Below are 57,671 nucleotides of genomic sequence, written 5' to 3'. Positions count from 1 at the left end.
GTTTATTCACCTTTTATTGCAATACACGATATACAAGAAATGTTAGCTTCCAGTGAACCTTTTTCCGTTTCATCTCTATTAGATTTTTCACATTAAAAAACAGATACTATCAAAATAGTATCTGTTTGTTTGATTTATTATATATTATTTAGAGCATTCATGTTAGAACAGCAATTGCTATCCTCTTTTTGCACCTCGACCTCCACGTCTGGATTCCGTGTGCTTCTTTAAAGAGGCTAAACGGTCTTCAGAATCTTTTAAAAATCGGTTTATTTTGGATTCGAAATTTTCCGTTCTTTCACGGGTATTTCTTTGGCGCATTGGTCTATCCTTCGCTTTTTTAATCGATAACCCAATTTTACCATCTTTTTCAACATTAATTACTTTTACTTTAATTTCTTCGCCTACAGTTAAATGTTCATTAATATCTTTTACATAATTATCAGCGACTTCACTAATGTGAACAAGTCCTGTCGTACCTTTCTCTAGCTCCACAAAAGCACCAAAATTTGTGATTCCAGTAACCTTTCCTTGCAATTTGCTGCCTACTTCAATTGACATAAAAAAAATGCTCCTCCTTGAATTTTTTATAAAGTATACTCCTACTTCATAAGTATACGAACTATACTAATATATGTCAATAAGAGCGCTCCTTTTCATCCTCTAATTGAAAGATTAACTCCCCTTTTTTTGACAAAAAGTAATTTGTTCGTGCAATATCTAAAATATACTCATCATCATTTAATAAATCGATTTCCTCTAACAGCTCTTTTTCCTCTTTTTCCAGTACTGTCAGTTGTTCCGTTAATTCATCAAATTCCTTTTGTTTTTCAGAGTATAATGATCGTTGTTTTATATGATATGTTGCCATCACACCAAAGGTTATTACTATTACCATACTAGCGAAAATTAATCGCTGTATAAGTCTTTTTTTTCGGCGTCGTTTTCTTTCCATTTGCGCATTATATTGATTCATATAATCAGACTTAATTTTTGCTACCGTTCTATTTGGTCTTTTCAAGGATCGTTACCTCCTTTTTAAAAATACCTTCTTTAACCACTTTTTTAATTTATATATTATTGTACTACAAAACGTTGCCATACTGGTAATGTTTTTCACAACTTTTTCAGGAAGAATTATTTTCATTACGTTAATTAGTAATTTTATTGGATAAAAAAGTATTTTAAAAAGGAAAAAAAGGAGGTGACGACAAACGTGTACAACATATAAAAGGATTGTAATGATCATTTGGATTGTCCATTTGATTGGGTGAATAATTAGAACATTGATTGTTTGAATCGTCCATTTGATCGTTGTTTTCATGATTTTTATGAAAAATTCAAGCAGACGTTTATACATCGCTTTAAATAAGACGGTGTAAATACTAAAGCCTAATAAACATGCTAAAAATATAAAAAAACGTAATTCACCTTCATTTACATTGTATAAGACGAAAAATAAAATACATGTTTGTGTGATCCAAAAGCATATTTCAAAAACATAGGATAAAATAAGATTGCTTTTCCAGGTCATTGCAGCCCTGCGAAATGTTTCTGTTGCAAACCCTAAATAAATACCACCAATCATCATGGAGAGCATCGTTAACAACTGGGTATTTAACGTCATCTAAAAAGCTTGCTAAACAACCCTTTAGCTTTCTCCTGTTGGTGTTCATCTACATATGTTAGTTCATATACTTTTCCCTTAATTTGCACTAAGCCTTCTTCAACATTTAAATTTTTAAGTTGTAAGTTCTGCCCTCGAACAATTAAATACCCCATATTTGTTTCTAATAAAAACTCTTCATTATCAAAACTATCAATTTCTTTTACGCCGTTTATTTCCATTTCTTTTCGATTATTAATTCGTACATTATGTTCACGTTGTGGAGTTACATTTTCAACTCGTTCATAATAATTCATACGTTTCACCTTCCTTACTTTCAATCTATGAAGGAAGGGACAAGTATAGAACTACTCGTCTTGATTAATTTTTTCTTCTTTGACAACTTCGTATAAAGATGTTGCTTCCTCTTTCTTCACATGGTCTTTTAGGTTCAATACTTTAACGGTAAGTATCGTTTGTCCAAATGTGATTGTTATTTCATCACCAACTTCAACATTAATAGACGGCTTTGCAACGACATCATTTACTTTGATTCGGTTCTGCTCAGCAACTTGCTTGGCAAGAGGCCTTCGCTTAATAATTCTTGACACTTTTAAAAATTTATCTAAACGCATAGGATCATTCCTTTCTTTTAGCTTCATCCCAAAACAGATCGAGTTCAGGTAGTGTCATATCTTTAAATTGCTTATTAGCATGACGCACCTGTCTTTCTACTTCATTAAAACGGGAAATAAATTTCTCGTTCGTTCTTTTAAGGGCAAGTTCTGGATTTATTTTGTGAAACTTCGCAATATTTGCTAGTACAAATAACATATCACCTAATTCATTTTCCATTTCACCTACGTCTTTTTGTTCTACAGCTTCGTGAAATTCTGCTGATTCTTCTTTAAATTTATCCCACATATCATCGACTTTTTCCCAGTCAAAGCCCACACGACTCACTTTTTGCTGTAGCTTGTAAGCTACTTGTAAAGCCGGAGCATGTTTTATGACAGAGTCTAAAATGAATTCATCTTGTGGACCGTTCTTTTCTTCCGCCTTTAATTCTTCCCAGCTTTTGTTCGTTTCCTCATCACTAAACACATGGGGATGTCGATGAATCATCTTATTTGTAATGCCTCGAATAACGTCATCAACCGTAAAATAGCCATTATCTTCTCCAATTTGACTATGCAACATCACTTGCAACAATACATCTCCTAATTCTTCAACGATTCCTTCGTCATTTTCTTGATTGATCGCATCAATTAATTCATAAACTTCTTCCACTGCATATTGCCTTAATGATTCATGGGTTTGTTTTTGATCCCATGGACAGCCATTTGGGCCTCTAAGTTCTTTCATTACCGAACGTAATGTAGCAAATTGGTGGGTAAGACCTTCTTTAACGGTTGGCGACACATAAACGGTTGTTAAATTACTCATTTTCATCACACGATCTAAATCTTCTAAACAAACGGTTCGCACTTTTTCCCCTTGCGTTCCTACCGCTTCGACAATGGTCACTTTATGGTCAGGTGGTAAATCCTCAAGCAATGTAAGCTTTACCTCAGAGGCGATAAATGCATCATATACTTGACAAAACACGAGATGATTCGCATAGTTTAACTCCTCACGACGAAAGAATGTTGCATCGACAAGTTGGAAACCATCAATCGGATCAATGTTTAATGTCGTAAATAAGTCATCTAAAAAACTATGGCCACCTATGATCTCTACTTCAACTGTAGTCTGTTTCCTTAATAGTTCAACCGTTTTTTCTGCTAACATCGGATGACCGGGTACCGCGTATATAATTGTCTCCTTCACCGCTTCTTCGATTAACGTCTCGGCTATTTTTTCATACACTTCTTCAAAATGATCGTATGTTTCATAGTACGAATCAAATCCATGAAATTCAATACCTTCTTCATGTAATGTCTGAACAACTGGATGATCAATCGTTCGCACAAATACGAGCCTTTTTTCATTTTGTAACTTTCGGTAGACTCCTAGAGGTAATTGCTCAATATCTCCTGCACCTAAACCGATGATTTCAATTTTGTTCGCCATCATGTTCCTCCAAAAATAATTAATTTCCTTTCACAAACAATGCTTGTAAGCGTAAAAAAAGCCTTGAAAATGGTAAAGTACTTAATTGTTTTTCCGTAAAAACGTTATAACGTAATAATAAACATATATACAAAAGCGCCCCAGAAAAAACGACAAAACAAACATAAAATAGCAAGCTTACACGTGATAATTCTCCATAAAATGTACATAAGCCTTTTACACCCATAATATATAAAAACATGCCACCACTTGCAACAAAAAGCGCCTGCCATCTAATATGACGAAAAAAATAAATTGCTGGTACTTTTCGTTGTAATAGTAAGATACTTGCTATACATAAAACAAATAGACTACCGACCGTTGCTATCGCACTACCATAAATGCCCCAAAAAGGAACAAAGAGCTCGTTCAAAAGCCATTTTATAAGAAAAGTAACACTTATCCAGATGGCAGTCTGTTTCAAGTATCCGATACTTTGCAAAATAGCACATGTAGTTATCGTAATCGACGACAATAAAATAGCTATAACTAGAATTTGTAAACTACCTGTTCCATCATTGTTTGTAAACAATAATCTATTTGCCTCTGGTAAAAGGAGAATTAAACCAAGCGTCGCCCCAAAAGCAATGTAAAAACTAAATAATAGAGCTTCCCGAACAGATTGAATTGTTGACATGTTTGCTCGAATATTTTCGCGAACTACAGTTGGGATTATTGCAAGTGCAAAAGAAGAGCCAAATACAACACCAAACTGAATAAATGGTTGTCCGCGATCAAAGATACCTTTCGCTTCCATCGCTTCCATAGGGGATAATCCATATTCCATTAAATTTGGAACTAATGTAAACACATCTACAAACTGAATCATAATTAAAATCATATGGTTTAATGAACCAACAATCCCGAAAGATATACAAGTGAATATAAAATATTTCCATGGAATGTTTGTTTGGAAGGAAGGAACAACAATCATTTTTTTATGTTTTGGCATAAAGAAAATCATACATAATACTATCGCAACACCCATTCCAAGCATTGATGCCATAACACCAGCTTTGCCAATCATATAAATATCTAATTTTCCCATGAAAATATAGTAAGCAGCAGTAATAATAATGGAAACACGAATAACTTGTTCAATGATTTGGGAATAAGCTGTTTGGTGCATTTCTTCATTCCCTTGAAACACACCACGTAATAAAGCTAAAAATGGAATGAGGAGGAAAAGAAAAGCTGCCAATTGATATGTGCTTGTTAAATTTTCGTCCCCAATCCAAGTGGATATCAATGGGGATAGGAAAAAAATAATCATAAAAAAGATACTACTAATCACCAATAGTATGATAAATAACGGGATATAAAAATGACGAATTGTCAGCAAGTTGTTTTTTTGTTTCATTTCTGTCGTAAGTTTTGATATAGCGATAGGAAATCCATATAATGACAAAATCATCACTGTACCAATTAGCGGATAAACTTGTTGATATATATAAAATCCAAAATCACCTGTTAAGTTTTGCAAAGGAATTCTATAAGTTGCACTAACTATTTTACTAAGTAAACCTGCAATCGTTAATAAGAATGCCCCTTGTACAACTTTCTTCGTCTTATTTATTTCCATCGTAACGCCTACCCTGATTTTTTCAAAAAGCCTATAAAGTACCTATTATTATAACACAACCTACGTTTACATTTGCGAGTACCAGCAATAAACTTTGTACTAACACATCCTGATAAGCCAATCGGTAAGTCTTCTTTATCGTAGGAAGAAGCTTGGAATTTGCTACTGCTTTAGTTTGTCGCCAAAAACGTCATGTCCTGGGACTGTGCTAAATGCTCGTCCCACCGAAAACATTGTGCTTCGAAGCTAGACGCGAATAATATGGCAAATAAACTCTATTCACAAGTAGAACTAGAATTGCCTAGACAAAGAAAAAACAAGGCGTGTTGACTGCCTTGTTTTTTATATCCACCTATTACTCCATTTGTTTACCTAAAAAGTTAGATGCTGTTTCGGCTACTTTTTGTTCTACATTTGATAAAGCATCTCCGTTTTTTGACAATACTATGACCGACCCAATTGGATCACCATTCGCGATAATCACACTAATGACATATGAATCAATCTCATCTTCTTTTCCTCTAATTAGTTCAATCGTCGTTTTTTCCGTTTCTAACACATTTGAGCGGTTTTCAATGGCGTCCTCAATATGTGTGCCAATACTTTTATTTAAGTAATCTTTTTTCGAGTCTCCACTAACAGCTATGATTTCATCACGATCACAAATAAAAACAGGAAAATGAAGTGAGTCAAATAGTGCATCTGCATATTCTGTTGCAAAATGTCCCAATTCATTTATAGGTGAATATTTTTTTAAAATGACTTCACCTTCTCTTGCAACAAATATTTCTAACGGGTCACCTTCTCGAATACGGAGCGTACGTCTAATTTCTTTCGGTATGACTACTCTCCCTAGGTCATCAATACGTCGTACAATTCCTGTCGCTTTCATACAACAAACCTCACATTCTGTATAAACTTTTTTGATGATTCCCTTCACACTAAGAAATAGTTTGTCCTTGATAGTACATGTTCAAAAAGGAGGATAGAAGAAGACCTGCGCAGTTCAAGACAGCTTTGCTCCGACAACGGAGCGTATGCATTTTAATACGTAGCTAAAAAGCAAGCCAACATAGAAATACAAAGTGTCCTTTTTACCAAACTTTTTGAACATCCTCTAATAGTACTTCTTTTCATAAAGTGAAATTTACACCAATGTTGTTTTTAGTATGAATCAACTATGGAGAACTATACATTTGATAACCATATTTATTTTCCTTTAAACATTTGCATGTTTGCTGCTCCGTTTTTATTGCCAAATGAAGAAAGGTAAGCCGAAACTATCTGGAAATGGTTTTCTTCATAGCCTCGTAAATGAAATATACCCGCTTTTTTCTGCGACGAACAATGTTTATTTATTGCGACGAGTACTCGCAGTCCCACTTCAGCTTGCTCTTTCTAGCCGACCAAGAGTCTTCCATATTCCATTTGCTAGGTGGATACCATTCTTCTTTATTTTCTTTTCTTAAACCGATAATCCGTTTCCTTCAATCATTGTGCAGAGGTCTTTACTACATCTTCATGATCAACATTTTTAAGTTTTTCAATAAACTTCCCTACATAGGTATAACGTTCTGTATTTGATTCATTTCTCCATTTAAAAATCACTTTTAGCTTATTCCCAACTGTTCCTAATTGGACGTTTCTTCCAAAGTCATTCGCTAACTTAAATAGTTTAGAACCGTCGACTTGCTGACTCCGTGAATCTTCTACGATCATTTCCGTTCGATTTCCTTTTTCGGTAATTGCTTCTACACGCTCAACTTTTGCCACCATTTTTAAATATGAAGCTAAAAATAACTCTTCTACTTCTTTCGGATAATCTCCAAATCGATCAATCAATTCTTCTTTTAAATCATCCATTTCTTTTGTTGATTGGAAACTTTGGAAACGTTTATACATATCAATCTTTTGCTTTTCGTCTTCGATATATGTCTCAGGAATATAAGCGTCTACCAATAACGTTAATTCTGGATTAAACGGTTGTACAGCTTCCATAGGTTTCCCGGTTTTTCGTGAGTCGATTGCTTCTTTTAACATTTGTGAATACAAATCAAAACCGACAGAATCGATAAAGCCGTGCTGCTGGGCACCAAGTAAATTTCCAGCACCACGAATCGATAAGTCACGCATCGCAATTTTAAAGCCAGAACCGAGTTCCGTAAACTCTTTTATCGCTTGCAATCGTTTTTCGGCAACTTCTGTTAGCACCTTATCTTTACGATACGTAAAATACGCGTAAGCAATTCTGTTCGATCTGCCGACTCTACCACGTAACTGGTACAACTGACTTAATCCCATGCGATCAGCATCATAAACAATTAACGTATTTACATTCGGAATGTCTACACCTGTTTCGATAATTGTTGTACTCACTAAAACATCACTTTCTCCTTCTAAAAATCGAAACATGACATTTTCCAGTTCTGTTTCATTCATTCTACCATGAGCAAAAGTCACTCTAGCCGCTTCTACTAGTTGGTCAATTTCTTGTGCTACTTTTTCAATATTGTCAATACGGTTGTATAGAAGAAAGACTTGACCACCACGTGCTATTTCTCGTTCAATTGCTTCCCGAATAAATGCTGGATTATGTTCAATCACATACGTTTGAACAGGAAAGCGATTTTCAGGCGGGGTTTCAATAACAGACAAATCTCTAATTCCAAGCATCGACATATGAAGGGTACGCGGAATTGGGGTTGCAGTTAGCGTTAAAACATCCACATTTGTCTTTATTTGTTTAATTTTCTCTTTATGTTTCACTCCGAAACGCTGCTCTTCATCTACGACTAATAGTCCCAAATCCTTATAAACAACGTCATTTGTTAATAATCGATGGGTTCCAATTACGACATCGACTGTTCCATTCTTTAGTCCAGCGATTGTTTCATTTTGTTGTTTTCTCGTTCGAAAACGACTTAAAAGACCGATATTGATCGGATAGTCTTGGAATCTCTCCTGCATCGTTTGATAATGTTGTTGTGCTAAAATAGTTGTTGGTACCAATATAGCTGCTTGTTTCCCTTCAATGACAGCTTTAAAAATAGCTCGAATGGCTACTTCTGTTTTTCCGTAACCAACATCCCCACATAATAAACGATCCATCGGTCTAGATGCTTCCATGTCATGTTTAATTTCTTCTACACTCTTTAGTTGATCTTCCGTTTCTTGGTAAGCAAAAGCATGTTCAAATTCTTGTTGTAATTCTGTATCTTTTTCAAATGCATACCCTTTTTGTGCTTGTCTTTCTGCATATAGCTTAATTAATTCATCGGCAATATCTTCAACAGATGATTGAACCTTCCGTTTCACTTTCGCCCATTCTGTTCCCCCTAGTTTATATAGACGGGGTTCTTTTCCTTCAGAACCGACATACTTTTGCACTAAATCGATTTGATCGATGGGAACGTATAATTTATCATCTCCGGAATATTGGATCAACAAATAATCTTTATGCAATTTATTTACCTGTAATGTTTCAATCCCAATATATTTTCCAATCCCGTGATTCCGATGAACGACATAATCACCTATTTTTAATTCTTGATAGTTTTTAATCCGTTCTGCATTTGAGATGTTCTGACTTTTTCTCACCCTTGCCTGTTTCTTCTTAAATAATTCATTTTCGGTAACGATGGCAAGTTTATGCATCGGTAGCTCCATTCCACCACTAATATTTCCTACTGTAATAATCGGATTATTTAGAGGTAATTGAATAGAGTCTTTAATGGGTATTTCCATTCCGTAATCATGCAAAATCGATTGCACTTTCTCTGCACGATTTTCATTTACTGCTAAAATAATGACGGAAAATCCCGTTTTTTCCCAACGACCCAGTTCATTTTTAAACAATGGCATCTGTCCATGAAATTCTTGCATTGTCCGTGAGGCTAAATTCACAATATTTTCAGGTTGGGTGTTAGGAATATGCCGTAAAAAAACAGACATATATAATTTTTGTATAGCCATTTTTTCTCTTAAAGTAATCCAATCAAAAGAAAACGTTGAGTTAGGCACAATTTCTTGTTGATGAAGTAATGTTTTATAAAGTTCCGCTTCTTCGATATCTAACGTTTGTGCAGATTCTTGGATTCGGCTCATTTCATCAAAGATAATCAATCCGTTTTTCGGTAAATAGTCTAATAAACTACTAGGATTTTCATAGAAAAATTCACTGTACTTATACATTTCTTGAAACGGTTCAGCTCGACGTAATCGTTCAATATCATGCTCGATGCGATTCATCAACTTTTCTTTTTCATCCGATGATTTCATTTTCTTAAGTGTTAAGCCTAGCGATTGCTCTAACTTTTCTGCACCACGAATCATATCTTCTTTTTTTAACAGCAATTCCTTCGCTGGCCCAATGACTATTTCTGTAACCTTCTCTAAAGATCGTTGTGTATCAGCATCAAAGTAACGAATGGAGTCTATTTCATCATCGAACAACTCTACACGAACGGGATGTTTTTCAGTGACAGGGTAAATATCGATGATGCCACCACGTACACTAAATTCTGAGGGCGCAGTAACCATCTCTACCCGTTCATATCCCATATCAATTAAAGAAGTGATATAGCTTTCAATATGAATACTTTCACCATCAATAAGTGGTAATTGATGCATTTTCCAATAATTTGGGGGTGGAAGGATTCGCTTTAAAGCTGCGATTGGAGCAATCAAAATCCCTGAATTCCCACTCAACCATTTCGTTAATGAATTAATCCGTACTCCACGCATTCCAGGGCTAGCTACTGCCATTTCCGATGCAATCAGTTCATTAACAGGGTATAAATAAATGGAAGGGTTATTTGAAAATTCAATTAAGTCATCATATAGTTGCTGTGCATGAATTAGTTGATGTGTAACGATTAATGTCTTTTTCTGTTGCGCTTGATCAATAGTCGAAATAAACAAGCTGCGAGCTGTTCCGGACAAACCCGCTACGAGTTGTTCATTTAAGCCAGTAGATATACCATCAATAACTGATTGTATATCTTCCTTTTCTTTTAGAAAATGATAAATTCCTTTCATTATATGTAACCCCCATAATATATCCTATTCCCACTTTTATTTTCTAGTATTCATTCATCGTAAATTTCCTTCATGAGGAATTTATTCGTACATAAATATCGATATAATGCGTTCTAGTATTCAAGTTCCTTGCTTGCCTTGTATAAAGTAAGCGCAAAAATGCTTTGGTCATTAACCAAAGCGTTAAAGCGCGGGTTTCATCATTTATTGAAGAAAATACTCCAATTCATAATAATCTGGATGTTGGCTTAATGAGTCTTCACAATTCTCACAAATGGCATGGATATGAACATCCCCATTATCTTTATATTGAATCATTTTTTGCTTATCTTTAGCTGTTAGTTTATCCCAACCTAACATAGAAGTAGAAACAATTTGTTGTTCTAACATTCCAATTGTATGTCCACAATGTCTACACTTATAAATAATAGACATATCTGTCATCCTCCTCGGAACAAACTATTATTGTTAGTATTCAAAAAACTTAACAAATGATCATTTTTATCAAAAGTTTTTGAACAACCGTTATATAAAAGTTTATCCGAATGGATAAAATTTATTCAACATCTTTTCCATGGACCTTTACTCAAACTTTCGCACCAATAAAATGAGTTCAAACAATTCGCTTCGTTAAGCTACCATATAGATTTGTTACTTTTTACATACAAGATATAAACTGCTCAGTAACAGCTTGGTCCACCGCTACGGAAATACACTACGCTTTCCGTGGGCGGCTGTTGAGCCTCCTCACTCGCTTCGCTCGTTGCGGGGTCTCATCTAGGCCTATCCTCCCACAGGAGTCTCCGTGCATTTCCTTCGCTGGGATGGTATCCGATCTTATTATACTATTATGATGGTTGTTTGGAGCGGAGGATCATTGACTCCTGGGACTGCACTTCCGTTCGTCCCACCGTAAAGATTTGCGGGAAAAGCAAATGTTCTTCGATGGGACGAGTAAGCGCAGTCCCAGTCCCACGTGTCTTAAGACCCCGCAGGAAGTGGTTTTCTTCCGAGGAGGCTGAAGCCGTGCCCGCGGAAAGCAATGATCCCTAGTGGAAAACAACCTAGCAGCTACTGCGTAGTTTATTTCAAATGCGCGATCATAGCAACAAACTTAACAAAAAGAGCAGGTGAGCTTAGATGTAAACAGGCTGCTTAGAGCAAACAGTTTAATCCAAAGTCAACTTGAGCGCTGTACCTTCTCCCACTTCATTCTACCAAGGTTTTTTTGTCCATTTCACAACTCGGCGAAAGTTGAGTCATTTATTATATATATTCATCACTTCATTAAATGGTTTATCTAACCACGTTTCACATGCTTTGACAGATTGGTCAATTGTATGCGCTAAAGTTGCTGCTTCTTGCTTTAGAAAAGGCTGTAATACATAATTTACAATTGGTGCTCCGTTTGTTGGTCTACCTATTCCAATCCGTAACCGCTTAAAGTCTTTCGTGCCTAAATGTTCGATTAATGATCTGATCCCATTATGGCCACCGTGACCACCTTTTTCTCTAAGGCGAATTTTACCAACAGGGAGATCCAAATCATCATAGATCACTAACACATCTTCCACTTTCACTTTATAAAAGTCCAATAAAGGTCGAACACCTTCACCAGAAAGATTCATAAATGTTTGTGGCTTGATGAATAGCACTTTTTCTTGTTGAATAGTTTGGATTTCATACGTACATTTATATTTTGTTTTGTTTAAGTTAATAGAAAATCGCTTTACTAGTTCATCAATAACAATGAAACCTATATTATGGCGTGTTTTTTCATACTTTTTACCGGGATTACCCAGTCCAATGATACATTTCATAGTAACTGCCCCATTTATTTGTTTGTTTAAAGCCCATCCTTTTTCAATAGAAGAATCCCTCCTCATAAGAACAAAAGCAAATAGTCTTCTTATTAGGAGGGTTTTATGATGTGTCAAACCTTGCTTTCATTCATGCTCTTATGACAGTAAAAAGCAAGATAACTTTCCATCTACAACTTATTCTTCTTCGTCTTCTGCACCTACTAATTCAGGTTCTGCACTAAAGTCAACATCTTCTTCGGACTCCGTTTCAGATTCTGGAGGTAATACAACAGCAATCGTCGTTTCTGCATCATCAATAAGTTCATATTTGTCTGATACTGGGATGTCCGCAACAGAAATACTGTCACCGATTGCTAATTCAGAAATATCAACTGCAATTTCTTCCGGGATTTCTCTTGGTTTGGCTCGTACTTGTAATTCATATAAAGGCTGTTGTAAGATACCGCCATCCTTCACACCGACTGCATCCCCATCTAAACGAAGTGTAACAGCAACATCCATTTCTTCGGACATGTCAACGACGTAAAAGTCAACATGGATAACTTCCCCTTTCACAGGGTCAGTCTGATATTCGTGTAACATTACATCTACCGAATTACCATTTTCGATATCAAGCGAGATAATTGCGTTTCGCCCTTCATCGCGCACTGTTTTTAATAATTCGATATTTTCCACGCTTACTGTCTGTGGTTCTTTTTCCTTTCCATAAACAACTGCAGGAATAAACCCTTCTCGTCTAATTTGTTTCGTTGTTGCACGTGAAAAGTTATCACGCTTTTTTGCCTGTAAACTAATACCCATCTTTATTTCCTCCAAATAAATAATATTGTTTAATCAAATAAAATACTTACTGATTGGTCTTCATGTATCCGGATAATTGCTTCACCTATTAGTGGAGCTACTGATAATTGTGTAATTTTATCAATTTTCTTTTCCTCTGGAAGTTCAATTGTATTCGTTACAACTAGTTCCTTAATTTGAGAATTTTGGATTCTATCGATTGCAGGTCCAGACAATACTGGGTGAGTCGCACATGCATACACTTCTTTTGCACCTTTTTCAATCAGTGCATCTGCTGCAAGTTGCATTGTCCCAGCTGTATCGATTATATCATCGATGATAATCGCAGTTCTACCCTCAATATCTCCAATAATATTCATTACTTCTGCAACATTTGGTTTCGGTCTACGTTTATCGATAATACCGATTGGCGCTTTTAGACGATCCGCCATTCTTCTTGCTCGAATTACCCCACCATGATCTGGGGAAACGATAACGGGATCTTCTATGTTCTTCTCTTCTATATAGTCTGATAAAAGTGGCACACCTTGTAAATGATCGATTGGAATATCAAAGAACCCTTGAATTTGTGGTGCATGCAAGTCTAATGTTACTACCCTGTCTACACCTGTTGTTTCTAGTAAGTTCGCAACAAGTTTTGCTGTAATTGGTTCCCTTGAACGTGCTTTACGATCTTGCCTTGCATACCCATAATAAGGCATCACAATATTGATAGATGAGGCAGAAGCACGTTTAAGCGCATCAATTAAAATAAGTAATTCCATAATATTTTCATTTACAGGTTCAGATGTTGATTGAATAATGTAAACATCACAACCACGTACACTTTCCTCAATGTTGATTTGTGTTTCGCCGTCACTAAAAGTTGAAACGGTACATTTCCCTAAAGGAACGCCAATATGATTTGCAATTTCCTCGGCTAATTTTCGATTTGAATTTAAAGTGAACAGTTGCAGAAATTCATCATTATACCCCGATGACATGAATGAAGCCCTCCAGTAATTAATTATTATTTTTTACTTTTTAATTTTTTTGCATATCCTTCTTTAGTTGTTTGTCTCGCTCTTGCTATTGCTAGGGACTCTTCTGGAACATCATCTGTAATAGTAGATCCAGCCGCTATATATGCCCCTTGTTTAATCGTAACGGGTGCAATCAAATTCGAGTTGCAACCAATAAAGGTATCATCTTCTATTGTTGTTGTATGTTTATTTTTCCCATCATAATTTACTGTAATTGTACCGCAACCAATATTAATATTTTTCCCGAGTTGTGCGTCTCCGATATAGCTTAAATGTGGTACTTTTGAATGTTGATCAATCACAGATTTCTTGATTTCTACAAAATTACCTACTCTCACTTCATCTCCTATAGATGAATCAGGACGAATATGTGCAAATGGCCCGATATTTACCATATTACCTATTTTACTATCTCTAATTACACTTTGTCTAACGACGGTACCTTTTCCGATTGTACTATTTTCAATATCGGAATGAGGGCCAATGATGGCATTTTCCTCTATATGCGTTTCTCCCGCAAGTATCGTACCGGGGTAAATAGTAACATCTTGTTCGATAGTCACTTGTGGTCCGATATACGTATTATTTGGATCGGTGATCGTAACACCATTTTTTAAATGATATTCATTCACTCTTCTTTTCATCATATTTTCAGCATGTGATAAAGCTAGGCGGTCATTGATTCCAATTGTTTCCTCTTGGTTGTCTGTTATAAACCCACTTACTTTATCCCCGTCTTGTTTTAATATTTCAATCACATCTGTTAAATAATATTCTTGCTGCACATTATCATTTTTCACTCTTTTTAAAGCAGCAAATAATGCTTCATTATCAAAACAGTATGTTCCTGTATTTATTTCATTAACAAGTTTCTCTTTATCATCTGCATCTTTTTGCTCCACAATTCGTTCGACATCACCTGTCTCATTTCGAATGATTCGGCCATAGCCTGTTGGATCAGGCATTTTTGCCGTTAGGACAGTTGCCTTTGAATACGATTTTTCATGGTATTCAAAAAGTGCTTGAAACGTATCAGTTGTAATAAGCGGCGTATCCCCACAAACAACGATTGTTGTTCCACTTTTATCGTTTAACATTTCGTCAGCTTGCAAAACAGCATGTGCTGTACCGAGTTGTTCTTTTTGAATTACAAAATCACTATCTTTACCGATATTTGTTTTCACATCTTCGGCACCATGACCAACAATCGTAACAAGTTTCTCAATTGATGTTGGCTTTAGCGCCTCCATTACATAGCGAATCATTGGACGACCTAATATTGGATGAAGTACTTTACTTAATTTAGATTTCATTCTCGTACCTTGGCCAGCAGCCAAAATAATTGCGTAACGACTTTTCACGAAGTAACCCCCAATCCTTTAATCTCCATTATAAAATAATAACTGAAACTGATACTGAATTCAAATAATAAACCATTCTAACAGGAATCTGGACAGAGCTCTCACGCTTCTGATGTGAAAAAAATATGACTATCAACCTTGTTGGTCATAGAAAAAACTTTACTTAAAGACACCAAAAAAGACTAATTTTTAAAATTAGTCTTTTTATTATTTTTATTAAGATGCCCCTGCTTCTTCATACTGTAAAAAATTTGTTTCATTTACTTCTCTTGATTCATACTCTTTTAATACTGCTGTTTGAATTTTTTCGCGAGTTTTGGAATTAATTGGGTGAGCAATGTCTCTGAATTCTCCATCTGAAGTTCGTTTAGATGGCATCGCAACAAATAGCCCGTTGTTTCCATCAATTATTCTTACATCATGTACGACGAATTCATCATCAAATGTTATTGAAGCAATTGCCCGCATTTTTCCTTCTGCACTAACACGTCGTAATCGGACATCGGTTACTTCCACGTATTTTCACCACCTTTATGTTTTAAAGCTTGTTATACTAATTCAACATAAAATTAAAAAATCCTGCTAAATATTAAAATTTCTTTCAAAATTTAGTAGGATTTTATCTTTTTGTTATTTATTTTTGCAAAATACTCCCATATTTTACGTTAATGTCCTTGTTTTGTAGATTTGATACTTTAATTAAGGAGGTGTATTGTTCGATCATTCGCTCATTGTTATTGTCCTCCGCTTCAGCAAAGACACCGATCCCGACGACGGTCGCTTTAAACTCTTCTAATAAACTAATCATCCCTGTAACAGTTCCGCCTGCTTTCATAAAATCATCAATAATACAAACATTCATTCCTTCTTGTAAATTTCGTTTAGGAAGTACCATCGTCTGGATTCTTTGTGATCGTCCGGAAACATAGTTAATACTGACGGAAGATCCTTCGGTAACCCTCATGTTTCTCCGGATCACAACAACAGGTACATTTAAATAATCTGCTACCGCATAGGCTAGTGGAATTCCTTTCGTTTCAACCGTCACAACGGCGTCAATCTCTTTTTTGAAAAATGCGGAAACAAACACTTTACCAATCTGTCTGACAATACTTGGATCTCCTAACAAATCGCTCATATATAAATAACCACCCGGTAAAATTCGGGATGGATCTTCTAATTTTTCACAAAGGCTTTGAATAAATTGTATACTATTTTCATTTGTAAAATTCGGTATATATTTTGCCCCGCCTGCAGCTCCAGGAAACCTTTCCAATGAGCCAATTCCTTCATACTTTAACATTTCGTTAATAATATCTAAATCTTCACTAATAGATGATTTAGATGCATTATAACGTTCCGTAAAATAGGATAGTTGCACTAATTTTTGGGGGTTATTGACAAAAAAGTTAGTAAGCCCGACTAATCGATCACTACGTTTCATACATTCACCTCAAGAAGCCGAATATTTACCTTATAATATATCATTTTCATACGTGTTTCAGCAAGAAATACCTATGTTAGGCATGGTTGTACAATTAGGGAGATAAAAACGAGGCTACTCCATTTTATGGATAGCCCCATAGAAAAGTCGCAAAAATGATAGTTTATTTTTAAAGGAAGTAAAATACCTCCGACTATTTTCCACTTACCTATAATCTAATAATTAATTAACCTTTGCTAACGCTTCTTCCAATTGTTCCATAATCTCCCCAGCCTTTGCCCAATCGCCATCAGATAAAGCTTCCTGATATGCATCAAACAATCTGCCAATTTCAAGTAACGATTCTTCTGCATTCATGATTGGTGTATCCATCTCTTCTGTTTCCTCTGTTTCCTCTGTTTGCTGCTTATCGTCCGCAGGTTTTTTCGCTTTTGGCTTATCTGGATCAATATAGCTTAAAATTTTATCTAACGATTTTTCAAATGTTTCTTCCATCACGATATGATCCTCATATGCCATGATCACTTGTTTCACTTCAGGTAAAGAAGTTTCATTCGAAGACTCGATATATACTGGTTCAACGTACAGTACAGTATCTTCTATTGGAATGACAAGTAAATTACCACGAATAACTTCCGAACCACCTTGTGACCATAAATTTAACTGTTGGGAAATGACACTATCTTGGTTAATTCTATTTTCAATTTGTTGTGGTCCATAAATGTTTTTCTGTTTCGGGAAACGATAGACGAAAAGTTCACCATAATGTTCTCCATCATTACGGACGCCCATCCATGAAATCATATTTTGCCTTTTCTTCGGTGTATATGGCAACATTAAAATAAATTCTTCTTCATCGTACTCAGGTAATTTCATCGTAATATAATACGGATCCATTTCGATATCTTGATTGAAGTATTTTTCTGTTGGGAACTCCCAGAAATCTTCACGGTTATAAAATACTTCTAAATTAGACATATGATAGGTTCCATACATGGCTGTTTGTATTTTAAACATATCTACTGGATAACGGAAGTGTGCCCGTACATCATCTGGTATTTCCGCAGTAAACAGCTCAGGGAAAATATTTTGATACGTTTGAATTAATGGATCTTCTGGATCAACTATATAAAAATTCACTTCGCCTGAATACGCATCAATTACAACTTTTACAGAGTTTCTAACATAATTTTCATTTCCTCTAAATGCTTCCGAATATGGATATCGTTCCGCAATGACATATCCATCAATCATCCAAGCTAGCGTCCCATCATCACGGATAAAGATATAAGGATCATCATCATACGTAAAAAATGGGGCAATTTCGTTCACACGATCTTTGATATTTCGGATTTGGAGCAATTGACTTTCATTCGTTAATTGATCTGACACTAGTAAACGAATCGAACCCTCTTTCATAGCGAATAATAATCGATTTAATCCTTGTAAAGGGATACCGAGCTTTTCCTCATAACGATTTGTCGCATTTTCATCTCCTGTTGGATAATCAAACTCATCCACTTTCGTATTAACGATTACATTTGGATAAGGTTCTTCACCGAAATAAATCTGTGGTCTTGTGACATCAATAACTCCTTCTATCGGAATATTTCTCATCATATACTCTGGTTGACCTTGACTTGTTACTTTATTCACGTGGCTCATCGCAATTCCATATCCATGAGTATAACGCAAATTTTTATTTACCCATGTTTGGGCTTGATCAGGTAAATCGGCTGTACTTAGTTCACGGGCGCCAATAAATACTTGTTCATACTCACCATCAATTTCATAACGATCAATATCCATATCATTAAACTTATAATAGGTTCTAAATGTTTGTAGCTGATTATAAATATCCAATAAAGGTCGCGAATCATTTAGTCGGATATTATCTAATGTAAGTTGATTTCGTTCTACCATTTCCTCGGTTAACGTTGCATCACCAGGATTTTCTTTATGCTCAATGTCGTCGAGGTCATATGCTGCTCTTGTGAATTGTAAATTATGCTCCAAAAAAGGCTTTTCTTTTGAAAACTCATTTGGAGAAACGACGAAGTTTTGGACAACGATAGAAGCAACCTGACCTAGAACGAGAAAAACAGCATAAATGATTAACGCTTTTATACTCGATGAAATTTTCCCTCGAAATAAAGCGATCATAATCCATATTGCCATTCCAATCGCTACGGCGGCTAGTACATATGATTTGGGAACATTGATTAATTTATCTGTATAACTTAGTCCGTGAACAACACTTTTTTGAAATAAGTTGACTTGGTCTGTAAGTAATGTATTATATTTTCCTAATAAATGAATTCCAGCTAAAAGGATTCCTATTAGTCCAAGCGTCGTTGCTAAATGAATTTGAGCATGACGACTCATTCGATACATATGAAACACGGAGTATGCACCGATTTGAACGAGTAGGAAAAAGATAAATAAATTAAGTAGTGTGTACAAAATGAATTGAATAAACGGTAGCTCAAAAATATAAAAAGCAACATCCATATTAAAATAAGGGTCAACTTTACCAAAAGTCTCATGGTTCATAAATTTTAATGCCGGTTCCCATCCAATCCCTTGTACTATTAAACTACCAATAACTCCTACAAACACGGATGACAGAATAAGAATTGGGTATGCTTGTTTCGGTTTTGTCATGACATCTGGTAATTGCGCATGACTAAAATGGTTCATATAACTTTTTCGAATCCAAAAGATGGTCAAAAATGTGAGGACAAAAAAGAGAACAAACCCTGAAACTCCCAATAAAATTTTACTATATAAAATGGTCGTATAAACGTTACCAAATCCTAATGAATCCATCCATATAAAACTGGTTAAAAACTTAAATGCAATGTATGAAATAACAATGATAGCAACAACAATTATTGTAAAAGTAGAAAACCGTTTACCTATTTTTTGCAGACGTTCGGTTTGCTTTTGTGTAAACTTATTATCATTCATTTTATTCCCCCTTACCAATTATGATAACAGACAACCGAACTTTTTTTCAGTAATTTATATTATCTTTATTTATTTTTGGAAAGATAGCGAGCCAAGATATGACTGTTCATACTATTTAAGCGGATCAATAAACCCAAAAAAAAGCAAATCCATTTAGGATTTGCCTTTTTTTTGCATATTTTCTTCTGCCATTTCGATTGCACGTTTTACCATATTACCTGCGTCTCGGGCTCTTATTCCGCCCCATCCCTCTTTTTTCACTGTGTCGTAAAACCCTAGCTCCTTGGCAATTTCTTCTTTCAATTGGTCTGACATAACTCCTCGCCGTCTACCCATGAAAGACATCTCCTTTCTGCCTGAGAATTGTTACGACATTAGTATGTTATGCACAAAGCGCCGATTCACTCATGTCAATTTTTGCATAAAAAAAGGTACATTACATTTTTAGACGTTATCCTATATAATAAATAAAAGTAGTAAACGATCGTTTACTACTCGGTTGCTGCCTTACCTCTATCATCTACAAAGTTAATTTCAACTGCTTCTGTTAATACATCAGCATAACTGTATGATACACGTTCAAATGCGTTTTCATCTTTGTCTAGTTCTACAACAAAAACAGAAGGATATGTCTCCGATAAAACTCCTGACCTGATAACTGTTTTACGTCGACCACCATTAGCGGTTAACTTTAAACGTTTACCAATTTGCCCTTCAAGACCCTTTTTTATTTCCATTAATGTTTTCACTAGGACTCCACCTCACTATAATATATCATACCATAAGCTTGTATAACAGTCAAATAAAACATATAATTATATCAATATTCCATTCATAAAGTCAACCACTTTCTAAAAGTTTCTTAAAAATGTTTTATTTGACTATACGGATAAGCAAGCGTTAAAAAACATAACTTAACGGTCAAATGCATTTGATAACGCAGCAAATTCATGGATAGAAAGTGATTCACCACGTCTTGATCCTTCAATTTGGGCGCTCGATAAAAACTCGTTTATCTCTCCTTTGTCATAGGTTTGTTTAAAAAAGCTAACTAAATTATTTCGTATCGTCTTACGTCTATGGGTAAAACTTGCTTGAACAATCGTAAAGAATTGTTCTTCATTCGCTACTTTTACTAAAGGTTCTTTTCTTCTTACAAGCTTTAATACACTTGAAGTAACATTCGGTTGAGGAATAAATACTGTTTTCGGAACCTCCATGACAACTTGCGCCTCTGTATAATATTGAACGGCAATAGATAATGAACCATATGCTTTCGTATTTGGAAGAGCCGCCATTCGATCAGCAACTTCTTTTTGTAACATAACTGTAATACTTTCTATTGGTGTTTCTTGTTGTAAAACATTCATTAAAATGGGGGTCGTAATATAATAAGGTAAATTGGCAACGATATGTATATGTAGATCTGGTGTGAAATGTTTTTTAATTTCTTGTTGTATGTTCGCTTTGAGTATATCTTCATTTATAATCGTTACATTACTAAACGAAGATAAGGTATCGGATAAGATCGGTAATAATCGTCTGTCAATTTCAAACGCAATGACCTTTTTTGCATGTATGGCCAATTGTTCGGTCAATGACCCAATCCCGGGACCAATTTCAATAACTCCAGAAGTTTTGTCTATTCCGGCAGATGATATGATGTTTTTTAATATATTGGCATCAATGATAAAATTTTGACCTAAACTTTTTTTAAAAGAAAAACCATATTGATGTAAAATTTGCTTTGTACGCTTTGGGGTTGCAATAAAATCAGTAAATGTCATCTTGTCCTCCTATCATAGTATATGCTTCATTGCTAAATCTAATTCATTTTTTGAAATTTGGAACATATGTAAACGATTTAATAATTGTTTTCCATTTGTATAACCTATATGTAGTATACTGCCTAATTGTTCCCTTTTCATTTTTGCATCTAGACCACCAATCAACCCATATGTGAGTAAATCACGCTGTGTAATATCGCTCTCTATACCTTCAGTTAATTCATAAACATGATGTAGCGCCTGTTTAATTGCTTGTACAGAAGCATGTTCAATTCCAATACTTTTCTTGATGGAAGATGATTTCGCCTCACTACTTGATAAAAAGGCATGTTTACATCCCGGGACTTCCTGATTAATAATGTGCCGAATTCTTTCACCTGGAAAATCTGGATCTGTAAAAATAATAACCCCACGTTTTCGTTTAGCATGTTTTATTAATTGTAGCGTCTCTTTGTTTATTGCAGAACCATTCGTTTCAATTGTATCGGCTTGAACAGCTTGTTTTACTTTTATCGTATCACTTTTTCCTTCTACAACGATAATTTCTTTCATTTTCATGTACGTTTCCTCTTTCAATTACATATTTTCTCTATTATATCTTTTCCAAAAACAAAAGAGCAAGCGCTCGTCTCTTTCCAGAACTACCGGGTCGAGGAAGTGTATATATTTTATGATGAAATTTCCAAGCAGTAAAAGAAATGCCCTTGCCACTATTAATGACAAGAGCATTTTACCTTTTCGCTTTTATTAATCTAAAATTTTTACTGTAACTGTTCTACGTCCCCAATTACTCGCAGCATGTGCCTCAGATGAAACGAGAACGTCAATTTTATTTCCTTTAATTGCTCCACCTGTATCACCAGCGATAGCCTCTCCATACCCCTCAACCCATACTCTCGTTCCAAGTGGAATGACACTAGGGTCAACAGCTACTACTTTCGGTGTTGGCGATGCTTTTAAATTAATACCGTATGCCGAAGTTCCTGAACATCCTTTACAATCTGGCCCATAAGCTGTGGCTTCCATTGTAAATACTTTTCCGTCACTTGCCGGTTCTGATGAATTAGATGAATTCGACTCATTTGCAGTAGAACTTTTGCTTGCTGTTGTGTTGTTGTTTGTATTTGAAACAACTTTGTTTTGTTCTTCCTTTGTTCCGATCGCAATCACTTTGTTTTTACTTTCTTTGATTACGTCCTCTGCAATGACTTCACGGTCAACTTCTTTTCCGTTTTCTAATGTTATTTCATATGTTTTAAGTATTTCTCCTTCTTCACCTTCAGAAATAGTACGAGTTGTACCTTTCTTTAAAGAAGAATCATCTTCTTCTTCTGTTTGAAAAGGAATTCTTTCCGTTATATCTTCTTTTTTCTTTTCAACGTGGATAATAGACACTTTCGTATCTTCGCTTACCTTTTCATCAAGATTAGGCTCGATTTTATCCTGTTTTGCGAATGTTATGTCATTTCTCTGTAATAATTGTTTAACTGTCCCGCCAGTAGTCCATAGTTCTGTTTCCTCTCCACCATCATCTACTACAACTGGGAATGCAGTCGTTATTTCGATTTCTAGATCGTCTTCTAAAACTTCTATATTGTTATGTGATATTTCGTCATGTTCTGAGAATGTTAAGCCCTCTTCTTGGAAAAACTGCCCAACTGTTACAGCAGTTGTATGATATTCTTCCGTTTTTCCGTCGATAGTTAATAGAATCTTATTTGCTGTTTCAAATTGGATTTTCATCCCATCGACTATTTTAGCATTTTCTCCATGGGATAGTGCATCGTGTTTCCCAACATCGATGCCCAAATCTTCAAGCAGTTCACCGACAGTGGTTATATGAGTTTTGACCGTTTGGACGTCTCCATCTGCCGCAATAACTACTTCCGCTTTGGTTGCATCAAATATTACCCACGTTGAAAATAGGGTAACCACTACTGCCGTTAGTACGGAATACCCGGACTTTGTTTTAACAGCTAGTAACGGTTTTAGTAATTTTTGCATTTTATAGCCTCCTCATTTCGTTACCAATTATATTGACATTTAAGAATCAAGTCAAAATCAGTACGGTTACGAATACTTTACAAATCCATTACATGGAAATAGTATTTTCTGAATACTGTGAATGTAAGCGCGGTACATACTTATTACTCATTTCTACTTTCACTCCTATGCTTTTTGACATACAAATGTAATATCCGGATAAGTAAATTCGTCTATGAAACTATGCATCTATCAATTTTTGTAAATAAAAAAGCCTAGCACCATGCTAAGCTCAGAAGTAGTATTATCCATTATGACCATATTTGTTTATTTTATACCAAAAAATTTCAAGGCATTGTGTGTAGTAATTTGGCAAATTTCTTCATATTCCATGTTCTTTAGTTCTGCAATCTGTTTTGCAACGAATGTGACATATGCTGGTTCATTTCTTTTTCCACGATTAGGGTGAGGGGCTAAATAGGGCGCATCTGTTTCAATTAATAAACGATCTAAAGGGGCTACTTTAGCTACCTCTTTTAATTCCTTTGCATTTTTAAAGGTTACGGGGCCACCTAATGAAATATAAAAATTCAATTGTAAACAATCTTGCATTTCAGAAACAGATCCACTAAAACAATGCATAATTCCGCCAACCGTTTGTGCATCTTCTTCTTGTAAGATAGCTATCACATCTGAAGTCGCTTCACGATTATGAATAATGATGGGCTTATGCATTTTCTTTGCGAGCCGAATTTGTTTACGGAACACTTCTTCTTGGATCTCTTTCGGTGATGTATCCCAATGATAATCCAGACCCATTTCCCCTAGCGCGACTACTTTAGGATGGCTACTCAATTCTTCTAGCCACTTTAAATGCTCTTCCTTATAATGAATCGCATCGACCGGATGCCAGCCAACCGCCGCATATATTGATTCGTATTGTTCAGCAATTTCGATTGCAATTGGTATTGTCTCCTCGTCAAAGCCAACGACGACCATTCGATTTACTCCAGCTTCAAATGCACGCTCAATGACTTCATGACGATCTTCTGCAAACTGCCTCGCATTTAAATGAACATGTGTATCAAATAACATCCTACCAACCTCCAATAACTTTAAAGCGAAAGACTATTTTCATACATGTTGTGCTAAGAAGCTCTTAGCCGTATACAATTTACTTTTCGATGACGCTTCTTGAATACTCGAACGTCGATGTTTATTGCGCCGGGCAATCGTAATCCCAAAGTGTCGATGACGTCACATCCTTTTACAACGATGGAGGGAGGAAAGTACAGCCTGATCAGGAGTGTATACGGGCTGCTTCACGTATCTTATTTACGAAAAATCAACATAATGTAGGAAACAGAAAAAGAAAAAAACGGTCGCCCTCTATCGATAGAGTTTGACCTTTTTTCCATTATTATTCAACAACTGATCCGTTCGGTAAGGACTCTTCTACCGTGGCAAGCGATAATTTTCCGTCAGGTCCTTCACCAGATAAAATCATTCCTTCTGACATTTCGCCTCTTAATTTAACAGGTTTTAAATTAATGACACAAATTACTTTTTTACCAACTAATTCATTAGCATCGTAATGTTGGGCGATTCCTGAAATAATTTGGCGTTTTTCTGATCCAATATCGACTTGTAGCTTTAACAATTTATCGGCATTTTTCATTTTCTCAGCTTTTAAAATTTCAGCGACACGAAAATCAAGCTTCATAAAATCGTCATACACGATTTCTGCTTTGCCTTCTACCTTCTTTTCCTCTACAACGGTGGACTTCATCATACTTTTGATTGCTTGTACTTCTTCTTCCATATCTAAACGAGGGAAAATCGGCTCTCCTTTTACCGTTTTTGTTCCTGCAGCAATTTTCCCTTGCTCGTATATACTATCCCACTCTGTTAAGGAAGTATCTTCCACTCCAAGTTGTTTAAAGATTTCTTCAGGTGCTTCTGTTAAGAAAGGCTTAAGCATCACAGCAATCACTCGTAGTGATTCCACTAAATGTGCCATTACATTACCTAAACGATCACGTTTCTCTTCTGTTTTTGCCAAAACCCATGGTTCTGTTTCATCAATATATTTATTCGTTCTACTAACTAATTGCCATATGGATGATAAAGCAACCGAGAATTGCATTTCTTCCATCGCATGTTCTACATTTTTTATTGTTTCTTTTATAAATGTTTCTAAACCTTCATCTTCTTTTTCTTCAGCAAAGCGATATGCTGCTATTTCTCCGTCAAAGTATTTACCAATCATTGCAACTGTTCGATTTAATAAGTTTCCTAAATCATTTGCTAAATCATAATTTACCCTTTCAACGAACCCTTCTGGAGTAAAGACACCATCTGAGCCAAAAGGAACTTCGCGTAATAAATAATAACGAAGTGCATCTAATCCATAGCGGTTAATTAATGTATAAGGATCGATGACATTCCCTTTTGATTTTGACATTTTACCATCTTTCATCAAAATCCATCCATGAGCAAATACTTTTTTAGGAAGCGGTAGATCTAATGCCATTAAAATGATCGGCCAATAGATCGTATGGAAACGAACAATTTCCTTCGCCATAATATGCACATCTGCTGGCCAATACTTTTTAAACTTTTCATCATTTTCCGTTCCGTACCCTAGCGCAGTAATATAATTAGTTAACGCATCGATCCATACATAAATGACATGTTTTGGATTTCCCGGAACCTTAATTCCCCAGTCAAAAGTAGTACGAGAAACAGCTAAATCTTCTAAGCCAGGTTTAATAAAATTATTTAACATTTCATTTTTACGACTTTCTGGTTGGATAAACTCTGGATGATCTTCATAATATTGAACAAGACGATCCGCATATTTACTCATTTTAAAAAAGTATGATTCTTCTTTTACTTTTTCGACCTTTTTTCCACAGTCAGGACAACAACCTTCATTTAGTTGTAAATCCGTAAAGAACGACTCACACGAAATACAATACCATCCTTCATATTCGTCTAAATAAATATCTCCCTGTTCTACTAATTGGGCAAATATTTTTTCTACAATTACTTTATGTCTTTCCTCTGTCGTTCGAATAAAATCATCGTTCGTGATTTTTAGCTTCTTCCATAATAGTTGAATCGTTTCTACGATCCCGTCTAAATATTGCTGTGGACTTAAACCTTGCTCAGCAGCTGCCTTTTGGATCTTTTGCCCATGTTCATCCGTACCAGTCAAATACATTACGTCATAACCGCGCATTCTTTTATACCGAGCAATCGCATCTCCAGCTACTGTTGAATAGGCATGTCCAATATGTAAATTACCGCTCGGATAATATATTGGTGTCGTTAAATAGAACGTTTTTTTATTTTCTGACATTTTCATATCTCCTCTTTTTGAAAACTAAGTTTATCGCCAAATAGTAAATAGCGAAAGCTTTAGTTGCACTTATGCAGGAAGAAAGTCTACAACTTTCATCTCAGCTAAGTGACAAAAATACTATCGTGTATGAATATATCTATTGTATAGATTTTTTCACGAATAATAAAGTATATACATGAGACAATCTCATAAATAGTATATTGGGTGATTTATCCGAATAATCACATTTACTTTATAACCAATTACTTGAAAATAAAAATACTAAACATGTCGCTTGTAACAGAGGCGACTCCTAATAAAATAGCATAAGAGGGAATCCAGACTAAGTGTGCCACGTCCCGGGACGTCGATTACGTCCTACCACAAAGATTTGCACGAGCACGACCTGAGACGGCAATCAATCTCGTCCTATCGAAGGTCTTTGCGACTGCGATTACTACGCAATAAATTATACTTCGGAGTCCCACAGCAAGCAAAGGTGAGTAAGGCGGCTCACGCAGGCCTTAAGAAAGCGTTCGCCTTTAGTAGAAAGCAACTGTTTTCAATATATTGTTCGGATTATTCCCTAACTATTTGAAGGATGAAAATTGATTTCCATGTATAATTAAAGTAGTGTAACTTAATAGTAAATAACACATTATGTGAAATTTCAAATTGTACTTATCTAGTAAAAACACGCATTACATATGTGCTAATCTATATCATTTGTATTTAACTAGCTTCCCATTTTCTAAACAATATTTGCCAAATTGTAAGTATACCATGACTTATTTTCAAAATTAATATATAATTGTAGTATAATGTCGACAATGTCACTTTTTACATAAACTTTGTGCAAATAAATGTTTACAATCTTGAAAATTTGTTACTTTATTTGGAAATTTTTTAGTAGTTTAAAGTTATTTACATTATTTTCAGAGATTGCTACAATAATACTGTACATTTTTTGTCGAATTATACATTTTTATACATTTACTCTTCGTGTATAATAGAGTGAGTATAATGTATACTTATTTATTTTTTGAAAGGAGATCGGAAATTCATTATGAAATCTACTGGTATGGTTAGAAAAGTGGATGAGCTAGGTAGGGTTGTTATACCAATTGAACTAAGACGATCATTAGGTATTAAGGAAAAAGATGCCATTGAAATTTATGTCGATGGAGATCAAATTGTCTTAAAAAAATATGTACCTAATATGGCTTGTCATATTACTGGCGAAAATACAAACGATAACATTGCTTTAGCAAATGGCAAAATTGTATTGAGTCCAGAAGGTGCAAAAGCTTTAGTCAATGAAATTCAAAAAAACTTTGGTTTAAATAATTAATCTTGTAACACGAAAACAGAGCGAATATGTAAACAATTTATAGATTTTTCGTGAAATTTTTTATCGAATAAATAGATCGATATAATAATAGAATATTTCAATATACATTGTTCTGTTCCTTCCATTTTTAAAAAATGCTTGCATCCATCAAGTAATAAAGTACCCCTACTTGTTAGATTTTATCTAACTAGAAAGATGCTGTTTACTAATAGATGCGAGCGTTTTTTTTTGCTTGCTTGAAATGATCATTTGGATCTACTTGTTCATAAAAATTATTTGCGAAGTGAGCTTCATCTAGCTTAGACGCACAGTGTTCTTTGCATGGAGTAATCGCAAATGCAAAGATTTTCGATGGGTCGAGATTGATTGCAGTCCCAAGACGTCGCGTTTTGAACCTGTAAGGGTGCTTGCGCTTTTGTTCCCTATTTTTTCACATGTATTTGTCGATAGATATCCCTCTTTGTCATGCTACGATCGATCGCCACTTGTTTCATTGCTTCTTTATGGGATAGATGATCCTGTTGTTCATAATGTAAAACATGTTCAGGAATCGTCAAGGAAGCCCACCACAATGTGTCTGTTTCTTCCTCTTCCTTATTTCCTTCGACGATGATACAACACTCTCCTTTTACGACATCTTTCTCCATCCAATCAAGCACTTCTTCTACATTTCCTCGGATTATTTGCTCATATATTTTTGTTATTTCCCGGGCGATAACAATTTGTCGATTCCCGAGCCGTTTTGAGATCATTCGTAAAGTGTCTTTCAATCGATAGGGGGATTCATAAAAGATTAATGTCGCCGTCAACCCCTTCAAACGAGTAAGCTCTGCTTCCTTCTCTTGTTTTTTGCGAGGCAAAAACCCGTGAAATAAAAATTCCGACGTAGACAATCCGGAACCAACTAAAGCGCATAATGCAGCATTTGCACCAGGTAGTACCACTACATTTATTTCCCGATCAATTGCCTCTCGCACTAAATCAAAGCCTGGATCTGAGATTGCCGGCATTCCTGCATCACTAACAATGGCAATTTCCTTCCCATTTAATAATCTTTCCATTATTTGATTTGCTCTCTCTATTTTATTATGTTCGTGATAGCTTACTAATTGATTTTTAATTTCAAAATGAGTTAATAATTTCTTTGTGTGCCGTGTGTCTTCGGCCGCAATAAGATCAACTTTTTTTAACGTATGAATAGCCCGAAATGTAATATCTTCCAAATTACCGATTGGCGTTGGAACGACGTAGAGTGTTCCTTGCTCTTTATTTTCATAGCTTTTTTGAATTTGCATGATAGATCTTCCCTTTTTCCTCTTTAATTAGAGTTAACTTTTCATGGCGTTGTAATTTTTTTATTTCATATTCTCTGCTTAAGGCTGCTTCTTTCGTTGCTAGCATTTCTTGATACATAACGGTAAATGGTCCCCGTCCTCTCGTATACTTTGCACCTTTTCCACTTTCATGCATTTTTAGTCGTCTTTCCATATTTGTTGTGTAACCAGTATATAATGTGTCATCCTTACATTTTAATATGTAGACAAGATGGTTATTTTCCATAAATAATTTCCCTCGCTTTTTTCGTATACGTTCCGTCATCATTATAAATATACAATGGAGGTAAAATTTTAAGTCCTGGTTTTCCATCACGGATGCCTTCGATTAATAGAGTATTTGCTTCATTTGCCATTTTCGAATAGACAAATTGAACACGTTTTGGTTCGATCCTATATTTACGAAAAAGGGTAATCATGTCAACAAGTCTTTCTGGTCGATGCACAATCGACACTTTCCCACCGGGCTTTACATACAGCTTACATGCTTTTACCACATCTTCTAATGTACAACATACTTCATGTCTTGCAATGGTTAAAAATTCATTTTGATTATGCTCCGTCTTTTGCGGTGTCGTAAAATAAGGCGGATTACATGTAACAACCTCATAATTACTTTGCTTTAAATTTGGTTGCTCCTCTTTCAAGTCGCCTTCAACAATGTTTATTCTTTCTTGTAAATCATTTAATAATACACTTCTTCTCGCCATATTTACAAGCCTACTTTGGATTTCTAAACCGACAATTTGCCCTTTCGTTTTTTGCGATAATAAGAAGGGGATAACTCCATTCCCTGTACATAAATCTAAAATATTTCCTTTATTAATAGGAACATATGTAAAGTATGCAAGTAAAACTGCATCTAGGGAATAAGAAAAGATTGTTGGACTTTGGATAATCTGGATCTTTTCATTAGAAATTAAATAATCTATTCTTTCATCATCATAAAGTTTCATACATTAAATCCTCCACTTTAAAAAACTTCACATACGTTTAAGAAAACACACTGATCGACAAGCTGCGAGGGCCGACAGAGGGGATGTTGCGCTTACGACGCACAAGACGTGCTAGTGCAAATCTTTACGTTGGGACGAGTAATCGCCGTCCACGTGTTAATTACAACCGTCTGCGCCAATTGCTGTTCGATGATCGAGCGTAAGCGAATGAAGCAAGACGTTACGCTTTTAAGGGAGCAGTAAGAAAAGTGTTTCCCTTTCTTCTATGCATATGCGAAAAAAACTGTCTCCTAATTTACATGGAATGATTCCATAAGGGAGACAGAAATACAAATGATGTGCAAAAGTAGGTTATAAGTGCGTGTTCAAAAAGGCCAATAACAAGGACCAAGAAGTTCCACTGGCTAAAAACGCCACGTCCTGGGACGTGGGCGAATGTAACGGAAGATCCCCTAAAGCTTTTACATACGTGAGTGCCAGAAAAGCAAGCTTAGAAAACTTTTCATTCGCTACGCTTTTACTGCGAATGCCCTAGTTGCACTTATGCGAGTCAAGAAAGGATTTATCCTTCCTTAGCTGCCAACGCAGAAATTCGATGGCATCATTTTTGTTGAACTTTTTGAACATCCTCTATAAGGAGCAAATAAACACAGTATGATACTCTCTTCACACCTTTTGGATATGTTAATCAATCAAACAACTCGAGGCAAAACAAGCAATCTTCATCAGTTCTCGGACTACCAAATTGCATATGACAAATATGAAAACCCTCTTTATAAATTCTTGCTAAATTATCGAACCCTTCACCTGGTACATTATTTTCACGCTTTTTTTCTTTTTGCTTCTTTTTTTCATCAACTTTATTTTCTTCTAAATAAGTTCGTAAATGTTTATTTTCTACAGTTAGTCGATGATTTTCTTCAATAATTTCACTCAAATCATTTTTTAAGTTTCCCAATTGCTCATATAATTCTCCGATTTGTGTTTCCATATGTGATACTTGATCAAATATTTGCCTCTTGTTCACTCCTACCCACCTCTTTATTCTGTTACTGGTACAGAAATTATTTTTTCTTCAATTAACTCATCTAAAGTATATTCGATAACATGATCATTTTCATACATTTGAATTTGGATTAACGTTTCTAATATATTAAGACCAACTACTTTTCCGCTTCCAAAACTAGTATGAATTTCTTCTCCCACATCTGGTAATTGTTTTTTTGCCTCTTCATAACTATCATTTTCATATTTTAAGCAACACATTAATCTACCGCAAAGTCCAGAAATTTTGGCTGGGTTCAAAGATAAACTTTGATCTTTCGCCATTTTAATGGATACTGGATCAAAGTCTCCTAAAAATGTGGAACAGCATAACATTCTACCACATGGGCCAATACCACCTAAAAGTTTAGCTTCATCACGAACCCCTATTTGTCTTAATTCAATTCTCGTTTTAAATAAGGCTGCTAAGTCTTTTACAAGATCCCGAAAGTCAATTCTTCCTTCTGCCGTAAAATAAAATATTACTTTATTACGATCGAATGTATATTCAACATCAACTAAACTCATCTCTAATTGATGGTAATGTATTTTTTCAGTACATATGTCTAAAGCTTTTTTCGCTAACCCTTCATTTTCTTGCACATTCATTTCATCTTCATGGCTTGCGATTCGCATTACTTTTTTTAATGGAAGTACTACATCTTCTATATCAACTAATTTATTTACGATTACTACTTTACCAAACTCAATTCCCCTTACTGTTTCCACTATCACATGATCATCTAATCTTATATGAAAATCATTCGGATCAAAGTAATAAATTTTGCCTGCTTTTTTAAAGCGTACTCCGATTACTTCTATCATGCTAACCCACCTCTAAAATTGAAGTACCAGTTGTTCCATTACTAACGTTGGATGAACATTTTGGTGTAACTTTTGCTTTGCACTTAAAAGAGCTTGTAATATACGAAGTAATCTTTTTTGTGAAAATTGCTCTCCTGCTCTCTTTAACAGTCCATCATTTGGTTGAAATAGGAACATGTTTTTCTCTCTACCGATTTGATCATTAATAATATCTTTAAAAGCTAATAGGAGTAAATCTAACCCCTGCTCTTGTGCTTTTCTATCTTTTAATTGAACCAACCATTTTTGATGAACAAATAAATAACGTTCATCATAATGAGAAAGTAATATATATATAAACTGTGAAACTAAATCTCGAATTTGATAGATTTTTTCTTCTGAATGATAAACCATTGCTTCATCTATATTATTTGTTAAAGCACTTATGAATCGTGCGTTATTTTCACTAATTGTCATACTATCCAAATTTATTAATCTATGTCGAAAAGCCTCATCATCTAATGGCTTTAAATCTAGTATTTGGCAACGAGATCGTATCGTAGGAATGATCCCTTGCCCATTATCTGTTAATAATAATGCAGTCGTTTCGATTTCAGGTTCTTCTAAAAATTTTAATATTCGGTTTGCTGCATTAACCGTTAATGCTTCTGCCTGGGAAATAATATAAACTTTTCGTGTACTTTCCAAACCCGTATAACCAAATTCCGTTTGCAATGCTTCGATTTGTTCATTTTTTATCGATTTTCCTTCAGGTTCAATCCAATGAACATCGGGATGATTCCCTGAATTAATTCGTTTACACATATGGCACGCTTGACATGGCTCGATACCATTTTTATCATGACAAAACAATGTCATCGCAATTAATTTTGCGATCGTTTTTTTACCAGTCCCACGCGATCCCTGAACAAGGTATGCGTGGGAAACACGCTCCTTTTGAAAGCTATTGGTCATAATCCTTCCAACAAGTGGTTGAATTTCATTCAGTTCTGCCCAAGTCTTCATATAACGACTTCCTTCATTTTCATGTATATAAATTGATTAACAGACCTTGGATCTCACCAATAATCCCTAATAAGTCAACTGTTTTCTTTTCTTGATCCATCATATCATTCGTCAATTGAACTAATTTTTCATCAATTTCATTTACAGTAGTTAACTTATGACTAAAAGCACCCGTATGAAAGCTTCTTGATTCATTTAGCTCTAATCCATTATAAACCGTTTCTTGTAAAAATTGTTTAATCATCCGTTTAAATTTAGCTAAATCACGAAAAGAACGAAATCTAGATAACCTTTTACCTTGTTCGGTAATGTCATCCATTAATTTTTCTAGTTCTTTTTGCTTCATTTTATGTGACTGTGATTGAACAATTTGTTCAAAGCTTTGCCTTCCTTCATGAACCTTCCTCATTGGCTTTTGATCCACTTTGGAGCGCATTTCCTGGCCAATTTTCATCCTGTAAAACCCCTTCTTTTTATGTTAGAACCGATAAAAGGATTCAATCGGTAAAATAAATACGGTTGCTCCACCAACTTCCACTTTGACAGGCTTTGGAATGTAGGAATCTGCATTCCCACCCATTGGGGAGATCGGGGCTACCATTTGTTCTCTTTGTGAACAGTTTTCTTTAATAATTTTTAATGCGTCATCAATATGCTCATCTTGACACCCAATCATTAAAGTCGTATTTCCTTCTTTTAAAAATCCACCTGTTGTTGCAAGTTTCGTCGTTTGAAAATTTTCGTGACTCAACGCATTAATTAGACGGTTGGAGTCTTTGTCTTGAACAACGGCAATAATCAGTTTCATTGTTCTTCCTCCTTTTTTAAATGAGCTAAAATAGAATGTAAAGCATTCGTCGTTACTTTCTCCATCTCTTCTTCTGCATTTATCTTTTTCATTCTATCAGGAAATCTTTCTAATAACAGTTGATAACCTTTGTATACTTTTTTATGAAATGCAAGCTTTTCTAAATCTAATCTGTTTTTCTCTCGTTCATTATTTAGGGCAATTCGCTTTAATCCCTTTTCAGGTTCAATATCAAAATACAGAGTGAGTGATGGCATACAACTTTCAATGGCAAATTGATTAATCATCCATACTTCATCTATGCCTATTTCCCTTGCGTAACCTTGATAAGCAAGACTGCTGTCAATAAACCTGTCGCAAAGAACAATTTTCCCTTCTTGAAGTGCAGGTAATACTTTTTGAACTAAATGTTGCCTTCGTGCTGCTGCATATAATAATGCTTCTGTACGCTTTTCCATTTCTGTATGATCAGGATGAAGAATGATCTCACGTATTTGCTCAGAAATGGAAATCCCACCCGGCTCTCTGGTTAAAAGGACGTCATATCCTAATTCAGTAAGTCTTTCATCAAGTAGTTCAAGAACTGTTGTTTTTCCAGCTCCTTCACCACCTTCAATTGTAATAAAACCTTTCACATATACTACTCTCCCTCTATATATGAAAACCCAATTCATTACCTTAGGCGTTTGCTCCATTTTTTATCGATTTTTGTATAGTTGTGTATATCAATTATACTATGTCCATTGTATCATGGTTTCTCTTTATATTTAAATGTTCACAAATTTTTTTGAAGGATGGAGTTTAGTAATAAGAAGAATCATACAAAGAGTTGAGAGGATATGTGAGTTCGTTACATCTTCTTCCTATTTAAATAGCTTGTTATATAACAATAATATTAATCAGAAAACGGTGAAAAGTAAAGAAAACACGTTAAATCAAGTCATCGTACAGAAAAGGTGAGACTGTTTTTCGAAAAAATGAGACAGATTAATTTCTGAAGAAAAAAGAAAAACGCAAGTGCTATATGGGATTATCATTTTCATAACAACCGTTAAGCATCTCCTGCGCTTCTATTATTTTATATTATTATGAGAGGTCGTTCAAAAAGTCCAGTAAAAATGGTCCGTCTTTTAAAAATTTCTATGAAAAAAGCGATGGTTGATTCATATTTTTCAATTTTCGAACATAATATCGGTATTTTTCTTCTCGAACCTCTGTATGAATAATATTGTATTCACATGTTGTACAAATAAATAATGTATATAGATGAATTCCTTCCGCCTTTTCTTCCTCACAAATCACACATTGTCCCATACTATACACCTCCGTTAGTTTAGTAGATAGTGTCTCCTAATCTAACGAATTTTATACAATGTACGAACATGTTTACATCGATGAGACCTTTCATAATATAAATAAATGTATGGCCGCTAAAGAAGTAACCCCAAATATGCCTAAAACACTACTTACAAGTACTGTAAAAATATTAATCGGAACATGTAGTCCGATCGAACCACCAAATACATTTAAGAAAAACAATAATAATACGCCAATGGTTAATCGAATTGCACCGTGTCCTAGTATTTTCGATGCTTTAGAAGGTGCTCGGATAATGAATAATACAATTACTAAACCTATTATGCCAATAATGATCATTGTTGTTGTGTTCATTCTACATCAACCCCTTTTTACCTTTATTAGTTTTTATGTCATAAAGATAAAAAATAGAACTGATGAAATAGTTTATATGAAAGATTGTTGTATATTAATATCTTAAAACACTTATTTTTCGATGTTTTGCTTCTTTTAAGAGAAACATAAATTTAGCTTCTGATAATTGTAGCTTTTTGCCGCTCTCATCCATCGGTTCAACACTATTATCAACAATATGTCGTAATTTCTTCCACTCAGCCTCCACTTCAAATATAGTATCCAACAACTCTCGATCCATGTCTTTTTGTTTTCTTTTTCTTCTCATCTTTTCACCCTACAATAAATTAGTCTTTTTAGGGTAAAGCGGAAAATAGTGTGGTTTTCCTCCCACAGGAGTCTCGCATATTCCATTTGCTAGGTAAGCTAGCATTCTTATTTTCCACACGATCATCCGATTTCCCGTCTTTTATTATGTATATGCTTAGGAGTAACAAACATCCCCTAATTTTTAAACCCCTTTATGATAAAGGAAAAAAAGTGCCGCCAAAATGATAGGCAGCTAAAATTATCATATCTTCTATTCTATCCACGGTTACCGCAGTAACAATACTTTAGCTGGCTCCTTTTAGCATATATACCCTTTTACCCCGAAAGTGTAACTAACGTTTAGAAGAAATGTTCAATTTTATAATTCTCTTCTTCCCTCTAAAGACTTAGCGAGTGTTACTTCATCGGCATATTCTAAATCTCCACCAACTGGCAAGCCGTGCGCAATTCGCGTCGCTTTGATTCCTGATGGTTTGACGAGCCTAGAAATATACATTGCTGTTGCTTCCCCTTCTATATTTGGATTCGTCGCTAAAATGATTTCTTTCACGTCATTCTCTTTTAATCGTTGAATTAAGCTTGGGACATTAATATCTTCTGGTCCAATTCCATCCATCGGAGAAATGGAACCATGTAACACATGATATTTCCCATTAAATTCTCGCATTTTCTCCATTGCAATGACATCTTTTGAATCTTCAACAACACAAATGATCGATTCATCCCTCGTATGATCTTGGCAAATGGAGCATGTTTCCTGATCTGTAATATGACCACATATAGCACAATGAGATAATTCACGTTTCGCGCTCACTAATGCTTTAGCGAAATCAACAACATCATCATCATTCATATCAATCACAAAAAAAGCCAGGCGGACAGCTGTTTTCGGCCCAATTCCTGGCAATTTTGTAAAACTATCAATTAGTTTTGAAATTGGTTCTGGATAATACATTTTCCTGCCTCCTAAAGGCGACTGCAAAAGTTAAAACATACCCGGCATGTTTAATCCTTTTGTAAACTGCCCCATCGTTTGCTCTGTTTTATCTTCAATTTGTTTCAACACATCATTTGTGGCAGTTAAAATTAAATCTTGTAACATTTCCACATCATCTGGATCGATTACTTCTTCCTTAATTTGAACATCTAAAATTTTTCTACTTCCATCGGCAATGACTGTTACCATTCCGCCACCAACCGAAGCTTCAAATTCCATCTCTAGAAGCTCTTCTTGTGCTTTCATCATCTTTTTCTGCATTTTCTGCATTTGTTTCATCATATTTCCCATGTTTCCCATGCCTTTCATATTAACTCCTCCTCAAATTGTATCGATTTATTTAGGGACTACTGAATAACCACTAAAATGCGTTCCATCCTATCGTTGTTTTCCGCGAAAAGTGACATGCTTTCCGCGGGCACGGCTTCAGCCTCCGACGCACAGGACGTGCTAGTGCGGGTATTGCGACAGGGACGTCGCGTACTTAACCCGCCTCGGAAGAAAACCACTTCCTGTGGGGTCTTCAGACTCGTGTTTTTCCCGCTGGAGTCAGTCACTTTCGCTCCAAACAACTAGAGTAGTTCGTTGCAATAAGATTCTAGTTTCAACTTACGTGCAAAGGTTTTATGCAAGAGGTAATCGTTGCCTTACAATTGTTCAGTTACATCTATTTATCGTTCCATTCTATTTTTTACTCGCGAATTTCTACTATGTCCTCGCCGAATAGCTTGTGCGCTTCTTCCACTACTGGAACATTTTCCTCTTTATCTTCATCCGAATGGGTTTGCTCCTGATTATTTACATATTCTTGGCGCAGTTCATACCAGTCTTGCTCCGGAATCGGAATAATAATCAGATGGTTGGAAATCGTATTTGCTAAGATAGATTCAACCATTTCTTTATGATCAAGAAAAAGGGAGCAATGAATTTCATATTTAAAAGCAACGATTAAAGAATCATTTGAAGCGGCAGCAGGCTTACTATCCTGAATCGTCGCATGTGCCGGCGCATTTGTTGTTTTTAGTTGTTCTAGAAAGTTCGCCCATTCTTTTCTAACCTTTTGTAAGGCGGACTTTTCCGCATGATCAAGCACCGTTCTTATTTTTCCATATGGTATATCATATGTTTTACTCTTTATTCTTGGTGCTTCCCTTCTTGGGGTAGATGTCTTTGGTGTAGATTCTTGTGCTGTCCCCATTTCAGTAAGTTTTTTCTCTAATTGGCTTATTCTTTGCACCAATTGTGAAACGTCATCTGATGGAGCAGGTTTATTCTGTTGATTCGATTCGCTATAGCGATTGGTAATAATTAAAAGGCTTATTTCAACAAATACTTTTGGGCTATTCGTCCACTTAATTTGCTGTTCACATTGTGTTAGTTCCACAATCGCATCCTGGATCCAATCGACATCCACAAGTTCAGTCAGCTGTTTAAATTCGTCCGTTACAACAGCTCTTTCCATATACCCCGCTAAATCAGGCGTTGTTTTATAAAATAACATATCTCTTAAAAAGTAAATATAATCAAAAACAAACCGCCCTGGATCTTTCCCATTTTGAACCATTGTGTCAAATAATTGTAACGTATTTTGGGTGTTTTGTTCAAACATCGACCTCGCAATGTCCGTTAAAATATGTTGTGAAACTCCACCCGTTACGGTAAGTACATCGTCTATTTCAACCTTGCCATCACTGTAGGAAATAGCTTGATCTAAAATACTTAAAGCATCACGCATCCCACCTTCAGCAGCAAGCGCAACTGCTTCTAGCGCATCTTCTGTATAAGCTATTTTTTCATGATCCATAATCTCTTGCATCCGCTCGACAATGACTTTATTGTTAATGGATTTAAAATCGAAACGTTGACATCTAGAGATGATGGTTAAAGGAATTTTATGTGGTTCTGTCGTTGCTAAGATAAAAACGACGTGTGGAGGTGGTTCCTCCAATGTTTTCAATAAAGCATTAAAGGCATTGACAGAAATCATATGCACTTCATCAATAATGTATACTTTATATGGGACAGAGCTTGAAGCATATTTTACTTTATCACGAATATCACGAATATCGTCGACACTCGTATTGGAAGCAGCATCGATCTCAATGACATCTTGGATCGAACCATCTAAGATCCCACGGCATGCCGCACATTCATTACAAGGTTCTTTTGTCGGCATTTGTTCACAATTAATTGTTTGCGCAAAAATTTTCGCAGCACTCGTTTTCCCGGTTCCACGTGGACCAGAAAAGAGATAGGCATGCGAAAATTTCTCACCAAAAATGGCATTTTGCAATGTTTGTGTAATATGCGATTGTCCTACTACATCACGGAATGTTCTCGGTCTCCAGACACGATATAATGCTTGATAGCTCATCCTATAAATTCCCTTCTCCTATATCTCCTTTATTATATCTTATTTTAAAGGTGTTTTGAACTATTATTGAAACAATGAGTTGAACTTAATTTTTTAACGTAAAAGACGAGGAAATGAAATCCTCGCCTCCCGTCATTATTCTGTTTCTTCTTCAATTCGTTTCATAAACTCATCTGCAGCACTGTATCCCTGTTGCTTTAAATACCAATTATTAACCGCTGCTTCAATTAAACCGACAACATCTCGACCAGGTTTTAACTGAATTTGGATATACGGAATTTCTACATCCATATAGGAAGTAAATTTCGTTTCCACTTCTAAATCATTGTACAATGCATTATCCTGCCATTTCGTCAGCTCAATATCTAGAGCAATTCTTGACTCATCTTGAAAGGCACTTCTCCCATACATTCGGACAACATTTAACAGCCCGATACTACGAAGGGACAACAATTCCCTATTTGTCTCATTATGTGTTCCGAGCAATGTTTGTGGACTCAGCTTTTTTAAAACGACAATATCATCTGCCACTAACCGATGCCCACGCCCTACGAGAGAATGCGCTGTTTCACTCTTTCCAACACCTGAATCTCCACGTAATAGTACGCCAATACCAAATACATTTACACAAACCCCATGTATCGCAATTTCTGGAGCTAAACGTTTGATTAAATAATTATCGATCTTACGAATAAATTCATAGTTCGCTTCCTCTGTACGTAAAAGTGGAATCTGTTTTTCCTTACAATATTTCGGCAAATATTTAAGCCCTTCCTGACCATCCGTAACGATGATACAAGGGGGGTTATATTTCACTACATTTCCTACACGTTCATCACGCTCTGGTTCATTTAATGTATGCAAATAGTGAATTTCATTTTTCCCTAGTACTTGCACATGTCCCATTGGAAAGTAGTCTAAATACTTTATAAACTCTAGACCTGGTCTTCTAGCAATTGATTTTGTAATTTTTACTTCTAAATGCTCTTCCCCTGTTAATACTTCCAAGGAAAAAGCGCGAACAATATCTTGAACCTGAATTGACTTTTCCATTTTAATCATCACCTTATAACAACAACTTCATTACCTTGCTACACATGCTAATTATACTATATTCCGAGAAAGTTTGTTATGATTATACGAAAGATATGCTTGCCCTTGGCAGGCGATAAGCGGTTTCTAAAAGCGTTATAAAATTTTATGTAAAAAAAGTCGGTTTATCTAAAAGTCTTTCATGGCGAGAACTTATAGGAGCCAAGAAAATTTTATCCTTTCAGATCTGCTAAAAAGTGCAACATTTTCCTAAAAGTCCGTGTTCAAAAAGGCCGATAAAAGAAGACCTGAGAAGTTCAAGGCGGCGTAGCTCCCGAGGAACGGAGCATATGCTTTTACATACGTGAGTCCGGAAAAGCAAGCTTAGAAAACTTGACTTTCGCTACGCCTTTACTGCGAATGCCTTAGTAGCACTTATGCAGTAAGAAAGGATTTATCCTTTCTTAACTGCCAACGCAGAAATTCGATGTGTCATTTTTGTTGGACTTTTGAACATCCTCTAAAAGATTGGTGATCATATGCAAATAGATTGGTTAAATGAAATAATCATTGCTTTTATACGCTTTTTAAAAAATCCTTTATTATATTGGATGATTGTATCCGCCCTTTTCGTAAATAGAAAACATACTAAAAATGAAATGAAACAATTCGGTAAAAGAATAACACCTCGATTCTCCGAATGGAAAGGAACTTTATTTATTTCATTATGTACTAGTCTTGTTATTTCGCTTTTAGCCATTAGCTTTGGTTTATTATTTACATATGAAATTATTTTAATTTTATGTATAACGATTATCATCTTAAACTTTGTTTATCAATATAGTCTTCTTTCGGCAAGCTATGTAATCGGCATTGCTTACTTGTTATTATTTCCGTCCCTTGCAACACTTCATACATCTTATTACCAAATTTTAACGAGCTTAACTTTGTTGATTGGTATTTTTTTAGTAGTGGAGGCAATTCTGCTATGGAGTGTTACGAATCATCATAGTTTTCCAGAACGGATGAATAGTAAACGTGGTTCGATTATCGGGCAATATAAGCTTAAAAAAGCATGTTTTATTCCTTTTTTTATGCTCGTTCCTGGTGAAACAATGACACCAATCTTTTCTTTTTGGCCAACTTTTCCACTTGGTGAGGAAACGTATAGCATTGTTCTCATCCCATTTTTGATCGGGTTCAACTATTTAGTAAAGAGTGATGTCCCAACAAAAATAGCTAGACAAATAGCTGCACAAACTGCCTTACTTGCGATCATTGTCATGGTATTTTCTTTTCTTTCCTTTTATTCGCAGTATCTATCACTGCTTACTGTCATTATTGCTATCATTGGAAGAATACTTATCCAACTGAATGTATATAGAGAAGAAACGAGAGCCAAACCAATGATCCTTAAAATAGAACACAGTTTGAAAGTTTTCTGGGTCATGGAAAACTCTCCTGCTGATAGAATCGGCATCCGTATTGGCGAAACGATTGTGAAAGTAAACGACCAGCATGTTCATTCTATGAAACAATTAGAAAGTGTATTACATACGAACGAGAGTCGTTTAGTTTTTCATCTGAAAGGAAACGATCAGAAAGAACGAACGATCCATAGTAAGGTGTATGCGAATAGCTTAGCTCAGCTAGGTATTATCTTTTTGTAGATTTTGCGTTGGATTTTTGGGCGGTTTGCGGTTGCATACTTTTTTGCGCTTTCTTCTAATTCGATTCGCTGAGGTGCTGATTTTTTCAAAGATTTGTTGTTTGCTTGATTAAAATGAATCGCTTTTTCTCCTTTAAGTAATTATCATGCCAAATTTACATTTGTCGTCTGGTTGAAGCTTCTTACGTATTGGGTCATATCGAACCGAATGTATGGAGCATTTTTTTCATACGGTTTACATGATGTTTTATTATGGGGAATTGCTTGGTCTTGTTGTGTTTACGTGCAAGACCAAGTTGCTAGGTTGCGTGTAAACGATTGTTTTCGGTAACATTTTTATCTACTGCTCATTCCTTCATTGGCGATAATGAAACGAATAATATTTTCAACTAATTGCTCGGTTAAAGCTTCACTATATTCCATCGCCTCTTCTAATGTCATCGGCTTATTTGTGATACTGAAAATTGCTTTGATTCCTGCTTCATAAATAGCAGGAGAAGTTATTTCATTAGCTCCCGTTATAGCGATCACAGGAACACCGTATTTTTGGGCAATTTTTGCCACTCCGACTGGCGTTTTACCGAAGATGGTTTGATCATCTATTTTGCCCTCACCGGTAATAACTAAGTCAGCAGTTTTTATATGTGATTCTATCCCTGTAATCGTTGTAATAATGTCGATTCCGCTTTTTAATGTACCATGAAGAAATGCGATAAATGCAGCCCCTAGTCCGCCAGCAGCACCTGCTCCTTTCACATGATTCACATCGACATGCAAATCTCTTTTCAATATGTTTGCGTAATTTTGCATAGATTGGTCAAGATTTGCAATCATTTTTTCATTAGCGCCTTTTTGTGGGCCATAAATATAAGCTGCTCCGTTCTGTCCAGTTAGTGGGTTTTCAACATCACACGCAATGTCAAATGTACATTGCTTGAGACGCTGATCTAGCTTATCTATTGAAATATGTTTTATTTCTGACAAGCCTTGCCCACCAAAATGGACAGGGTGCCCCCGTTCATCCGTGACTTCTGCACCCAATGCCTGTGCCATGCCAATACCGCCATCATTTGTACTACTGCCACCAAGGCCAATAATAAAATGACGAATCCCTTTATTTAAAGCATGAATAATAAACTCACCAATACCATATGTCGTTGTATGAAGTGGATTTCTTTTCTCAGGAGGTACCAACTGTAAACCTACTGCAGCCGCTATTTCAATTACCGCTGTGTGATCATTGATGATTCCATATTGCGCTTCCATTTGTTCACCTAAAGGTCCTGTAATGGAATGAGTAATGAGGGAACCATCCATACTATTGACGAGAGCTTCCACCGTACCTTCTCCACCATCTGCCATTGGAAATTTTGCAATAGTTGCATTGGGAAGCACTTTTTTTATCCCTTTTTCAATCGCTTCTGTAGCCGCTACTGCAGTCATACTTTCCTTAAATGAGTCAGGAGCGATAATTATTTTCATTAAAGGATGCTCCTTTCCGAATAATTTTGTCTATTTTGCTATAATAATTATGCGGTTAAAATATGCTTATGGCAAGTATACTAAGGAGTATTTCTATGAACATTCACATCATTAGTGTCGGAAAAGTGAAAGAAAAATATTTGAAATTAGGAATTGCTGAATTTGAAAAGCGTCTCCAATCCTATTGTAAATTAACATTTTCTGAAGTAACAGATGAACAAGCACCGGAGAATTTAAGTGAAAAGGATTTACAACTCGTAAAGCAAAAGGAAGGAGAAAAAATCTTAGCTAAGGTGAAGCAAGATCATTATGTGATTGCCTTAGATATAGAAGGCGTGAGTTGGTCATCGGAAGGGTTCGCCAAAGAAATAGAAAGGTTGAGCTTCCAAGGAAAAAACCAAATTACGTTTATTATTGGTGGTTCCAATGGGCTGAGTGAGGCGGTTCTGCGACGTGCAGATCAGAAGCTGTCCTTTTCTAAGATGACATTTCCACATCAATTGATGAAGTTGATATTGTTGGAACAGGTGTATCGGGGGTTTAAGATATTGCGGGGGGAACCTTATCATAAATAAGTGAGGTTTTTCATAAAAACAAAATAGAAATCTACTAATAACAAGTAGATTTCTATTTATATATCTTTTTTTCTTTGGTAAAAAGCATGTGATATTATTTGTTTTTTCGCTCTTCACTATACTGATTTTTAAAAGAAGTTATAATGTTATTAATTTCATTTTTATCAACAAACAAATAGAATTTTCCTATGTAATTTCTCCTAAAAAATTCAACCTTCGATATAGAAAAATTGCATACCCTTATAATCTTTAACGCTATAAGTTTTCTATTTCTTCTGTCTCTTATTCTAAACTTTAATTGCAAAAATAGTTGTTCATATCCTGAATATAATGAAAATAAATAGGATAGTGGTAAAAATATAAAAGTCATTGTTATAGGAATACTAAATGTTACAAAAAGTTCAGGTATATTTAAATCAGAAAACTGAATTACCATGTTCCTTATAGCAAAAAATATAATAGTCCAGCCTAATATACTTAATACTACCGAAAAAAACTTTTCAACTGACTTGTACGATTTATCTAATGAACTAACGGTATATAGTAAAAATATTAGGGTGCTTATTGGAACTAGTAATAGTTCTACATATAAATTGAAAGTAAATGTTCCAACAAGAAATTCTATAAATATCGCTATTTTCATATTTTCTTTTACTAACTGCACAAAATATTGAATATTTCTTTCACTAGCTGCATTAGCTGTCATTGGTATTCCAATAAATAGAAACCAAAGCACCACATCTTTTAAATACATCCAATTCCAGATTGACAATGACGATAGGAACCAAACACTTACTGCAGCATAACTAACGGTAACAATCATGAAAAAAATTATATGTTTATTTAAAATAGCCTTAAAAACTTTGAAAACTGATTTCCTTATTTCAATACTTTTTATTGTCATTAAGATAATCCATAAGATAAAAATTATATTCCATACGGCAAAGGAAATTTCTCTGTTAGAAAACAGTTTTATGAACTCCACCTAGACACCTCGTTAATTAAAGTTATTTAAATGCCCTGATTATAAATAGAACTTATTACCTAGATTACTCCACACTCAATCCTCTAAACGGTCTAGGTCTACCCAACGCAATCTCACTAATCTGTCTAATCGTGCATCTACCATCATAAATCGTGTAGAATTAACTCCTTTAATCTTCACATTATCCGTTTAGACGTTTAATAGATTAGGTAAGAGGGGTTCAATGAAGATAAATAGAAAAGTTCTTATAAAATACGAAAAGTACTTCTTATCTTCGTAAGAGGTACCTTGTACATAATATTTATCAACTTATTCTATTGTTAAATGTATGGTTTGCTTAGCAATTTAATAATAACTGCTTAATATTACTATTATTTATTGAACTCGAACACTTCTAAACTATATTTTTCGATGGAATTTTTATCGGTTTGCTTCACGACTTCACTAAATATATTTACTGCATCATACAAGTCATTAACCTTAAGCTTTCGAAGGGAACCTTTTTCATATTTACTATGAGGTATTACTCTTAAGTATTTTTCATCAACTATACAACGGTTATGTACAATTATATTTCTTATAGCAATAAATTCTTTTAATTTAATGTTTAATTCCCGGTCTACTGTCAAAGGTATTCCGGATTTTTTACACCATTTATCAATATTTGTAAAACCTTTATTAGCTAAAGAGGACACTTTATTTTCAATTACCTCGGTAATCAGTTCATCTTTTGATTCAACCTCCAACAATTGGGCTATTGAAATATGGGGATGATTATTATGTAAAATGTTAGGTTGTACTTTTAAAATTTCTCTTACCAAATTAACAATATAAGTTTGGAAATTATCTACCTGTCTACTATAGATCATTTCTATAAATTCCTGTGAATGCCGTCTCAATTTTTTTATATGGTTTCCTGGGCTAGTCTGCATTAACTCTTCTGGACTTTTTGCAATTTCCTGCTCGGTAACTAAACCATCTACCAGCTCCAAGGTTTTTTTAGCGTGATATGGTATATAATCAATAACCATAACAGTATTGATAATAAAAAAGAAAAATTCTAAATCCTTAATAGTTGAATCAAAATACATTGCTCCTGATTTTGTCCCAGATTTTGGCTTATTAACCTGAAGTTCTGTCAATTATAATCCTCCTCTCTCCAGTAAGTGGTACGTTTATTGAGTACAATCTTATCATGTAATTTAAGAATAATACACTTTCATTAATAACATGTAATTACTTAAATCATCAACCAGCATAAAGTACTGAAACCATATCATATTCTAGATTTACCGTATCACATGCTAAAGAAATCACCTGCTTTATGGAAAATTATCGTAAAACTTGGAATTTTGCCTATTTTCACTCAAAAATCTCACTTAGACGTACTGCTGAGAGACCGTATCGCAAATAGTTGAAAAAAGTATTTATCATTGTAAAAAGTTGGGAAAAAGGCAAATGATAAACTTACAAATTGGGAAGGTGAAGAATGCAATGGAAAGGAACTTTTATAAAGATATTGGAAGATGAGTATTACGTATTACGGATAGATCGAGCTACAGGTTAGGAGTTTTGCGCCACCATCTGAGAAATAAAACAAAAAAATCTAGCCCACTTCGAGCTAGACTATGTTTATATAAAACCCCTATTTTCTTCTTCAGCCCAAATATGTATATAAAGAGATTTAATCCCAATCCCTTAACTATTTAATGCGATTTTTATATGGGCTAAATGATGCTCTTCATGCCATGCTAATTTTGCAACCTTTGTTGCAACTGTTATTTTACCGTTTATCTCATGGGTGAAAGACCGATCTAATTGCTCTTCATTTAAACTATTTCCTAAAGATACGATACGCTCATTTATGCCTTCTAGTATTTTAATTGAACTTTCTATAGTGAGCTTTGTATCTGGCTGAATTGCCCACTTGTCTTGAATGAAATTTGGTACTGTTGGATTATCATCTGTTAAAGCAAGCTTTAAACGTTGAAACATAACCAACTGAGAGTCCGCAATATGATGAACAAGTTGATAAATAGTCCAACTACCATCACGATACGTTTTGTTTAATTCTTCGTCACTTAAGGAATCCACAGTTTCTCTTAATCGAACGGTATAAGTTCCTATTTGGTTTAACCATTCTTGAACATTATCAAGTGTTACTTTTTCAGGTACTTGTAATTTGCCAATTGGATATTTTACGTCCATTTCCAATCCCCTTTCCCCTGTTCTTTTTTTCATTATATTTCAATCTTAACGTTTAATATACTTAATTGCTTAGTTCTTGTAGGTAAAAAAGTTTTTTCGTACCAAAACGGAAAGCCTTCTATTCGTATATATTCAATCAATGGTAAGCGCAGTCATCTTCAATTTATCGATTAGAATTATAGGGCTAGAAAAAAGTATAAATAGTAGCTCCCAATACTAATGAAGCAACTGAGTTTAAACTGTTTTAAACAAAGTACTGGCTTAATTACTGTGTGTTAAAATGGCTCTCAAACTTTTTTTTACTTTACTGCTAACAGGTTTCAATGAATGATAGTCTTTTAGCGAACTCTCCATCACTAATCTTACGCAAAGAGACATTAAATAACACGCTCTAAAACGTTTAAAACTGTCATATGGTTAAACCCATAGGATAAATAGGGGCTACATTTCTATATAATTAAAATTTACTGTTATATAGAATAATAAAAAACAGCATGGTAGAAAATTGAACTGCGATTCCAATGTCTCTCTAGTAGAATGCTTTTTATCATAAGTTGTTGATAAACCGACAAACTTCATATATTATTCTACTTTTTATTTTCCTCATTTTTAGTTCCCCGAATGAAACCACACTTTTCTTAAGTTTATTCTACATAAACTCCTCCTTCATGCGATACAATAAACGCGGTCGGCCTTTTTTAGCAATTTTCTCCTCACCGACTTGTTCCACAATGTCAGTTTCTTTAAAGGAAAGCAAAAGCCGCTGAGCATTACGATTACTCATATTTAATTCAAATGCAAGATCATTGGATGTAAATTGATTCCACTTTTTAAGATGAATGATGTCTCTAACTCTTTCAAAAGCTTGAATACTAATATTTTTATCTTTTAATTTATTTAATAATTGGACGTTATCCGAAATAGTTGATAAAGAATGAATATCTTTCATTGGAATGTCGACTATTTCCCCCAGATTATCAATAACGACAATTTCTTTATTTTCTACTTCTGTCTTATAGATAGCTTTTCTTGCGTTTAATTCCGCTTTTAGAGCTGAATCACCAAATCCAATACCTGCAATGATCTCTCTTTCCCACGATTTTTTTAGGCGAGTGATTGTTTGATTTAATACATTTACATTATCGAGAATTTCTCCTCTCGAACTAAAAATCATATATTTCCCGTCCCCTACCTCAATGAAAGATCCGTTCATGTCACGGCTAAGTGTGAGAAGTTCTTCATTCATTTTTAACGTAGCAAACTGAATATCATAGGATAGTTGCTCACTTTGTCCCTCGTACACTTTTGTATCAACATCTATCATACAAACACCAATTTGCGTTCGTTTAAAATAAGAAATTTGCGATCTTTGTTCAATTAACTCAATCACTTGTTTTGTTGCGAGCTTTGTTGTACTTATCCATTCGACAGGTATATTATCTCTTTTTAGAAGTTTCATCACTTCTGGATAGCATGTAAGCACTCCATCTATTTTATTTTCTCTATATAATTGGACATGGTATTCATATAAATCATAAAAATGTATATGAGCATCAAATTCTTTTACAACCATTCCCTTTAAAGGAATCGTTAATTGATCTAGTGAAACATCAACAATATTTGATTTATCTAAAATATCAATGCTTAAACAATTAATTTCACTCTTTGTTGAAGCAATAAGTTGTAAAAGAGCCTTATAAAAACCTGCTTCAATTAAATGGATGTAAAAGAACTTATTCGTATTTTTCACCGATTGCTTGGCAATTTCATAAGGTATGGGACCTGAAAATAAGAAGTAATCGAATTTTTCTTCATATGTTTTTATGATTTCAGTCGTTTCGATCGCTGTGTTATACGTTAATGGAATGAAAGTCAAATCCCCGGAAAATTCTTTTGCTACTTCTAATATTCGTTCTACCGATCTAATCGGCCCGACAACTCCGACCTTATACATGATATTACCCCCATTTTAATCGTTCTTTACTATTATAACAAAGTGATTTGACTAACAGGAATAAAGTATACGAGATAATAATACCCGAATAATAGATGTTTTTTCCTATCATTCGGGCAAGCTTGTTCATTATCTAGTTTAAATAGTGACGATAACAATCCCTTAAGAGTAGTTCATAAACTGAGCGATAAACAGGAATACAATAGCAAGGCCATACCATATAAGAAGTAGAGGCCAGATGAATTTTATCCATTTCTCCCATTTGATGCCTGCAATTGCTAATGCCGCCATAAAGTAACCGGATGTTGGGTAAAATATGTTCGAAAATCCATCCCCAAATAAGAATGCAAGTACCGCCGTTTGCCTAGTTACACCTGACAAGTCAGCAAGTCCGGACATAATCGGCATGGTAACCATTGCTTGTCCACTTCCAGACGGAATCAGGAAGTTGAGTAAAGCTTGGACGATTAACATAATTGTTGCAGTAACACCGCTTGGCATTGCTTCTACTAAATTTCCAGCTGCATAAATGATCGTATCCATAATGTTTCCATCGCTTAGCACAACTGCAACACCTCGTGCAATACCGACAACCATGGCACCTAGTAAAATATTTTTAAAACCTTGCACAAATGACTCTGAAATTTGAGAAATTCCAAGACCCCCGACAACACCAACGATAATTCCGGTCATAATGTATAAACCAGATAGTTCGCGGAAGTACCAGCCATGTTGGAGCAAACCCCAAAGTAACACTCCAAATGCAATTAATACAACAAGAGAAGCAAGTTTTTGTCTAGTCGTTGCTTTCTGTCCGTTAGTGTCTCCCATTGCTTCATTCTGTACTGAATCATTATCACCATAAGTAATACTTAACTCAGGGTTACTGCGTACTTTTTTAGCATAGCGTACAACAAATAAAATCCCTGTTAAGAGAATGATCGTAAGAATGACAATTCGGTAACCCATTCCGGAATATAGCGGAAGTTGAGATATTGACTGAGAAACCCCTAAGTTTGCAGGAGCTGTCAGCGCAACCGCAAATCCAGCAATTGTTGATATTAGCACTGCCCCTGCTGCTGTTACTTTGTCAAAACCAAGTCGCAGCATTAATGGTAAAATTGCTGGTAAATAAACTAAAGATAATTCAATTTGACCGGTAAATGTAGTAATAATTGCAAAAGGTATCATCAATATTGGAATCACCCATAGTCCTCTATTGGAAAATGTATTTGCTAGTTTTCCAACACCGAGACTAATAATTCCAGTTCGTTCAATTACCGCGAACATACCACCAATCATTAAAATCCCGAAAACAATTTCTGCTGTTTCAATAAATCCAGTCGGAATGGCGAACATAAAGTCAAATATTCCAACAGGTGTACGTTCAACAATCTCGAAAGTACCAGGGTCAATAATCTCCCTACCGTCTTCCATCGTCACACGCTCGAATTCCCCTGCAGGTATAATATAACTCGCAAGGGAGGCTATGATAATAATGAAAAATAAGACAGCGAAAATGTGTGGCATCCAAGATTTCTTCTCTTTAGCTTCTTGTTCTTTAGTTCCCGTTTTGTTTGTTTCATTCTCTTTCATAAAACTTCACCTCTATGTTTTTTAGTTTTCGACTTTATCACTATAAGTGCGTGTTCCAAAAGGTCGTTAAAAGAAGACCTGAGAAGTTCAAGGCGGCGTAGCTCCCAAGGAACAGAGCGTATGCTTTTACATACGTAGTACCTAAAAAAGCAAGCTTAGAAAACTTTGCATTCGATACGCCTTTACTGCGAATGCACTAGTTGCACTTACGACGCACAGGACGTGCTAGTACTGGCGTTGCCACCAGGCTTTTCGATGGGACGAGCATTTAGCGGAGTCCCAATGCTTTTCGGTGGGACGAGCACTTAGCGGAGTCCCAGGACGGCGCGCCTTTGGCCAGTGAGCAGTAAGAAAGGATTTATCCTTTCTAACCTGCCAACGCAGAAATTCGATGTGTCATTTTTGTTGGACTTTTTGAACAATCTCTATACTATTTAAAAATAATTGCAAATAAAGCGACAAGTTAACTTATTACCAATAAATTAATCCAATTTTAGTATCCTGTTTCTTAAAAGATTTTGTAGGTAAGTCCCTCCTCAATTTCGAGCATTTCCTGTTACATGAAGTGCTGTTAGAACATAATATTTTAAAGCAATCAATAGCGCCTCCTCACTAATATCAAATTGTGGATGGTGATGTGGGAAAACGATCCCATTTTTACTTTTCATTGCTCCAATACCAACATAACAGCCTGGTACAACATTACTAAATGCTGAAAAATCTTCTCCACCTAGCATTGGTAATGATTGTATGACTTTGATACGCTCGTCATCTTTGAATTGATGTTGCGCATTTTCAAAAATACTTTCAGTTAATTCTTTATCATTTATGACAGGATCATACCCATATTCATAAGAAAGAGTCGCTTTTGCATGATGAGCAGTTGCAACGTTCGTACAAATTTGTTCTATATTTTGCTTCATTCGTTCACGGATATCATTTGTTAAAGCGCGAACTGAACCACCAAGATATGCTTTATCTGGAATGACATTATAAGCATCCCCACTATGAAACCTTGTTACCGACACAACACCACTATCCAGTGGTCCGATAACCCTTGATGCGATATGTTGTAAGTTCGTTATGATTTGTGAGCCAATCGCCAATGCATCTACCGCTGCCTCAGGTTGTGACGCATGTCCTGATTTACCTTCTATCGTAATATCAAAAATATCAGAAGCGGCAGATATTGGTCCCTCCGTTATTTGGATTTCGCCAAGGGGGACAGTTGACCATAAATGAAGACCAAGAATGTAATCAACACCGTCTAAAACCCCTGCTTCGACCATTTCTTTTGCACCGCCTGGTGGGACCTCTTCTGCATGTTGAAATAAAAATACAAATTCACCACGTAATTCTTCTTGTAATTCTGATAATACTTTTGCTGTCCCGAGTAATATTGCCGCATGGCCGTCATGCCCACACGCGTGCATTACTCCATCTACTTTCGAAGCAAAAGGAAGATTCGTTTCCTCTTTAATTGGTAAAGCATCAATGTCTGCTCGAATAGCTATCGTTTTTCCAGATCCTTTTCCACCTTTTAAACGTCCCATCACACTCGTTTTTGTTGGGTGGGAAACTTCGACATTACCTAACTCGTTCAATTGATCGCTAATATACTCAGCTGTTTTATATTCTTTAAATGACAGCTCTGGATATTGATGCATATACCGCCGCCAATTTATCATTTGTTCGTAAGTGCTTTCAAACGCTTTTGTAGAAATTAAATGACTCATTAAAATTTCCTTTCTCTATTAACGTATAATAAACGACAATTTCGTTAATTAATATTATATGCAACTTTTCATATTAATCAAGCCTTATTATTAAAAATTATTAATTATTTGTGCGTGTTCAAAAAAGTCGATAAAAAAACAAGAAGTCCCACTAGCTAAAAACGCCTCGTCCTGCTTCTTTCGATTACTCGTCCCATCGAAAAGCCTTGGGACTCCGCTAAATGCTCGTCCCATCGAAAAGTCTTGTGGCAACGCCATTACTAGAACATTGTGTTCGCGAAGATGATGCAGCTCTAGGGGAACATAGGGTATGCTTTTATATACGTGTATACCTAAAAAACAAGCGTAGAAAATTTGGCATTCTCTAAAGAAAACACACCGATTGACAAGCCGTTAGGCGAGGGCAGAGGTGATGTTGCGCTTATGTAAGTAAACTAGCGGTAGCTAGATTATGTCGAAAGAAAACACAGGACTGGTGCAAGAAAAAGGTGGAAATACTAGTGTTCGAAAGTAGTGAAATGAAGGTGTGATTTTAGGGTATGACAATACAGATTGGAACTTTAATTGGTAACGAAATGGAAAGTAAGATAAATTTATTTCAGAAAAAATAAATCTAAAAGGGACAGCAAGAAGTCGATATTCTAGATTATTTTCCCCAATTTATGGCATTAAAAACATGGGAGGTTATTGATTAAAATTTTGGGAAGGGGGCAGTCCTTACAGCAGGGACTGCCTTTATGACTTCCAACAACAAACGGGCGTATTTCTAAAACATGGATGCGCACTTTTTGCTTTTAACTGTATATACAAATCATTAGTTTATAAAAACCCCATTTAGCTCCAACACGGAGAACTATATCATAAGTAACAGTAAACCAAATGAGTGTGATCATTAGAAAAATTGTACAAAAAACTTTATGGAAAAGTAATAGAATGGAAGAAGGGAGCTCTTTTCTTTTCTTTTCTTTTCTAAGGCGAATACAGGAATTTTTCCCGTAACTTGATGGAATGATTGATTTAATCGATTCGCTAAACGCCCAATAAATACATGTAGTTCTTCTAAGGTCAACTTACCTTGATAAGCATGGATTTCATCTAAAAATTTCTATGTGTCTCCATTTTTCCTTTTGTACGTGGGCGTCCTGCGATATACGGACGTACTTCGAAACCAAAATCTTTTGCGAATGCCGCGAACTTCCCATTCACTTTCCCTGAGCTATACTCTGTTCGTGGCTTATCCATGACCGTTTTCATATTGTCTGTGACAATTTCATGTAGGACACCGCCAATCCTTTCAAAAGCTTCAGTAAGGAACGAAAATACCATGTCCTGCGATTTCTTTAAACTTAAATGGAATAGCCGAAATCGCGAATACAATAACACCAGCACCGCCACATTCACTTCGATTTTCTCGCCATCATTCGTTTCAAATAAGATGCTTTCTTTCCAATTAAATTGTGCTTGAATTCCAGCTTTTGTTTATTGCGAACAGTTCCTTTCGGTGCGGGAATACGACCTCCCCTTTAAAATAAGCTTGGTTTGTTCTATAGCCGCTTCATTTTAATGGTTGATGCATAAAATCTAATGTAGTTAATACAAGGAGGTTAAAAAATTGCAAGTGCATAAAATTGTTAGAAGCAAGATGAAAAAAACGATACCTTTGATGCAGGATCCAAATCTCTCTCGTCATGTCCCGGAAACCCATTGGTATTCTACGGAGAGTCTTAGGAGAATGGTGCAATCTTACCCTCAAGTTTACATCAAACCAAATATAGGTAGAAAAGGTTCGGGGATTAGCCGGGTCAAGCGGATCAGCAACTCTGAATATGAGCTATCTTATGAAGAAACTACTAAGCTAGTCCCTTTCCCCGATGTTGTAAGAGATTTAACTGGTCGATTTAGTACTCGGAGGGAATATCTTGTACAGCAAGGAATAGACTTAGCTACTTTAAACGAAGGCCCTTTTCATATTCGGGTGGTTATGCAAAAGGTAAGGAATTGCTGGCGGCTTACTCTCATGTCCAGCATTGTGGCGAAGCAGAAAGATGCCGTAGTCACTAATGCATCAAGGGGAAATTTTGATTTGCATTTGGAAGAAGTTTTGCAAAAGAACGATCAAAAATTGAATCCACTAAATACACTCCGAGAATTGACCGATCTATCCCATCAAATTGTACATGTTTTGGGGTCATGTTTTCCGTTACTAGAGATTGGTTTAGACATGGGAATCGATAAGCAAGGAAAGGTATGGTTTATCGAGGCGAACACCAATCCGGACAGTAAGGGCCTCGAAAAAGTAACTGATAAAATATCGTATCAAAAATATAGAGATGCCAAAAAATGGATTCGCGAGAACGAAAGACGTGCGTGATTTAAATGGAAAATATGATATAAGTAGGTGATTTTGTGCCAATTGGAAGGCATCAAGTAAAAAGTAAATCAACGGTCGCTTATGTCCTTCAGTGTCATTCGGAAACCAATATTTACCTTCCCATCACAGAAATCCTTTCTAAAAGGACATTTTCGAATATGATTCAAAAAAATAAAAAGTTGTATATAAAGCCTGATCAAGGCAGAAAGTCTAGGGGGATTATAAGAGTTGAACGAGCAGACTCAAATTCCTATCTCCTTCGTACAAGTAATGAAGTGAATCAACAAGAATTTAATCATTTAACCCCATTATGGTCGGAAATACGGAGGTTAACTTCGGGTAGGCGTTATATCGTTCAACAGGAAATAAATAGTATGACAAAGGATTCTCGATATTTTGACCTGAGGTGTCATGCCCTTCGTGTACATGGGGAGTGGATAGTCGGTGGGATTTGTGCCAGGGTAGGTGCAGCTGGAAATATTGTCACAACTTCTCACATAGGAGGAACTCCAACACCGTTAGAGACATTATTTACCCAACTACTTGATTATAATGAAGAGGAGCAAACACAAGTGATAAAAAGACTCCATGATTGTACTCTACAAGCTGTAAAAGTAGTAAGTCCTATCTATCCTAGAAACTGGGAGTTTGCTGTTGATGTTGGGCTGGATCAGGATAAGCAGGTCTGGATTTATGAAGTAAACAATGAACCCCTCATTAGAGGCAATTTCAATCTCCTTCCTGACAAGACTCTATATAAAAGAATTAAATTTCTACGGGAAATAGCTAAGTAAAAAAATTAGTCTAGAGTTCGAATTCGGAATTTTACAGAATGTTAAAACCGCTCTATGTAAAGATAGTAACTTTTAATTTGGGCTATTCAGAAACAGATTATCTATATATGGATGAATGTCGTTTCTTTGTTTTTTAAAAAACCATACCTTATGTATGTATTGAAGGAGGGCAGAATTAATGACGGAACTAATAGTGCCTTTGAAACGTCCTATTGTGGGTACATTTATTCATTATTCATTGATTACAAGACTAAAAAACCAAAATTATAAATTCAAAAGCTACAATAGACTTTTAGAATTGGCTAAAGCAAGTGTTGAGGCAGGTGTTACCCTATTTTTCTTCTCAATTAAAGATTTTGATTTTAAGCAGAATGTGATTGTTGGTACTAGTTTTGATATAGGTTCAAACCAATGGAAACAAGATTATTACCCTTTACCTGACGTTCTCTATCATCGAGCAGGTGAAGGATCAAACAAATTTATCATCGAACATATTGAAGATATTCTTGATCAATATCAAGTAATGAAGGTTAATTACCAATCCTACTTCGATAAATGGGAGGTTTATCGAGATCTGAGTCAAATAGATGAGACTAGTAAGTATCTACCATATTCGGTTTTGTATCAAGAGGTAAGCGATTTGAAAAATTTCTTAAAACAGAATAATGAAGCTTATTTAAAAGGAGTTCGTGGTGGACGGGGGAGATGGATTTTCAGAATCCAGAAAAAGCCAAAAGGGGAATTCGAGTATAGTTACTATGTGAATAAAACGATTACAGGTCAAGCAGAATCTTGGGAAGATTTAGTTACAGAAATTTTCAAGTTTTTTGGTGAAACGAAATTTATCATCCAGAAAGAGATCAATTTAATTAAGATCAATGACAGTAAAGTTGATTTTCGTGCAGAATTACAGAGAGATGGAGAAGGTAAGATTAATATTATTGGAGTTTCTGCAAGAATTGGAAAAAACCAATCGCCTATTACCATTCATTCATCAGCATATCCTATAGAATTATTATTAAAAGAATTCCTGTATTATCCTGACATTGTATTAAAGGAATTAATGACAAAGGTTCATCAATTTCTTTTTACCATTTATGAATCCTTGGAAAAGGTGTATGGGACATTTGGAGAAATAGGAATCGATTTTGGGATTGATCAAGATGGAGATATATGGTTTATTGAGCCGAATGCTAAATCAGCAAAAGTCTCCCTTATGAAAGCTTACGATCAAGAGACGTTTCATCAGGCTTTCGTTAATCCTCTATTATTCTCCAAATATTTATATATGAAAAAAAGTAATGAGTTCGATAAAGGTTTGATGAGAAGTTGGGAATACGAAGACGAATACGAAAACGATCGTGAATGAACAGATGAAATAAGTTGTAAGTTTAATTTCACCCGGGAGGTCTTCTTGAACCTCTCATGACTGAAGTCACGAGATTCTTGGGAAGAGAGCATACTTGATTCTTAGTGGCATACACCAAAATCAGAGATTTCTCTTATTTACCAAGCTATCCCCGTAGTTCCTACGGTTCTTTTTTTTAGGGTTAAGCTAATGTGCGTAATCGTAAGCCTTCGTTTAAAATGTTTTTACTCGCATTTATATCACGGTCGTGATTTGTTTGACAAACGGGGCAAGTCCACTGCCTGATCTCAAGCGTTTTCTTGTCACCTTTGTTTCCACATTTAGAACAAATCTGACTGGAAGGAAACCATCT

Annotated in this window: 54 protein-coding genes and 1 pseudogene; 6 read left to right on the top strand and 49 right to left on the bottom strand. The window is 35.4% G+C overall.

The window, feature by feature from the left end:
• Positions 1-177: 177 nt before the first annotated feature.
• The 24 genes from DFR56_RS20505 to metG form a co-directional block, all read right to left on the bottom strand.
• A complete protein-coding gene (locus tag DFR56_RS20505; RefSeq protein ID WP_110397325.1) occupies positions 178-561 on the bottom strand; it encodes a S1 domain-containing RNA-binding protein in 384 nt (127 codons plus the stop codon).
• Positions 562-637: 76 nt separating this feature from the next.
• Positions 638-1,021 carry an FtsB family cell division protein gene (locus DFR56_RS20500; protein ID WP_242694799.1) on the bottom strand — a complete coding sequence of 128 codons (384 nt, stop codon included), beginning with the start codon at positions 1,019-1,021 and terminating at the stop codon, positions 638-640.
• A gap of 6 nt (positions 1,022-1,027) precedes the next feature.
• Positions 1,028-1,627, bottom strand: a complete 600-nt coding sequence (gene yabQ / locus DFR56_RS20495) for a spore cortex biosynthesis protein YabQ (protein WP_110397324.1) — start codon at positions 1,625-1,627, stop codon at positions 1,028-1,030.
• Positions 1,624-1,923: a sporulation protein YabP gene (gene yabP / locus DFR56_RS20490; RefSeq protein WP_110397323.1), complete on the bottom strand. Its 300-nt coding sequence runs from the start codon at positions 1,921-1,923 to the stop codon at positions 1,624-1,626. Before yabP ends, yabQ begins: the two co-directional genes overlap by 4 nt.
• A 51-nt stretch (positions 1,924-1,974) precedes the next feature.
• Positions 1,975-2,241: an RNA-binding S4 domain-containing protein gene (locus tag DFR56_RS20485; protein ID WP_110397322.1), complete on the bottom strand. Its 267-nt coding sequence runs from the start codon at positions 2,239-2,241 to the stop codon at positions 1,975-1,977.
• 4 nt (positions 2,242-2,245) lie between these two features.
• Entirely contained in the window at positions 2,246-3,679 is a 1,434-nt protein-coding gene (gene yabN / locus DFR56_RS20480; RefSeq protein WP_110397321.1) for a bifunctional methyltransferase/pyrophosphohydrolase YabN, read from the bottom strand.
• 19 nt (positions 3,680-3,698) lie between these two features.
• Positions 3,699-5,300, bottom strand: a complete 1,602-nt coding sequence (locus DFR56_RS20475; protein WP_110397320.1) for a putative polysaccharide biosynthesis protein — start codon at positions 5,298-5,300, stop codon at positions 3,699-3,701.
• A 355-nt stretch (positions 5,301-5,655) separates the two neighbouring features.
• Entirely contained in the window at positions 5,656-6,192 is a 537-nt protein-coding gene (gene spoVT / locus DFR56_RS20470; protein ID WP_110397319.1) for a stage V sporulation protein T, read from the bottom strand.
• Positions 6,193-6,791: 599 nt separating this feature from the next.
• Positions 6,792-10,337, bottom strand: coding sequence for a transcription-repair coupling factor (gene mfd, locus DFR56_RS20465; protein ID WP_110397318.1), 3,546 nt, complete (start codon positions 10,335-10,337; stop codon positions 6,792-6,794).
• A gap of 204 nt (positions 10,338-10,541) precedes the next feature.
• On the bottom strand, positions 10,542-10,772 hold the full coding sequence (gene fin / locus DFR56_RS20460) for an anti-sigma-F factor Fin (RefSeq protein WP_110397317.1): 231 nt from the start codon (positions 10,770-10,772) through the stop codon (positions 10,542-10,544).
• An 824-nt stretch (positions 10,773-11,596) separates the two neighbouring features.
• A complete protein-coding gene (gene pth / locus DFR56_RS20455; protein WP_110397316.1) occupies positions 11,597-12,157 on the bottom strand; it encodes an aminoacyl-tRNA hydrolase in 561 nt (186 codons plus the stop codon).
• 177 nt (positions 12,158-12,334) lie between these two features.
• Positions 12,335-12,961 (bottom strand): 50S ribosomal protein L25/general stress protein Ctc, encoded by a 627-nt coding sequence (locus tag DFR56_RS20450; RefSeq protein ID WP_110397315.1) that lies wholly within the window; start codon positions 12,959-12,961, stop codon positions 12,335-12,337.
• A 29-nt stretch (positions 12,962-12,990) separates the two neighbouring features.
• A complete protein-coding gene (locus DFR56_RS20445) occupies positions 12,991-13,944 on the bottom strand; it encodes a ribose-phosphate diphosphokinase (RefSeq protein WP_110397314.1) in 954 nt (317 codons plus the stop codon).
• Positions 13,945-13,970: 26 nt separating this feature from the next.
• Positions 13,971-15,344 carry a bifunctional UDP-N-acetylglucosamine diphosphorylase/glucosamine-1-phosphate N-acetyltransferase GlmU gene (gene glmU, locus DFR56_RS20440; protein WP_110397313.1) on the bottom strand — a complete coding sequence of 458 codons (1,374 nt, stop codon included), beginning with the start codon at positions 15,342-15,344 and terminating at the stop codon, positions 13,971-13,973.
• A 216-nt stretch (positions 15,345-15,560) separates the two neighbouring features.
• Positions 15,561-15,860: a septation regulator SpoVG gene (gene spoVG, locus DFR56_RS20435; protein WP_110397312.1), complete on the bottom strand. Its 300-nt coding sequence runs from the start codon at positions 15,858-15,860 to the stop codon at positions 15,561-15,563.
• Between the two features lie 118 nt (positions 15,861-15,978).
• On the bottom strand, positions 15,979-16,788 hold the full coding sequence (gene purR, locus DFR56_RS20430) for a pur operon repressor (protein WP_110397311.1): 810 nt from the start codon (positions 16,786-16,788) through the stop codon (positions 15,979-15,981).
• A gap of 222 nt (positions 16,789-17,010) precedes the next feature.
• Complete coding sequence (locus DFR56_RS20425) at positions 17,011-19,758, bottom strand: UPF0182 family membrane protein (protein WP_110397310.1); 2,748 nt, start codon at positions 19,756-19,758, stop codon at positions 17,011-17,013.
• A gap of 153 nt (positions 19,759-19,911) precedes the next feature.
• Complete coding sequence (locus tag DFR56_RS20420; RefSeq protein ID WP_110397309.1) at positions 19,912-20,094, bottom strand: small, acid-soluble spore protein, alpha/beta type; 183 nt, start codon at positions 20,092-20,094, stop codon at positions 19,912-19,914.
• A gap of 155 nt (positions 20,095-20,249) precedes the next feature.
• On the bottom strand, positions 20,250-20,495 hold the full coding sequence (locus tag DFR56_RS20415) for a Veg family protein (RefSeq protein ID WP_110397341.1): 246 nt from the start codon (positions 20,493-20,495) through the stop codon (positions 20,250-20,252).
• A gap of 177 nt (positions 20,496-20,672) precedes the next feature.
• Entirely contained in the window at positions 20,673-21,545 is an 873-nt protein-coding gene (gene rsmA, locus DFR56_RS20410) for a 16S rRNA (adenine(1518)-N(6)/adenine(1519)-N(6))-dimethyltransferase RsmA (protein ID WP_110397308.1), read from the bottom strand.
• Positions 21,546-21,557: 12 nt separating this feature from the next.
• Positions 21,558-22,103 carry a ribonuclease M5 gene (gene rnmV, locus DFR56_RS20405; protein WP_110397307.1) on the bottom strand — a complete coding sequence of 182 codons (546 nt, stop codon included), beginning with the start codon at positions 22,101-22,103 and terminating at the stop codon, positions 21,558-21,560.
• A 189-nt stretch (positions 22,104-22,292) separates the two neighbouring features.
• On the bottom strand, positions 22,293-23,549 hold the full coding sequence (locus DFR56_RS20400; RefSeq protein WP_110397306.1) for a resuscitation-promoting factor: 1,257 nt from the start codon (positions 23,547-23,549) through the stop codon (positions 22,293-22,295).
• Positions 23,550-23,855: 306 nt separating this feature from the next.
• A complete protein-coding gene (locus tag DFR56_RS20395; RefSeq protein ID WP_110397305.1) occupies positions 23,856-24,623 on the bottom strand; it encodes a TatD family hydrolase in 768 nt (255 codons plus the stop codon).
• 325 nt (positions 24,624-24,948) lie between these two features.
• The gene (gene metG / locus DFR56_RS20390; protein ID WP_110397304.1) at positions 24,949-26,892 is read right to left on the bottom strand and encodes a methionine--tRNA ligase; all 1,944 of its coding nucleotides are present in this window, start codon (positions 26,890-26,892) and stop codon (positions 24,949-24,951) included.
• A 1,048-nt stretch (positions 26,893-27,940) separates the two neighbouring features.
• Between metG and DFR56_RS20385 the strand changes: the two genes are divergently transcribed.
• Complete coding sequence (locus tag DFR56_RS20385; RefSeq protein ID WP_110397303.1) at positions 27,941-28,225, top strand: transition state genes transcriptional regulator AbrB; 285 nt, start codon at positions 27,941-27,943, stop codon at positions 28,223-28,225.
• A gap of 422 nt (positions 28,226-28,647) precedes the next feature.
• Here the strand turns inward: DFR56_RS20385 and rsmI are convergent, their stop codons facing one another.
• The 16 genes from rsmI to hprK form a co-directional block, all read right to left on the bottom strand.
• The gene (gene rsmI / locus DFR56_RS20380; protein WP_110397302.1) at positions 28,648-29,520 is read right to left on the bottom strand and encodes a 16S rRNA (cytidine(1402)-2'-O)-methyltransferase; all 873 of its coding nucleotides are present in this window, start codon (positions 29,518-29,520) and stop codon (positions 28,648-28,650) included.
• Positions 29,498-29,785, bottom strand: a complete 288-nt coding sequence (locus tag DFR56_RS20375) for a GIY-YIG nuclease family protein (RefSeq protein WP_110397301.1) — start codon at positions 29,783-29,785, stop codon at positions 29,498-29,500. Before DFR56_RS20375 ends, rsmI begins: the two co-directional genes overlap by 23 nt.
• Positions 29,775-30,515 carry a tRNA1(Val) (adenine(37)-N6)-methyltransferase gene (locus DFR56_RS20370; protein ID WP_110397300.1) on the bottom strand — a complete coding sequence of 247 codons (741 nt, stop codon included), beginning with the start codon at positions 30,513-30,515 and terminating at the stop codon, positions 29,775-29,777. The genes DFR56_RS20375 and DFR56_RS20370 overlap by 11 nt, the downstream gene beginning before the upstream one ends.
• 688 nt (positions 30,516-31,203) lie before the next feature.
• Positions 31,204-31,542 carry a DNA replication initiation control protein YabA gene (gene yabA, locus DFR56_RS20365; protein ID WP_110397299.1) on the bottom strand — a complete coding sequence of 113 codons (339 nt, stop codon included), beginning with the start codon at positions 31,540-31,542 and terminating at the stop codon, positions 31,204-31,206.
• Between the two features lie 14 nt (positions 31,543-31,556).
• Positions 31,557-32,384: a PSP1 domain-containing protein gene (locus DFR56_RS20360; protein WP_110397298.1), complete on the bottom strand. Its 828-nt coding sequence runs from the start codon at positions 32,382-32,384 to the stop codon at positions 31,557-31,559.
• Positions 32,385-32,396: 12 nt separating this feature from the next.
• Entirely contained in the window at positions 32,397-33,389 is a 993-nt protein-coding gene (gene holB, locus DFR56_RS20355) for a DNA polymerase III subunit delta' (protein WP_110397297.1), read from the bottom strand.
• A gap of 19 nt (positions 33,390-33,408) precedes the next feature.
• A complete protein-coding gene (locus DFR56_RS20350) occupies positions 33,409-33,843 on the bottom strand; it encodes a YaaR family protein (RefSeq protein WP_110397296.1) in 435 nt (144 codons plus the stop codon).
• A 24-nt stretch (positions 33,844-33,867) separates the two neighbouring features.
• Complete coding sequence (locus DFR56_RS20345; RefSeq protein WP_110397295.1) at positions 33,868-34,197, bottom strand: cyclic-di-AMP receptor; 330 nt, start codon at positions 34,195-34,197, stop codon at positions 33,868-33,870.
• Positions 34,194-34,832, bottom strand: coding sequence for a dTMP kinase (gene tmk / locus DFR56_RS20340; protein WP_110397294.1), 639 nt, complete (start codon positions 34,830-34,832; stop codon positions 34,194-34,196). Before tmk ends, DFR56_RS20345 begins: the two co-directional genes overlap by 4 nt.
• Positions 34,833-35,337: 505 nt before the next feature.
• A complete protein-coding gene (locus tag DFR56_RS20335; RefSeq protein WP_110397293.1) occupies positions 35,338-35,511 on the bottom strand; it encodes a sigma factor G inhibitor Gin in 174 nt (57 codons plus the stop codon).
• Between the two features lie 90 nt (positions 35,512-35,601).
• Positions 35,602-35,868, bottom strand: coding sequence for a pro-sigmaK processing inhibitor BofA family protein (locus DFR56_RS20330; protein WP_110397292.1), 267 nt, complete (start codon positions 35,866-35,868; stop codon positions 35,602-35,604).
• Between the two features lie 94 nt (positions 35,869-35,962).
• On the bottom strand, positions 35,963-36,175 hold the full coding sequence (locus DFR56_RS20325) for a YaaL family protein (protein WP_110397291.1): 213 nt from the start codon (positions 36,173-36,175) through the stop codon (positions 35,963-35,965).
• 360 nt (positions 36,176-36,535) lie between these two features.
• Positions 36,536-37,132 carry a recombination mediator RecR gene (gene recR, locus DFR56_RS20320; RefSeq protein ID WP_110397290.1) on the bottom strand — a complete coding sequence of 199 codons (597 nt, stop codon included), beginning with the start codon at positions 37,130-37,132 and terminating at the stop codon, positions 36,536-36,538.
• A 30-nt stretch (positions 37,133-37,162) separates the two neighbouring features.
• A complete protein-coding gene (locus tag DFR56_RS20315) occupies positions 37,163-37,483 on the bottom strand; it encodes a YbaB/EbfC family nucleoid-associated protein (protein WP_110397289.1) in 321 nt (106 codons plus the stop codon).
• Positions 37,484-37,865: 382 nt separating this feature from the next.
• Positions 37,866-39,548: a DNA polymerase III subunit gamma/tau gene (dnaX, locus tag DFR56_RS20310; RefSeq protein ID WP_110397288.1), complete on the bottom strand. Its 1,683-nt coding sequence runs from the start codon at positions 39,546-39,548 to the stop codon at positions 37,866-37,868.
• Positions 39,549-39,683: 135 nt separating this feature from the next.
• The gene (hprK, locus tag DFR56_RS20305; RefSeq protein WP_110397287.1) at positions 39,684-40,601 is read right to left on the bottom strand and encodes an HPr(Ser) kinase/phosphatase; all 918 of its coding nucleotides are present in this window, start codon (positions 40,599-40,601) and stop codon (positions 39,684-39,686) included.
• 518 nt (positions 40,602-41,119) lie between these two features.
• On the opposite strand from hprK, the gene DFR56_RS20300 reads away from it, so the two are divergent.
• A complete protein-coding gene (locus tag DFR56_RS20300) occupies positions 41,120-42,250 on the top strand; it encodes a PDZ domain-containing protein (RefSeq protein WP_110397286.1) in 1,131 nt (376 codons plus the stop codon).
• 335 nt (positions 42,251-42,585) lie between these two features.
• Here the strand turns inward: DFR56_RS20300 and DFR56_RS20295 are convergent, their stop codons facing one another.
• Positions 42,586-43,731: a glycerate kinase family protein gene (locus DFR56_RS20295; RefSeq protein WP_110397285.1), complete on the bottom strand. Its 1,146-nt coding sequence runs from the start codon at positions 43,729-43,731 to the stop codon at positions 42,586-42,588.
• A 95-nt stretch (positions 43,732-43,826) separates the two neighbouring features.
• Here DFR56_RS20295 and rlmH point away from each other — a divergent pair, with 95 nt between their 5' ends.
• The gene (gene rlmH, locus DFR56_RS20290; protein WP_110397284.1) at positions 43,827-44,306 is read left to right on the top strand and encodes a 23S rRNA (pseudouridine(1915)-N(3))-methyltransferase RlmH; all 480 of its coding nucleotides are present in this window, start codon (positions 43,827-43,829) and stop codon (positions 44,304-44,306) included.
• A 94-nt stretch (positions 44,307-44,400) separates the two neighbouring features.
• Here rlmH and DFR56_RS20285 read toward each other — a convergent pair whose 3' ends face one another.
• From DFR56_RS20285 to DFR56_RS20255, 7 genes and pseudogenes are all read right to left on the bottom strand, one after another.
• Positions 44,401-45,210: a hypothetical protein gene (locus DFR56_RS20285; protein WP_146214342.1), complete on the bottom strand. Its 810-nt coding sequence runs from the start codon at positions 45,208-45,210 to the stop codon at positions 44,401-44,403.
• A gap of 452 nt (positions 45,211-45,662) precedes the next feature.
• Positions 45,663-46,433 carry a hypothetical protein gene (locus DFR56_RS20280; protein WP_110397282.1) on the bottom strand — a complete coding sequence of 257 codons (771 nt, stop codon included), beginning with the start codon at positions 46,431-46,433 and terminating at the stop codon, positions 45,663-45,665.
• Between the two features lie 556 nt (positions 46,434-46,989).
• The gene (locus tag DFR56_RS20275; protein WP_110397340.1) at positions 46,990-47,499 is read right to left on the bottom strand and encodes a YfiT family bacillithiol transferase; all 510 of its coding nucleotides are present in this window, start codon (positions 47,497-47,499) and stop codon (positions 46,990-46,992) included.
• A gap of 649 nt (positions 47,500-48,148) precedes the next feature.
• Positions 48,149-49,453 carry a hypothetical protein gene (locus tag DFR56_RS20270; RefSeq protein WP_110397281.1) on the bottom strand — a complete coding sequence of 435 codons (1,305 nt, stop codon included), beginning with the start codon at positions 49,451-49,453 and terminating at the stop codon, positions 48,149-48,151.
• Between the two features lie 162 nt (positions 49,454-49,615).
• A complete protein-coding gene (locus DFR56_RS20265; protein ID WP_110397280.1) occupies positions 49,616-51,049 on the bottom strand; it encodes a YfcC family protein in 1,434 nt (477 codons plus the stop codon).
• A 536-nt stretch (positions 51,050-51,585) separates the two neighbouring features.
• Positions 51,586-52,785 carry an amidohydrolase gene (locus tag DFR56_RS20260; protein ID WP_110397279.1) on the bottom strand — a complete coding sequence of 400 codons (1,200 nt, stop codon included), beginning with the start codon at positions 52,783-52,785 and terminating at the stop codon, positions 51,586-51,588.
• 934 nt (positions 52,786-53,719) lie between these two features.
• Positions 53,720-54,264: pseudogene (locus tag DFR56_RS20255) on the bottom strand (DDE-type integrase/transposase/recombinase); the annotation flags it as partial.
• 139 nt (positions 54,265-54,403) lie between these two features.
• On the opposite strand from DFR56_RS20255, the gene DFR56_RS20250 reads away from it, so the two are divergent.
• The 3 genes from DFR56_RS20250 (at position 54,404) to DFR56_RS20240 (ending at position 57,319) form a co-directional block, all read left to right on the top strand.
• Entirely contained in the window at positions 54,404-55,156 is a 753-nt protein-coding gene (locus tag DFR56_RS20250; protein WP_244916600.1) for a YheC/YheD family protein, read from the top strand.
• 35 nt (positions 55,157-55,191) lie between these two features.
• The gene (locus DFR56_RS20245) at positions 55,192-55,950 is read left to right on the top strand and encodes a YheC/YheD family protein (RefSeq protein ID WP_110397277.1); all 759 of its coding nucleotides are present in this window, start codon (positions 55,192-55,194) and stop codon (positions 55,948-55,950) included.
• Between the two features lie 178 nt (positions 55,951-56,128).
• Positions 56,129-57,319, top strand: a complete 1,191-nt coding sequence (locus DFR56_RS20240; protein ID WP_110397276.1) for a YheC/YheD family endospore coat-associated protein — start codon at positions 56,129-56,131, stop codon at positions 57,317-57,319.
• 181 nt (positions 57,320-57,500) lie between these two features.
• On the opposite strand, the gene DFR56_RS20235 is transcribed toward DFR56_RS20240, so the two are convergent.
• On the bottom strand, positions 57,501-57,671 hold a 171-nt coding region (locus DFR56_RS20235; RefSeq protein ID WP_146214340.1), incomplete at its 5' end, for a zinc ribbon domain-containing protein.

Origin of the sequence: Pseudogracilibacillus auburnensis (genome assembly GCF_003201975.1) — a bacterium.
GTDB classification, from domain to species: domain Bacteria; phylum Bacillota; class Bacilli; order Bacillales; family Amphibacillaceae; genus Pseudogracilibacillus; species Pseudogracilibacillus auburnensis.
Note: the sequence above shows the minus strand (reverse complement) of the source record. Positions and strands in the feature narration are given on the sequence as shown.

Bases quoted from the DNA above. Each gene is read 5' to 3' on its own strand.
- DFR56_RS20265 (WP_110397280.1), bottom strand. From the start codon at position 51,049: ATGAAAGAGAATGAAACAAACAAAACGGGAACTAAAGAACAAGAAGCT.
- DFR56_RS20385 (WP_110397303.1), top strand. From the start codon at position 27,941: ATGAAATCTACTGGTATGGTTAGAAAAGTGGATGAGCTAGGTAGGGTT.
- DFR56_RS20270 (WP_110397281.1), bottom strand. From the start codon at position 49,453: ATGTATAAGGTCGGAGTTGTCGGGCCGATTAGATCGGTAGAACGAATA.
- DFR56_RS20450 (WP_110397315.1), bottom strand. From the start codon at position 12,961: ATGGGTATTAGTTTACAGGCAAAAAAGCGTGATAACTTTTCACGTGCA.
- yabQ (WP_110397324.1), bottom strand. From the start codon at position 1,627: ATGACGTTAAATACCCAGTTGTTAACGATGCTCTCCATGATGATTGGT.
- DFR56_RS20300 (WP_110397286.1), top strand. From the start codon at position 41,120: ATGCAAATAGATTGGTTAAATGAAATAATCATTGCTTTTATACGCTTT.
- recR (WP_110397290.1), bottom strand. From the start codon at position 37,132: ATGTATTATCCAGAACCAATTTCAAAACTAATTGATAGTTTTACAAAA.
- purR (WP_110397311.1), bottom strand. From the start codon at position 16,788: ATGAAACGTAGTGATCGATTAGTCGGGCTTACTAACTTTTTTGTCAAT.
- spoVT (WP_110397319.1), bottom strand. From the start codon at position 6,192: ATGAAAGCGACAGGAATTGTACGACGTATTGATGACCTAGGGAGAGTA.
- DFR56_RS20360 (WP_110397298.1), bottom strand. From the start codon at position 32,384: ATGATAGAAGTAATCGGAGTACGCTTTAAAAAAGCAGGCAAAATTTAT.
- DFR56_RS20505 (WP_110397325.1), bottom strand. From the start codon at position 561: ATGTCAATTGAAGTAGGCAGCAAATTGCAAGGAAAGGTTACTGGAATC.
- fin (WP_110397317.1), bottom strand. From the start codon at position 10,772: ATGTCTATTATTTATAAGTGTAGACATTGTGGACATACAATTGGAATG.
- DFR56_RS20395 (WP_110397305.1), bottom strand. From the start codon at position 24,623: ATGTTATTTGATACACATGTTCATTTAAATGCGAGGCAGTTTGCAGAA.
- rnmV (WP_110397307.1), bottom strand. From the start codon at position 22,103: ATGAAAATGAAAGAAATTATCGTTGTAGAAGGAAAAAGTGATACGATA.
- DFR56_RS20350 (WP_110397296.1), bottom strand. From the start codon at position 33,843: ATGAAAATTGGCCAGGAAATGCGCTCCAAAGTGGATCAAAAGCCAATG.
- DFR56_RS20240 (WP_110397276.1), top strand. From the start codon at position 56,129: ATGACGGAACTAATAGTGCCTTTGAAACGTCCTATTGTGGGTACATTT.
- DFR56_RS20275 (WP_110397340.1), bottom strand. From the start codon at position 47,499: ATGGACGTAAAATATCCAATTGGCAAATTACAAGTACCTGAAAAAGTA.
- metG (WP_110397304.1), bottom strand. From the start codon at position 26,892: ATGTCAGAAAATAAAAAAACGTTCTATTTAACGACACCAATATATTAT.
- rsmI (WP_110397302.1), bottom strand. From the start codon at position 29,520: ATGCAAATTCAAAAAAGCTATGAAAATAAAGAGCAAGGAACACTCTAC.
- yabP (WP_110397323.1), bottom strand. From the start codon at position 1,923: ATGAATTATTATGAACGAGTTGAAAATGTAACTCCACAACGTGAACAT.
- rlmH (WP_110397284.1), top strand. From the start codon at position 43,827: ATGAACATTCACATCATTAGTGTCGGAAAAGTGAAAGAAAAATATTTG.
- DFR56_RS20330 (WP_110397292.1), bottom strand. From the start codon at position 35,868: ATGAACACAACAACAATGATCATTATTGGCATAATAGGTTTAGTAATT.
- DFR56_RS20420 (WP_110397309.1), bottom strand. From the start codon at position 20,094: ATGGGTAGACGGCGAGGAGTTATGTCAGACCAATTGAAAGAAGAAATT.
- DFR56_RS20425 (WP_110397310.1), bottom strand. From the start codon at position 19,758: ATGAATGATAATAAGTTTACACAAAAGCAAACCGAACGTCTGCAAAAA.
- DFR56_RS20475 (WP_110397320.1), bottom strand. From the start codon at position 5,300: ATGGAAATAAATAAGACGAAGAAAGTTGTACAAGGGGCATTCTTATTA.
- DFR56_RS20445 (WP_110397314.1), bottom strand. From the start codon at position 13,944: ATGTCATCGGGGTATAATGATGAATTTCTGCAACTGTTCACTTTAAAT.
- DFR56_RS20325 (WP_110397291.1), bottom strand. From the start codon at position 36,175: ATGAGAAGAAAAAGAAAACAAAAAGACATGGATCGAGAGTTGTTGGAT.
- mfd (WP_110397318.1), bottom strand. From the start codon at position 10,337: ATGAAAGGAATTTATCATTTTCTAAAAGAAAAGGAAGATATACAATCA.
- DFR56_RS20295 (WP_110397285.1), bottom strand. From the start codon at position 43,731: ATGAAAATAATTATCGCTCCTGACTCATTTAAGGAAAGTATGACTGCA.
- DFR56_RS20260 (WP_110397279.1), bottom strand. From the start codon at position 52,785: ATGAGTCATTTAATTTCTACAAAAGCGTTTGAAAGCACTTACGAACAA.
- DFR56_RS20315 (WP_110397289.1), bottom strand. From the start codon at position 37,483: ATGAAAGGCATGGGAAACATGGGAAATATGATGAAACAAATGCAGAAA.
- hprK (WP_110397287.1), bottom strand. From the start codon at position 40,601: ATGGAAAAGTCAATTCAGGTTCAAGATATTGTTCGCGCTTTTTCCTTG.
- DFR56_RS20400 (WP_110397306.1), bottom strand. From the start codon at position 23,549: ATGCAAAAATTACTAAAACCGTTACTAGCTGTTAAAACAAAGTCCGGG.
- yabN (WP_110397321.1), bottom strand. From the start codon at position 3,679: ATGGCGAACAAAATTGAAATCATCGGTTTAGGTGCAGGAGATATTGAG.
- dnaX (WP_110397288.1), bottom strand. From the start codon at position 39,548: ATGAGCTATCAAGCATTATATCGTGTCTGGAGACCGAGAACATTCCGT.
- DFR56_RS20485 (WP_110397322.1), bottom strand. From the start codon at position 2,241: ATGCGTTTAGATAAATTTTTAAAAGTGTCAAGAATTATTAAGCGAAGG.
- DFR56_RS20285 (WP_146214342.1), bottom strand. From the start codon at position 45,210: ATGACAATAAAAAGTATTGAAATAAGGAAATCAGTTTTCAAAGTTTTT.
- DFR56_RS20375 (WP_110397301.1), bottom strand. From the start codon at position 29,785: ATGGAAAATAACCATCTTGTCTACATATTAAAATGTAAGGATGACACA.
- DFR56_RS20370 (WP_110397300.1), bottom strand. From the start codon at position 30,515: ATGAAACTTTATGATGATGAAAGAATAGATTATTTAATTTCTAATGAA.
- rsmA (WP_110397308.1), bottom strand. From the start codon at position 21,545: ATGACATTTACTGATTTTATTGCAACCCCAAAGCGTACAAAGCAAATT.
- holB (WP_110397297.1), bottom strand. From the start codon at position 33,389: ATGAAGACTTGGGCAGAACTGAATGAAATTCAACCACTTGTTGGAAGG.
- DFR56_RS20415 (WP_110397341.1), bottom strand. From the start codon at position 20,495: ATGGAAATAAAAAAGGGTCTTGAAGGGCAAATTGGTAAACGTTTAAAG.
- DFR56_RS20345 (WP_110397295.1), bottom strand. From the start codon at position 34,197: ATGAAACTGATTATTGCCGTTGTTCAAGACAAAGACTCCAACCGTCTA.
- DFR56_RS20335 (WP_110397293.1), bottom strand. From the start codon at position 35,511: ATGGGACAATGTGTGATTTGTGAGGAAGAAAAGGCGGAAGGAATTCAT.
- pth (WP_110397316.1), bottom strand. From the start codon at position 12,157: ATGAAATGTATCATTGGACTGGGTAATCCCGGTAAAAAGTATGAAAAA.